This window comes from Anaeromassilibacillus sp. 1001302B_160321_C8 (assembly GCF_015554745.1).
Classification (GTDB): Bacteria; Bacillota; Clostridia; order Oscillospirales; family Acutalibacteraceae; genus Anaeromassilibacillus; species Anaeromassilibacillus stercoravium.
The window spans coordinates 1-57,671 of the sequence record NZ_JADNJD010000010.1 but is presented as its reverse complement, the minus strand read 5'-3'; the positions used below and the strand labels follow the sequence as shown (position 1 = coordinate 57,671).

54 protein-coding genes and 1 pseudogene (1 of these 55 running past the window's edge) are annotated in these 57,671 nt (G+C 58.1%); 16 read left to right on the top strand and 39 right to left on the bottom strand.

Going from position 1 to position 57,671, the window contains the following annotated elements:
- A protein-coding gene (locus I2E77_RS08400) for a hypothetical protein (RefSeq protein ID WP_191448699.1) crosses the window boundary here: on the bottom strand, positions 1-283 show its 5' portion. 257 nt of this gene lie to the left of the window's left edge; 283 of the gene's 540 nt are visible here — the first part of the coding sequence; its start codon is at positions 281-283; its stop codon lies beyond the left edge, outside the window.
- A gap of 605 nt (positions 284-888) precedes the next feature.
- Between I2E77_RS08400 and I2E77_RS08395 the strand changes: the two genes are divergently transcribed.
- The 3 genes from I2E77_RS08395 to I2E77_RS08385 all read left to right on the top strand — a co-directional run bounded on the left by I2E77_RS08395 (position 889) and on the right by I2E77_RS08385 (position 3,086).
- Positions 889-1,581 (top strand): YczE/YyaS/YitT family protein, encoded by a 693-nt coding sequence (locus I2E77_RS08395; protein WP_191405630.1) that lies wholly within the window; start codon positions 889-891, stop codon positions 1,579-1,581.
- A gap of 318 nt (positions 1,582-1,899) precedes the next feature.
- Positions 1,900-2,046 carry a SipW-dependent-type signal peptide-containing protein gene (locus I2E77_RS08390; RefSeq protein WP_172749723.1) on the top strand — a complete coding sequence of 49 codons (147 nt, stop codon included), beginning with the start codon at positions 1,900-1,902 and terminating at the stop codon, positions 2,044-2,046.
- Positions 1,992-3,086, top strand: a complete 1,095-nt coding sequence (locus I2E77_RS08385) for a C-type lectin domain-containing protein (RefSeq protein WP_087234422.1) — start codon at positions 1,992-1,994, stop codon at positions 3,084-3,086. The genes I2E77_RS08390 and I2E77_RS08385 overlap by 55 nt, the downstream gene beginning before the upstream one ends.
- A gap of 480 nt (positions 3,087-3,566) precedes the next feature.
- Here the strand turns inward: I2E77_RS08385 and ilvC are convergent, their stop codons facing one another.
- From ilvC to ilvB, 3 genes are all read right to left on the bottom strand, one after another.
- Positions 3,567-4,574, bottom strand: a complete 1,008-nt coding sequence (gene ilvC / locus I2E77_RS08380; RefSeq protein ID WP_195451020.1) for a ketol-acid reductoisomerase — start codon at positions 4,572-4,574, stop codon at positions 3,567-3,569.
- Between the two features lie 111 nt (positions 4,575-4,685).
- Positions 4,686-5,186: an acetolactate synthase small subunit gene (ilvN, locus tag I2E77_RS08375; RefSeq protein WP_087234416.1), complete on the bottom strand. Its 501-nt coding sequence runs from the start codon at positions 5,184-5,186 to the stop codon at positions 4,686-4,688.
- Between the two features lie 12 nt (positions 5,187-5,198).
- Entirely contained in the window at positions 5,199-6,821 is a 1,623-nt protein-coding gene (gene ilvB / locus I2E77_RS08370) for a biosynthetic-type acetolactate synthase large subunit (protein ID WP_191405632.1), read from the bottom strand.
- Between the two features lie 524 nt (positions 6,822-7,345).
- Between ilvB and I2E77_RS08365 the strand changes: the two genes are divergently transcribed.
- Positions 7,346-8,110, top strand: coding sequence for a hypothetical protein (locus tag I2E77_RS08365; protein ID WP_195451019.1), 765 nt, complete (start codon positions 7,346-7,348; stop codon positions 8,108-8,110).
- Between the two features lie 19 nt (positions 8,111-8,129).
- Here the strand turns inward: I2E77_RS08365 and I2E77_RS08360 are convergent, their stop codons facing one another.
- The gene (locus I2E77_RS08360) at positions 8,130-8,663 is read right to left on the bottom strand and encodes a hypothetical protein (RefSeq protein WP_195451018.1); all 534 of its coding nucleotides are present in this window, start codon (positions 8,661-8,663) and stop codon (positions 8,130-8,132) included.
- Between the two features lie 480 nt (positions 8,664-9,143).
- Between I2E77_RS08360 and I2E77_RS08355 the strand changes: the two genes are divergently transcribed.
- From I2E77_RS08355 to I2E77_RS08345, 3 genes are all read left to right on the top strand, one after another.
- Entirely contained in the window at positions 9,144-9,614 is a 471-nt protein-coding gene (locus tag I2E77_RS08355) for a sigma-70 family RNA polymerase sigma factor (protein ID WP_237967039.1), read from the top strand.
- Positions 9,611-12,400, top strand: coding sequence for an LCP family glycopolymer transferase (locus tag I2E77_RS08350; protein ID WP_195451017.1), 2,790 nt, complete (start codon positions 9,611-9,613; stop codon positions 12,398-12,400). The genes I2E77_RS08355 and I2E77_RS08350 overlap by 4 nt, the downstream gene beginning before the upstream one ends.
- Positions 12,401-12,720: 320 nt before the next feature.
- Positions 12,721-13,494, top strand: coding sequence for a YdcF family protein (locus tag I2E77_RS08345; RefSeq protein ID WP_087234405.1), 774 nt, complete (start codon positions 12,721-12,723; stop codon positions 13,492-13,494).
- A 458-nt stretch (positions 13,495-13,952) separates the two neighbouring features.
- On the opposite strand, the gene I2E77_RS08340 is transcribed toward I2E77_RS08345, so the two are convergent.
- From I2E77_RS08340 to I2E77_RS08295, 10 genes and pseudogenes are all read right to left on the bottom strand, one after another.
- A complete protein-coding gene (locus tag I2E77_RS08340) occupies positions 13,953-14,279 on the bottom strand; it encodes a helix-turn-helix domain-containing protein (RefSeq protein ID WP_087234403.1) in 327 nt (108 codons plus the stop codon).
- A gap of 350 nt (positions 14,280-14,629) precedes the next feature.
- A complete protein-coding gene (gene rbr / locus I2E77_RS08335) occupies positions 14,630-15,169 on the bottom strand; it encodes a rubrerythrin (RefSeq protein ID WP_087234401.1) in 540 nt (179 codons plus the stop codon).
- Between the two features lie 418 nt (positions 15,170-15,587).
- A complete protein-coding gene (locus tag I2E77_RS08330; protein WP_191448704.1) occupies positions 15,588-16,034 on the bottom strand; it encodes a GNAT family N-acetyltransferase in 447 nt (148 codons plus the stop codon).
- Positions 16,027-16,872 (bottom strand): 16S rRNA (cytidine(1402)-2'-O)-methyltransferase, encoded by an 846-nt coding sequence (gene rsmI / locus I2E77_RS08325; RefSeq protein ID WP_195451016.1) that lies wholly within the window; start codon positions 16,870-16,872, stop codon positions 16,027-16,029. The genes I2E77_RS08330 and rsmI overlap by 8 nt, the downstream gene beginning before the upstream one ends.
- Positions 16,869-17,627: a tRNA1(Val) (adenine(37)-N6)-methyltransferase gene (locus I2E77_RS08320; RefSeq protein ID WP_191405637.1), complete on the bottom strand. Its 759-nt coding sequence runs from the start codon at positions 17,625-17,627 to the stop codon at positions 16,869-16,871. The genes rsmI and I2E77_RS08320 overlap by 4 nt, the downstream gene beginning before the upstream one ends.
- A gap of 146 nt (positions 17,628-17,773) precedes the next feature.
- A complete protein-coding gene (locus I2E77_RS08315; protein ID WP_054324474.1) occupies positions 17,774-17,944 on the bottom strand; it encodes a DUF362 domain-containing protein in 171 nt (56 codons plus the stop codon).
- A 758-nt stretch (positions 17,945-18,702) separates the two neighbouring features.
- Positions 18,703-19,551: pseudogene (locus I2E77_RS14175) on the bottom strand (PSP1 domain-containing protein); the annotation flags it as partial.
- 62 nt (positions 19,552-19,613) lie between these two features.
- Positions 19,614-20,492: a DNA polymerase III subunit gene (locus tag I2E77_RS08305; protein ID WP_195451015.1), complete on the bottom strand. Its 879-nt coding sequence runs from the start codon at positions 20,490-20,492 to the stop codon at positions 19,614-19,616.
- The gene (locus I2E77_RS08300) at positions 20,489-20,812 is read right to left on the bottom strand and encodes a cyclic-di-AMP receptor (RefSeq protein WP_087234392.1); all 324 of its coding nucleotides are present in this window, start codon (positions 20,810-20,812) and stop codon (positions 20,489-20,491) included. Before I2E77_RS08300 ends, I2E77_RS08305 begins: the two co-directional genes overlap by 4 nt.
- A gap of 262 nt (positions 20,813-21,074) precedes the next feature.
- On the bottom strand, positions 21,075-22,433 hold the full coding sequence (locus tag I2E77_RS08295; RefSeq protein ID WP_195451014.1) for an aminotransferase class I/II-fold pyridoxal phosphate-dependent enzyme: 1,359 nt from the start codon (positions 22,431-22,433) through the stop codon (positions 21,075-21,077).
- 149 nt (positions 22,434-22,582) lie between these two features.
- Between I2E77_RS08295 and I2E77_RS08290 the strand changes: the two genes are divergently transcribed.
- From I2E77_RS08290 to I2E77_RS08270, 5 genes are all read left to right on the top strand, one after another.
- Positions 22,583-23,257 carry a hypothetical protein gene (locus I2E77_RS08290; RefSeq protein ID WP_195451013.1) on the top strand — a complete coding sequence of 225 codons (675 nt, stop codon included), beginning with the start codon at positions 22,583-22,585 and terminating at the stop codon, positions 23,255-23,257.
- Positions 23,258-23,398: 141 nt separating this feature from the next.
- A complete protein-coding gene (locus I2E77_RS08285) occupies positions 23,399-23,794 on the top strand; it encodes a matrixin family metalloprotease (RefSeq protein ID WP_195451012.1) in 396 nt (131 codons plus the stop codon).
- Between the two features lie 13 nt (positions 23,795-23,807).
- Positions 23,808-24,428 carry a hypothetical protein gene (locus tag I2E77_RS08280; protein ID WP_087234379.1) on the top strand — a complete coding sequence of 207 codons (621 nt, stop codon included), beginning with the start codon at positions 23,808-23,810 and terminating at the stop codon, positions 24,426-24,428.
- A gap of 112 nt (positions 24,429-24,540) precedes the next feature.
- On the top strand, positions 24,541-25,098 hold the full coding sequence (locus I2E77_RS08275) for a hypothetical protein (RefSeq protein WP_195451011.1): 558 nt from the start codon (positions 24,541-24,543) through the stop codon (positions 25,096-25,098).
- 835 nt (positions 25,099-25,933) lie between these two features.
- The gene (locus I2E77_RS08270; RefSeq protein ID WP_191521362.1) at positions 25,934-26,263 is read left to right on the top strand and encodes a DUF2500 family protein; all 330 of its coding nucleotides are present in this window, start codon (positions 25,934-25,936) and stop codon (positions 26,261-26,263) included.
- Between the two features lie 128 nt (positions 26,264-26,391).
- On the opposite strand, the gene I2E77_RS08265 is transcribed toward I2E77_RS08270, so the two are convergent.
- The 3 genes from I2E77_RS08265 to I2E77_RS08255 form a co-directional block, all read right to left on the bottom strand.
- The gene (locus I2E77_RS08265) at positions 26,392-27,318 is read right to left on the bottom strand and encodes a DUF7916 family protein (protein ID WP_191448908.1); all 927 of its coding nucleotides are present in this window, start codon (positions 27,316-27,318) and stop codon (positions 26,392-26,394) included.
- Between the two features lie 113 nt (positions 27,319-27,431).
- The gene (locus tag I2E77_RS08260; RefSeq protein ID WP_191441490.1) at positions 27,432-29,126 is read right to left on the bottom strand and encodes a phospho-sugar mutase; all 1,695 of its coding nucleotides are present in this window, start codon (positions 29,124-29,126) and stop codon (positions 27,432-27,434) included.
- 222 nt (positions 29,127-29,348) lie between these two features.
- Complete coding sequence (locus I2E77_RS08255; RefSeq protein WP_195451010.1) at positions 29,349-29,813, bottom strand: metallophosphoesterase family protein; 465 nt, start codon at positions 29,811-29,813, stop codon at positions 29,349-29,351.
- A 145-nt stretch (positions 29,814-29,958) separates the two neighbouring features.
- Here I2E77_RS08255 and I2E77_RS08250 point away from each other — a divergent pair, with 145 nt between their 5' ends.
- From I2E77_RS08250 to I2E77_RS08240, 3 genes are all read left to right on the top strand, one after another.
- Positions 29,959-30,138, top strand: coding sequence for a hypothetical protein (locus I2E77_RS08250; protein WP_087234366.1), 180 nt, complete (start codon positions 29,959-29,961; stop codon positions 30,136-30,138).
- 52 nt (positions 30,139-30,190) lie between these two features.
- Positions 30,191-30,574: a hypothetical protein gene (locus tag I2E77_RS08245; RefSeq protein WP_087234364.1), complete on the top strand. Its 384-nt coding sequence runs from the start codon at positions 30,191-30,193 to the stop codon at positions 30,572-30,574.
- 322 nt (positions 30,575-30,896) lie between these two features.
- Positions 30,897-31,340 carry a hypothetical protein gene (locus I2E77_RS08240; protein ID WP_195451042.1) on the top strand — a complete coding sequence of 148 codons (444 nt, stop codon included), beginning with the start codon at positions 30,897-30,899 and terminating at the stop codon, positions 31,338-31,340.
- Positions 31,341-31,396: 56 nt separating this feature from the next.
- Here the strand turns inward: I2E77_RS08240 and I2E77_RS08235 are convergent, their stop codons facing one another.
- From I2E77_RS08235 to I2E77_RS08150, 18 genes are all read right to left on the bottom strand, one after another.
- On the bottom strand, positions 31,397-32,371 hold the full coding sequence (locus tag I2E77_RS08235; protein ID WP_087234361.1) for a hypothetical protein: 975 nt from the start codon (positions 32,369-32,371) through the stop codon (positions 31,397-31,399).
- 34 nt (positions 32,372-32,405) lie between these two features.
- Entirely contained in the window at positions 32,406-33,650 is a 1,245-nt protein-coding gene (locus tag I2E77_RS08230; protein ID WP_195451009.1) for a glutamate-5-semialdehyde dehydrogenase, read from the bottom strand.
- A 42-nt stretch (positions 33,651-33,692) separates the two neighbouring features.
- Complete coding sequence (proB, locus tag I2E77_RS08225) at positions 33,693-34,493, bottom strand: glutamate 5-kinase (protein WP_087234357.1); 801 nt, start codon at positions 34,491-34,493, stop codon at positions 33,693-33,695.
- 369 nt (positions 34,494-34,862) lie between these two features.
- A complete protein-coding gene (gene mscL / locus I2E77_RS08220; protein WP_087235086.1) occupies positions 34,863-35,276 on the bottom strand; it encodes a large conductance mechanosensitive channel protein MscL in 414 nt (137 codons plus the stop codon).
- Between the two features lie 345 nt (positions 35,277-35,621).
- Positions 35,622-35,891, bottom strand: a complete 270-nt coding sequence (locus tag I2E77_RS14170) for a GLUG motif-containing protein (protein WP_195451008.1) — start codon at positions 35,889-35,891, stop codon at positions 35,622-35,624.
- Positions 35,892-37,472, bottom strand: a complete 1,581-nt coding sequence (locus I2E77_RS08210) for a TasA family protein (protein ID WP_195451007.1) — start codon at positions 37,470-37,472, stop codon at positions 35,892-35,894.
- 303 nt (positions 37,473-37,775) lie between these two features.
- On the bottom strand, positions 37,776-40,010 hold the full coding sequence (locus I2E77_RS08205; RefSeq protein WP_191405462.1) for a polyribonucleotide nucleotidyltransferase: 2,235 nt from the start codon (positions 40,008-40,010) through the stop codon (positions 37,776-37,778).
- Positions 40,011-40,337: 327 nt separating this feature from the next.
- Positions 40,338-40,601, bottom strand: a complete 264-nt coding sequence (gene rpsO, locus I2E77_RS08200) for a 30S ribosomal protein S15 (protein WP_087235083.1) — start codon at positions 40,599-40,601, stop codon at positions 40,338-40,340.
- A gap of 157 nt (positions 40,602-40,758) precedes the next feature.
- Positions 40,759-41,685 (bottom strand): riboflavin biosynthesis protein RibF, encoded by a 927-nt coding sequence (ribF, locus tag I2E77_RS08195; RefSeq protein ID WP_191441496.1) that lies wholly within the window; start codon positions 41,683-41,685, stop codon positions 40,759-40,761.
- A 91-nt stretch (positions 41,686-41,776) separates the two neighbouring features.
- A complete protein-coding gene (gene truB / locus I2E77_RS08190; RefSeq protein WP_087235081.1) occupies positions 41,777-42,679 on the bottom strand; it encodes a tRNA pseudouridine(55) synthase TruB in 903 nt (300 codons plus the stop codon).
- Complete coding sequence (locus tag I2E77_RS08185; RefSeq protein ID WP_195451006.1) at positions 42,676-43,644, bottom strand: DHH family phosphoesterase; 969 nt, start codon at positions 43,642-43,644, stop codon at positions 42,676-42,678. The genes truB and I2E77_RS08185 overlap by 4 nt, the downstream gene beginning before the upstream one ends.
- Before the next feature lie 300 nt (positions 43,645-43,944).
- Complete coding sequence (gene rbfA / locus I2E77_RS08180; RefSeq protein WP_087235079.1) at positions 43,945-44,316, bottom strand: 30S ribosome-binding factor RbfA; 372 nt, start codon at positions 44,314-44,316, stop codon at positions 43,945-43,947.
- A gap of 69 nt (positions 44,317-44,385) precedes the next feature.
- Positions 44,386-47,004: a translation initiation factor IF-2 gene (gene infB / locus I2E77_RS08175; protein ID WP_087235078.1), complete on the bottom strand. Its 2,619-nt coding sequence runs from the start codon at positions 47,002-47,004 to the stop codon at positions 44,386-44,388.
- Positions 47,005-47,019: 15 nt separating this feature from the next.
- On the bottom strand, positions 47,020-47,355 hold the full coding sequence (locus tag I2E77_RS08170; RefSeq protein WP_087235077.1) for a L7Ae/L30e/S12e/Gadd45 family ribosomal protein: 336 nt from the start codon (positions 47,353-47,355) through the stop codon (positions 47,020-47,022).
- Positions 47,352-47,615 carry an RNase P modulator RnpM gene (rnpM, locus tag I2E77_RS08165; RefSeq protein WP_087235076.1) on the bottom strand — a complete coding sequence of 88 codons (264 nt, stop codon included), beginning with the start codon at positions 47,613-47,615 and terminating at the stop codon, positions 47,352-47,354. Before rnpM ends, I2E77_RS08170 begins: the two co-directional genes overlap by 4 nt.
- 233 nt (positions 47,616-47,848) lie before the next feature.
- Positions 47,849-48,964 (bottom strand): transcription termination factor NusA, encoded by a 1,116-nt coding sequence (nusA, locus tag I2E77_RS08160; RefSeq protein WP_087235075.1) that lies wholly within the window; start codon positions 48,962-48,964, stop codon positions 47,849-47,851.
- The gene (rimP, locus tag I2E77_RS08155) at positions 48,961-49,467 is read right to left on the bottom strand and encodes a ribosome maturation factor RimP (RefSeq protein WP_237967088.1); all 507 of its coding nucleotides are present in this window, start codon (positions 49,465-49,467) and stop codon (positions 48,961-48,963) included. The genes nusA and rimP overlap by 4 nt, the downstream gene beginning before the upstream one ends.
- A gap of 269 nt (positions 49,468-49,736) precedes the next feature.
- The gene (locus I2E77_RS08150) at positions 49,737-50,273 is read right to left on the bottom strand and encodes a stage V sporulation T C-terminal domain-containing protein (protein ID WP_191405459.1); all 537 of its coding nucleotides are present in this window, start codon (positions 50,271-50,273) and stop codon (positions 49,737-49,739) included.
- Between the two features lie 422 nt (positions 50,274-50,695).
- On the opposite strand from I2E77_RS08150, the gene I2E77_RS08145 reads away from it, so the two are divergent.
- Entirely contained in the window at positions 50,696-51,154 is a 459-nt protein-coding gene (locus I2E77_RS08145; RefSeq protein ID WP_087235072.1) for a hypothetical protein, read from the top strand.
- 158 nt (positions 51,155-51,312) lie between these two features.
- Here the strand turns inward: I2E77_RS08145 and I2E77_RS08140 are convergent, their stop codons facing one another.
- The 3 genes from I2E77_RS08140 to I2E77_RS08130 form a co-directional block, all read right to left on the bottom strand.
- A complete protein-coding gene (locus I2E77_RS08140) occupies positions 51,313-53,877 on the bottom strand; it encodes a hypothetical protein (RefSeq protein ID WP_195451005.1) in 2,565 nt (854 codons plus the stop codon).
- Positions 53,878-54,414: 537 nt separating this feature from the next.
- Positions 54,415-55,596 carry an iron-containing alcohol dehydrogenase gene (locus I2E77_RS08135; RefSeq protein WP_191448970.1) on the bottom strand — a complete coding sequence of 394 codons (1,182 nt, stop codon included), beginning with the start codon at positions 55,594-55,596 and terminating at the stop codon, positions 54,415-54,417.
- A gap of 473 nt (positions 55,597-56,069) precedes the next feature.
- Positions 56,070-57,671 (bottom strand): hypothetical protein (locus I2E77_RS08130; RefSeq protein ID WP_207738222.1); only part of this gene is annotated, 1,602 nt, incomplete at its 5' end.

Here is a 57,671-nt window from a genome sequence, read left to right as displayed (position 1 = left end):
CCTGCGCATATTCCTCCACGAACCACCGGTAGTCGTCCAGCTTGCGCAGATCCAGAATCCGGCCGGGAGGCTCGAGAACGCACTCCAAAACCGCACGAGTATGCACATCCTCCCCAAACTTCCGGGTGGGCCTTGTCGTCCACCAGCGCGCCAAGGAGGAATCCAAGTAAAAGTATACCCCATTTCCCAGCCAATGCTCGTCGTTTGCCTTAACCCGGAACGCGCCTGCCAAAATTTTCTCCGCCCGTTCCCGGTCGGTACCATGGTATGCTAAAAACCGCATATGTTTCACATCCCCACGTTTCTCCTTTTTTATTATACCATCTTTTTTCCACATTGCCAATGCTCCAATCCCGCCGGGTTCCCTCTCCGTTCCTCCCTCCGGGCAGCCGTTTTTTATGGTTTTGTCGTCTTTGTTATAGTATATGGCGCTTTATGAAAAGAAGCGGCGGCACATTTGCGCTATAATACCAATAAAGGCGGGCGTTAGCCCATGCAGGAACCGCGCGGAGCCTCCTACGCCGCCGGGGATATGGAATCACGCGCCCTGCCTTCCACGCGCCTTTTTACCGTCCTGTAAATGCGTTTGGTTTTCAAAGCCGCCATACATTTCTGATGTGTACAAACAAGCCCCAGCCGCTTTGCTGGGCAACCATAGGCGCTACAATGGGCACTGTGTGTTTTTCGCGGGCACACAGTGCCCACATTCCGGCCTTAAATGCATAGGATGGGCAGCGGAGAAGGAAGGGACGTTCGGATTTTTATCCAAAAACTTGCTTGCAAGTTCGGCAAAACATCCCCTTGACTTCCATTATCCCCGTATATAAAATGAGCACGAATATTTTCTTACGAAACCATATTTGCTTTTTATGAAAGGAAATGAGGATTATGGAGAAATACAGGCATCAATTGGGACGGCGGGCGACGATGATGGTCGCTGGCATTTTATTGATCGGCATCAGCGTGGGATTGCTCCGCTTGGCTGCATTCGGGGTTGACCCGTTTTCCTGCATGAATATGGGCATCAGCGGTTTCCTGGGCATGAGCTTTGGAAACTGGCAGTTGATCGCCAATATCCTGTTGCTGATCGTGGTGTTTTTTACAGCCCGTTCATTTATTGGGTTGGGGACCGTCGTCAATATGGTATTTGTGGGGTATATTGCAGACTTTGTGTGTTGGCTGGCCCAAGACGCGGGGATGGAATCTCCCCTTGCCCTGCGCATTGCCCTATTGCTGGTTGGCATCGTCATGACCTGTGCGGGGGCGGGGATTTATATGGCTGCGGATTTGGGCATCGCCCCCTATGACGCAGCAGCCTATGTCCTTTTGAAGGCAATCAAAAACCGCATCGCCTTCCGTTGGGCGCGCATCATCACAGACTTTGTCTGCGTGGGCATCGGCACCCTCTTCTGCCTATTGGCAAACAACGAGCTCTCCGCTATTGTTGGCGTCGGCACCATCATCACCGCCTTTTTGACAGGCCCGCTGATCCAGTTCTTCCGCGTCCACGTTGCAGAGCCCTTACTTGGGCAAGAGCGGAAAGGCGTCGATTGCCCGGCTGCGATTGAAGAAAATGCATAATCATTCATTTTAAATACCAATTTTTATATATTTGCCTTCTAAATTATGGTATAATAACGGAAAAGAGCTTTGCATCTGAAAAAGATACGGCCGCTTGAGGGCCATCCGCGCAATCCACTGCACCATTGGGGCACAGTATATCCCGTTACATAGCCCCGTGTGCCATTTGAATCGGTCCACTTTGTGCCGCGCACTCTGGTTTTGTATGGGCGCCGTCCTGTACAGGGCTGTTTTCCGGCGTAAAACGCAGGCGGACGCCAGAATCTTTTCGCACTGGCAGAGCAACCGTCTGTGACCACCGAAAAAGGAGGCAGAATCGTGAAAAAGCAGAGCAAAGGCAAAAAGCGGATCGTCCTGTCCGGTGTTGCCGTGCTGACAACGCTGGCCCTGTTGGCGGGCGGCACCATGGCATGGTTTACCGCATCGGCGCGGACTTCCAAGCAGGCGTCCTGGACATCGAGGTGAGCACCTCCACCGACGGCCCTATTACCCAGGACATGACCTTCACCAACCTGCGCCCCATGGAGTTGGAATCCTTTGAAGCGGAACTCAATGGGACGGACTTTGAGGGTAAGGCGGCGGATGAGATTGTCAACCCCAATACGGATGGCTTTGATCCTCTCCCGGTGTATTTCCACCCGGTCACGGTGACAAACGTGGGGTCGCTGCCCGCACAGGTGCGCTTTACGATGGAGGACGCGGGCCCCTGCAACGGAACCATCGCCAATCTGGTGGACAACGGCTTTGGCGGCGTGAAACCGGGCGACCCGGCCCAGGTCGATTGCGAGGACAAGTACAACCTCAAGGACGTGCTGAAGGTCTATGTCTACGAAAATGTGGACGGCGCCTGGCAGCGCGTACCGGACGTAAACCTGAACGCCGAGAGCTGCGAAGGCTCTGAAAAATCGTATTACTTACCGTTTGATTCCACCGATCCTCTGGGCGCGGGCGCAGACACCGTGACCTATGTCATCGCGGGCTATCTGCCCGGGGCGACCACCGGAAACGCTTACCAGGCGGCGCATTACCACGGCGCATTGCAGGTAGAGGCACTCCAGGTAGATGCGCTCCAGGAGGACCAGCCGCCGGTAGATCTGCCGGAGGACGCCGTCCTGTGGGAAGGCAACGGCCACTATTACAAGGTCTTTTCCGGCCCAAATTCGGAATACCCGCAGTTGACATGGGAAGAAGCCAAGCTTGCCTGTGAGCAGCTCGGCGGACATCTGGTAACCATTACCTCCTCAGAGGAACAGGACTTTATCGAATCCCTGGACAGTACCACCTGCATCGGGGAATGGAGCGTCTGGATTGGGCTGAGCAGACCGGAAGGAACCGGCCCATGGACATGGATAACGGGCGAGCCATATGAATATACGCATTGGGCCAACACTGAACCGAGCGGTGATGGATCTTGCGTAGCTATGCGGACGAAAAACTATGGTTATGGTTGGAACGATGCCGACGCTAATACTCCATTTGCTTATGTTTGCGAGTGGGATGTTTAAGGATTTCCGTTTCGTATCTTTGTAAAAGGCAACAGAATCGAATCATTTCAACAAAGCGCCCCCGCAGGCTTTGGCCTGCGGGGGCGCTTTATTTTTACATAGAATTTCCCTGCTTCTTAGAATGGCCCCGGAAAGAATCGGGACATTCTCCCCATTTTCCAATCCATTCCCTCCCTGTTTCATGCGGCTTTCTTCCCCATCTGCGCTCTTTTCACAAACATGTGGACTTTTTCCGGAAGACCTTTTCATCGCATAGGACACCCCTCCCCAAAAGCAAAGCGCCAGCTGGTTCCACACTCTGCATGGAACCAGCTGGCGCTTTCTTATATGGATACAAACAACGATCGTCCTACACAATAGCGGACAGCAGACCCACCCTCGCTTCAAGCCGCAAGCGCGGCGGAAACCGGGAGCCGGTCCTTTCTGTCCGGCCAACGCCCCGCCTGTTTTCCGCAGAAAACTTGGGGCCGGCCGCTATTATTAGTCGGCGTACTTGTTCTCGTTGTTCCAGGAGTACATCTTGCGGAGCTCCTTGCCGACCTCTTCGAGCTGATGGGAAGCCTCTATGCGGCGGCATGCATTGAAGTGCGCACGGCCGTTCTTGTTCTCGGCGATCCAGCGGCTTGCGAAGGTGCCGTCCTGAATCTCGGAGAGGACCTTCTTCATCTCTTTCTTGGTGTCCTCGGTGATGATGCGCTTGCCAATCTCGTAGTCGCCATACTCAGCGGTGTCGGAGATGGAATAACGCATCATGGAGAAACCGCCGCTGTAGATCAGATCGACGATCAGCTTCATCTCATGGATGCACTCGAAGTATGCGTTCTCCGGCGCATAGCCCGCCTCGACCAGCGTCTCGAAGCCAGCCTTCATCAGGGCGGTCACGCCGCCGCAGAGCACGCACTGCTCGCCGAACAGGTCGGTCTCGGTCTCAATCTTGAAGGTGGTCTCCATGATGGCCGCACGCGCGCCGCCCAGGCCTGCGCCGTATGCCAGCGCGATGTCGAGGCAGTGGCCGGAAGCATCCTGATACACCGCCACGAGGCACGGCGTGCCCTTGCCCTCCTGGAACTCGCTGCGGACCGTGTGGCCCGGCGCCTTCGGAGCGATCATGAACACATCGACATCCTTCGGCGGCACGATCTGGCCGAAATGGATGTTGAAGCCGTGTGCAAATGCAATGGCCTTGCCCTCGGTCAGGTACGGCTCGATGTCCTTCTTATACATATCCGCCTGGCGCTCGTCCGGGATCAGGATCATGATGATGTCGGACACCTTGGTCGCCTCCGGAACGGTCATAACGGTCAAGCCAGCTTTTTCCGCTCTCGCGCGGCTCTTGCTGCCCTCATACAGGCCAACGACGACGTCGACGCCGCTGTCCTTCAGGTTCAGCGCATGTGCATGGCCCTGGCTGCCATAACCGATAATCGCAACTTTTTTGCCCTTCAGAACGTTGATGTCACAATCGGCTTCATAATAGATCTTTGGCATAATACATTTCCTCCTTGCCGTTTGCCGGCAATAAATTTATTTGGCTGCCAGGGGATGGTTTCCCGGCAGAAGTTTGGAACAGGCCGAATTCGGCCTGGCAGACTATCAAAATCAATTCCCCTTGCGGCGGGCCACAGCGGACCCCTTTTCAATTGCAAGCGCGCCCGCGCGCACAATCTCCTTGATGCCGTAGGGCTTGAGCAGGCTGATGAGCGTTTCCGTGCGCTCCACGCTGTCCGTGAATTGCAGGGTCAGGCAGTCCGTGGCAACGTCCACGATCTGCGCGTTCATGAGCTCCGCGATCTTCATAATGTCCGCGCGCTGCTGCGCATTGCTGCTCACCTTGATGAGCGAGAGATAGCAGCTATAGAACGAACCCGGCTGGAGCACGCGCACCTTGATGACCTGGATCACCTTGTTCAGCTGCTTTTCCACCTGCTCCACAATGTGCTCGTCGCCGTTGACGACGATGGTGATGCGGGAGATGGTATGGTCCTCTGTCTCGCCGACGGCGAGGCTGTCTATGTTGAATCCGCGGCGTGCAAACAGGCCGGAAACCTTATACAGCACGCCGGGCTGGTTCTCTACCAGAATCGAAATGGTATATTGCATGGCGCTCCCTCCCTATATGGACGGTATTTCCGGATCGACGCTGCACACCAGGATAAACGCCTTGTTGCTCTGCAACATATGCTGCGCCAACTCCTTGGCCTGTGCGTTGTTCTCCGCACGGGCCGCCTCGATGCCGTAGGACTCCGCAAGCTTGACGAAGTCCGGGTTGCCGTGTTCCAAGACGGTCCCAATATGGCGGCAGCCGTAGAGCCGGTCCTGGAACTCTCGCACCATGCCGAGGCGCTGGTTTTCCATAATAATAATCTTAATGTCCACGCCGTTTTGGATCAGGGTGCCCAGCTCGCACATGCACATCTGGAATGACCCGTCGCCGCAGACCGCTACAACCTGACGGTGGGGTTTGGCAATCTTCGCGCCGATGGCCGCGGGCACCGAATAACCCATGGTGCCAAGGCCGCCGGAGGTCAGGAACCGCCCTTCCTTCACGTTGAAGTTGCGCGCCGCCCAGATCTGGTTCTGGCCGACGTCCGCAGCTAGGATGGCGTCTTCCTTCATCATGGCGGACAGGTCGCGGATAAACACGCGCGGTTCCACGCAGTCCTCGCGCGCCTCGCCGCGCGGCGGGTACTTCGCCTTTAGGCCGAACACCCGGTCAATCCAGTCCTGCGACACGTTGTTTTCCACTTTGGCCGCCAATTCGGAGAGCACCAAACGGATATCGCCCACAATCGGGATATGGGCGGTCATGTTCTTCCCAATCTCCGCCGGGTCGATGTCGATATGGATGATCTTTGCCTTCTCCGCCAGGCTCTCCGGCGCAGCGACCGCGCGGTCGCCCACCCGCGCGCCGCACAGGATGACGAGGTCGGCTTCGCTCATGGCCTTGTTTGCGCTGGTGCGCCCATGGGAACCGATCATCCCCAGATAATAGGGGCTATCCATCGGCATAACGCCGATACCCATCATTGTGGCGGCCACAGGGATGCCGCTGTTGCGGGCAAACGCAATCATCTCTTCGCGCGCGCCGGCCAAGACCACGCCGCCGCCGCAGCAGATGATCGGGCGCTCCGCCTCTTTGATGGCCTGCAACGCCTTCTTGATCTGCATGGGATGCCCCTGCGTGCGGGGCTTATAGCCGATGATGTCCGCCTTGGCGGGATAGTGGAACGACTCCACCTCCTGCAATTGGATGTCCGTGGGGACGTCGATCAGCACCGGACCCGGGCGGCCCGTGGTTGCGATGTGGAACGCCTCCTTAAAGATGCGGGGCAGGTTCGCCGCATCCTTGACCAGATACGAATGCTTCGTAAAGGGCTGGCACGCGCCGGTGATGTCCGCCTCCTGGAACACATCGCGGCCCAGCAGCCAGGAGTTCACCTGGCCGGTGATCGCGATCAGGGGGATGGAATCCATATATGCCGTCGCAATGCCGGTGATCAGGTTGGTTGCGCCGGGGCCGGAGGTCGCGACGCAGACGCCGGGCTTGCCGCTCGCGCGGGCATAGCCGCTGGCCATATGCGCGGCATTCTGTTCCTGCCGCACCAAGATATGTTTGATGTCCGTTTTTGTAATATAATCATAAAATGGGCAGATCGCTGCGCCCGGATAACCGAACAAATGGGAAACGCCTTCGTTTTGCAGGCATTTCACCATGATTTCCGCTCCGCTAATCATAGGGCCACTCCTTCTCCATTAAACCGCATCCAACGCCGGTCGGTTTCCGGCGGCGGAGACCGCGTTTCTTGTCGCTTTTATTATTTAACTTATTATAGTATCGTTCCGTTTTTCCGTCAAGAGAAAGGGCGAAGGATTCTTACTGGAAAATGCAACTGGGCATGGGAAATCTTTCAGGAAGTGCCCCGCGCTCATATGCGCAGGAAGCGGGGCCCGCCAGCGCAGTCCCCGCACACTCTTCTTGGCCAGGAAAACGCGCGCCTTTTGTCCTCTCCTGCGCTGGATTGCCTTGGCTCCCCCTGCTTTTTCAGGAAACCGCCCCTTCCTGCACATTCCGTATCTTCTACACCTGATTTAGAAAATTTGAAACGCCTCGGCTCTTTCTATGCAGCTTTTATATGGCTCCCTCCCATACTGCAAACGGAACCCATCCAAAATTTTACCGGAATTTTACATGGGTGCGGTGGCAGCCGCGGTGTAAGCGGTATATAGTAAGATGGAATTTTTCGATAGGAGGCGGCGCGATGCCGGAACGTTCCCTACTCAAACTACTGCCAGCGGCGGTATGCCTGGTGATCTTCCTGGCCGTGCTGCTAATTGCACGGTCCTTTTTCCGGCGGGCAACCCGCGGTGAAACGGTCCAGGCCACTGTGCGGCGGGTCGAAATGGACGGCTCCATCCCCGACATCCATCCGGATGTGACCATCCTCTATGTGTTCCCCTGGCAGGGGCGAATTCTGGAACGTCCTGTAGGCCCCCGGAAAAACATTCTGCCGCCGCCCATCGGGCAGCGGCAGAATATGCGGTACGATGCAAAAAGCGACCGGCTGCGGGAAGTCCCAACCGGCCGCCCCACGTCATGCCTGACGCTTCTTTACGGCGTGGCGCTGTCACTTTTGTCCATCGCCGGAAGCGCCTCTGCGTATTTGAGCGACAGCCCGGCAATGGCGGCGGCTGTTATCCTAGTCACCCTGGGCGGCTTCCTGTTTGCCGCCGTTTTCTCCACCATCCGGCACCGGAGGAATTTCCGGAAGCGGTTGGCCAATGGGAGCATCCAACCCGTTCCGGCGGTGTTCCAGGGATACGTCCGCCGGGAGGACGCTGAGAACAACCGCGTCAACGTCCCCGTCTATCTCTGTTTCTGGGGCGGGCGGACCTACCGCATGGAAATCGGCATGGGCCGCCGGCCCTATCGGCCCGGCGAACGGGTCACACTCTACCGGGACGTCCAAACCGGGCATGTGCTGGAAAGCCCCTTCAAGGCGGGGCCGTCCCGGCGTTCCTCCTGACATACCGGAAAATCCCCCATCATCCGTTCATATATTTCTCAATCACGTCTTTGTAAAGCTGCCGGTAGAGGGACGAATCCCCTGTATCGAGGTTCAGTCCTTCGTTGGTCATATTGTCCACGCCGGCCACCGACCGCGTTTTGGCGTTTATCACTGGATACCGCCCCCGATCCAGGCACAGCGGTGTGTACGTATCTTTCCACCGCTCGCTGTTTTCCGGAGGATTGTCAAAGAACATCAGGTATTCGCGCCCTACATCCGACGGCATATAGTTTCCATAATGGACCAACGTCTGTTGACCATCCTGCTCTTCCACATAATACTGCTCGGCAATCTTGATGACGTCGCCCACTTCGAAATCGCCCTTATACACTTTGGTAATTTCAAACGAGGAAACCGTTGCGCCGTAGAGAACAATCCCGGCTTCGCTTTGCAAATCTTCAGTTGCATCATCTTGAAATTTACCCTGCACGATGTACTTGGCATGGTCTTCCAGCTCTTCCAGGGAACCCGCATCGAAGAGTGTGTCTGCATAGATACTCCTCGTTTGCATTTTTTGGCTGCATGCGGAAAAAATGACCGCTGCCAAAACAAACATTGCCAAGGATGAAAGCCATGCGCGCCTGCTCACAGGAATTCCCCCTTTTCCCTTTTATCTATAATAACGATGGCTTTTTTGTTTTAGGGACAATGTTAAGGAAACAAATTTAGATCGTGATGATTTTTCACGCACAATTGCAGAAGCGGCCAGAAAACATTTTACATAATCCCAAGGACGCTCCACATATAATCACGGGATTACGCAAACAAATTCATGCATACAAAACGAACCGCTGCGGAACCCTCTTCCGCAGCGGTTTGTTTTTCCTTCCGCAGGGCTTCCTGCGGAAAACATATACTCTTGTAAGTGATTGCTTCCTCTGGCGAACCCTAACCAGAGATTCACAAAAACACACGGCGTGCCTGCAAATTTTCCCACGCCTGCAAGGAAACCCCTTCCTTCGTGGTATTATAAGTGAGAGGGGTGAAGGACGTGCGCACAAACGCAGAAATTGAGCGCGTGGTGAACGAATACGCCACCATGCTGCTGCGCGTAGCATATTCCCAACTGAACAACCGGGCGGAAGCCGAGGACACCGTACAGGAGGTCCTCTTAAAATATATGGAAAAAGCACCGATCTTTCAAAGCGAGGAGCACGAAAAGGCCTGGCTGCTCCGCGTGACGGTCAACCACTGTAAAAACCACCTGGCTTCCGCATGGTTTCGAAAACGGGCGGATTTGGACGAGGGCATTCCAGCGCTGGACAACGCGGAACTTGAAGTGGTCTCCGCGGTTGCCGCCCTGCCTGCCAAATACCGCGCGGTGGTCCACTTATACTATTTCGAGGGTTATTCCACCAAAGAGATTGCAGAGATCCTGCACAGCCGGCCTAATACGGTTTCGTCCCGTCTCAGCCGTGCGCGTGCGCTGCTGGCAAAAGCCTTGAAGGAGGAAATCGTATGAAACAGGAATACCAATCCGCCTATCGTAAGTTAAACGCGGATCCAGCATTCCGCGACCGCCTGGTCCGCACCCTAGAAGAACAGCAGGAACCCCGGCGCACACGGCCGCGCTGGATGGTCCCCGTTGCACTGGCCGCCTGCCTGATTCTCCTCTTTGGCCTGGGCGTGCCCACCATAAAGCGCGTTTTACAGCCCATTGAGACGGTTTCCAGCGCGCCCACTGCCAACGAAGGGGTAATCTTAGGCAGTGACGGCCTCTACCGCGACAGTGAAATCACCAACATCCTATGCCTTTGTACGGACGACGGCGGAGATGGCAACGCCCTGATGCTCGTCTCCGTGGACCAGCGGGGCGGCGGCTTCAAGCTCAGCAGCTTCCTTCCCAGCTTGCGGGTCAAAACCTCGGATGACCGGGAACAAGCGCTTTCCGCCCTCTTCCAAACCGAAAAAAACGGGGACGAGGCGGTCTCGTTGATCCAGCAGAATTTCGGCCTAGCCGTGGATGGCTATCTCTGGATCGATGCCAGCGACATGGAAGCGGCCATCAACGCCATTGGCGGGCTGACCATGGAACTCTCCGAAGAGGAAGCCGCCTATTTTGCACTGAGCAGCTCGCAGGACAGCTTCCTAGAGGGCGGTTTTACCGCTGGGGAACACACACTGACCGGCTCGCAGGCGCTCTTTTTTACGCGGGTGCGCATGGGCACGGACTACGACCGCATGATCCGGCAGCAGAAACTGGCGGAATCCCTGCTCCGGCAGATTTGGAACGATCCCTCCAGCGCCTCTGAGTTCTTGGGGGCACTCCTGCCCAAAGTGCGGACCAACCTGAGCTTGCCGACCGCAATGGAATTTGCCTCCGAACTGGAATCTTTCCCGGGAAATTTCCTCTCCACCCACACGGTCCCCGCCGACGACCCAGACGCCGGTGGCGGCGCCACAGACGATCTCAGCGCAATGGCCCAGGAATTGATCGCCTTTGTCTATGGCAGCAATGTACAGCAGACAGGTGTGATCCGCGGTGAAGACGGCCTATACCGCGACGCCCAGATCGTCAACATCCTGCTTTGGGTCGGGGCGGAGGATTCCTCCGCGAGCAGCGTGATGCTCCTTTCATTTGATAATACCGGCCAGGCCCTCCGCCTGGTCGATTTTGCCCCGGGGCTGGCCATCCAGGTGCCGGTCTCCGGGGAACAGCCCATTGGGGAGGTCGGCGCGGAACCCGGGAGCGGCGCCCTGCTGTGTACCGCTGTGGAAGAGACGTTCGGCGTGGCAATCGACGGCTATGTGCGCGCCGGTTATCCCCAGGCGGTGGAGGCCATCGACCGGATCGGCGGGGTTCCGATGTCGGCCGCCGTGGAAATCAGCGCCGCTCTCTCCGAAACGTCCGGCGTCGATGGGGAAGTTGCCGCCGGCCCCACTGTTCTAAGCGGGGAAGAAATCTTCGCCGCCTTACAGCTTTGGGAGGGGTCCGATAGCAATATGGGCAATCACGAAGTCGTCCTGCTGACGCTGATGCAGCAAACACAGGAGTCCGAACCGGACGCACTCGCGGCGGATCTCGCGCCGCTGCTTGAGACCGACATCTCTGAAACCGACCTCTCCAGCATACTGAAGGACCTTCCGGACGCCCTTGCCACCGTGCCTGAAATCTGCCAAGTCCCCATGGATTTCACGGGACAGGCTGTGGACGGCGGCATCCTGTATGCCGACCTCCCCACATGCGCCCAGGGACTCGCCCAATTCCTCTATGACATCCAGCCGGAGGAAAAAAACAGCGCGGACGTCATTCCGGAGGAGGCCTCCTCTGTTGGGAATACCAATAGCAACCTTGCAAACGGCGGCATTGCGGTGGACGGCGGCGACGGGAGCGTCTACTACATCAACGCTGTGGACAACAACCGCATTTACCGTTGGGATTCGGTACACAATACGCAGACCGCGCTGACCGACGGCCCGTGCCTTTCCCTGAACATCCTGAACGGGGACCTGTATTTCATCAACCAGCTGGACGGCGGGATCTACTGCCTCCCGGCCAAATGGAACCTGACCATCCCCATCTCCGTTGAGAAGCAGCCCCACAGCGACTTAATCGTCACGGACGAATTCCTCTACTATATCCGCGGCGGGGAGATCTACCAGCGTGAAACGCGCCCCGTAACGGACGGTTCCAATGTTAGCGAGGAAACGTTGCTTCCACGTGTAGGCGGCAACCTGCTGGACATCCAGTGGGACGGCGGCAAGTTGTACTATTTTGTACAGGCGGACGAGAGTTCCCCGGATGGGAGCCCCAAAATCGCCATGTACCACGACGGCGGCGAGCCGGATTTCCTCTTTTCCAACGATTCGGACGCCAGCCAGCCCTATATATTGGACGGTTCCGCGCTCTACTACGCGGAAAACGGAAATATCCACCGTGCCACGCCGGACGGGGCCAACGCCGTCCTGTTCACCGTCTCCGACCTGGTGCTGTCCCAGTACCGTACACAGCCCGACGGCTCCATCATCAACGCCCCGGCCATTTTCCCCGATGTGGAATCGTTTGCTGTAGCGGACGGCACTATGTACCTCTCTACCAACCGCCGGCTCTACTGTGTAAACTTGCGGGCGCTGGAGGAAGACGCCGTTCAAGAATCGATCACCCAGGTCCTGCCCGCGACGGGCACCTTCGAGAACCTTTGCCTGACCGAAGAATCCCTTTATTTTATGAGCGATGGAGAAACCGGCGGCGTCTATTGGCAGACCTTCCGCATGCCGCTGAGCGGCGAATACGCAGAGGGGTTATAAACCCTCTGCCGCTTGGGACGCCATATAGAAGCCCGCATCTTTTTTACGGCAATCGCCACATGCCGGAAGAGGTTCCCCACACCGGTGCGGCGCCACAATCGGATAGGGCCAGCATACACAAAGGCGGCATCCAAACGAGGCTCTTCCTTTGTATGCAACCGGAGCCTCTAAACCGCTGTGCAATAGGTGCCCATTCCCTTTAAAACACAGGCCACCTGGACAGCGTTGCTTTAAAAAGGGCCGCGTCCTATCAAAAAATGCTATAATGAAAGCCGCCGGGATAATCCCAGCGGCTTTTTCGATCAAAGGAGGTTTCCCATATGAAACGGACACACAAAGAAAAAATCACCAGCGTCCTCGCCCTCTGTGCCGGGGCAGGATTGTTCATATGGTTTTGCATCCCGCTTTTTTGGGGCGTATTCCATGTGGGGAACGGCGGGGGAATCCTGTTCAGCCTCTTCCTGATAGCCGGAGGCATTTGGTATGTCCCCTTGCGCAGCCGTATGGAGCAGGCAAAACATGCAAAACCCCTGCGCGTCCTGCGGCGATCCTGCTGGGGCATCTTAGCGGTGTGCTTCGCTTGGGCAGCTTTTTTGACCGGCTGCATGCTGTGGCCCACGCCTTCGCCCTCCGGCAGCGGGACGGTTGTTATTTTAGGCTGCAAGGTGGGCAGCGCGGCGTTGCAGGCGCGCATTGACGCCGCAGCGGAATACCTGCATTCCCACCCGGATGCCGTGGCGATCGCCAGCGGGGGGCAGGGCGACGGGGAATGGATATCCGAAGCCGAGGCCATCCGCAGCGGCCTGGAACAGCATGGCATTTCTTCCGGCCGCATCTATTTGGAAGACCAGAGTACCAACACAAACGAAAACCTTGCCAATTCCCGCAGGGTCATCGAGGCGGAGGGCCTTGACCCAACCTGTATCCTGGTGACAGAACGGTACCACATGTTCCGTGCGCTGCAACTTGCACAGCAGCAGGGGATCACCGCATATGCCTTCCCTGCAAAAACGCCGTGGTATCTACTTTCCGCCAGCTATGGCAGGGAGCTTCTTGCCCTGACCAAATTCTTCCTATTCCCTTGGATGGAATAATGCGGCAGGGCCTCCCCGGCGCCTTTTCCTTGTATTTTTATGAACAATTTTATGTATAAGCGTGCAGAAATTAGGTGAAAATAATTCACTTATCGTTTCTTAAAAAAAGGACTACAATCCGCCGCATATCAATTATATATACAGTTTCTTCCCAATTTTCTGCCGCAAATTTTGCCGCATCTTGCGTCAAAACATCGACGGCGATAAACTAAATTGTGCTTTTATCCGTAGACGCTGAAAGCCTTGGAATGAACCCAGGGGATAAGCGCCCGCCCGAGGCCCTTCCGCGCGGGGCTTTCTCGCCGGTAAAAGCATAGGAATGAATCCGACTGGTGAGGAAAACATTTGGTGCCTACCTGTCTTACGGGATGTGCCTCCAAATGTTCCAGTCGGATTCTGTGTTTTATTCAATGGATCTGTGGTCCGCGTGGTTGCGATGGGCTCGTAGGGATATCGATCTACGTTTGTCTTTTAATCGATCGTTCCCGATTGGAGAGTTTGAATTCTGTGACAAGCGTATCCATCACTTCTTGTATCACAGCGCTTTGGCGCGGCGTAAGATCCTCTAAAACGATAGCCGTACGGTTGTCCAACCCAAGCAGGTAGTCGGTAGAGACCCGGTACAGCAAGGCCAGCTCTGCGAGCACATTGACAGAAGGGAGAGAAATGTTGTTTTCGTAACTGGAAATTGCAGCTCTGGTGATTCCCAGTCTTTTGGCCACCTGCGATTGCGACAAATTGTGCTTTTCCCGTAGCTGTTTCAGCCTTAGGCCAAAATCATACACTACACATCACACCCTCGATGTAATTGTAGTATATCTATGTCAATTATAATTTGCAAAATACGCAAAGAGCCGCTGCTATAAATTGACACTCATGCCAATTGATACCTTTTTAATGATGATAGAGGGAAATGGCGGTTCATGGCCGTCTGGACCGCGTCCAAGAGGCGCTGGCCCTGTCCCATGGGGAAGCCCCCGCGCGCCTTCTGGATTTCTCCCTACCATTGCGCTCCACGGCGTTTCCTCCGCAGGTTATCCCCTCATGCGTCTGGCGCCATACGAAACACGATTTTTCCGATTACAAAAGCCGCCCCATGTGACGACATGGGGCGGCTTCCTTCTTTTTCAATCCATTAATAGTTGACCGCGCGGCGCTCGAAATAGGCCTGCGGATGTTTACAAGCCGGGCATACCGCCGGGGCGGACTTGCCAATGTGGATATAGCCACAATTGCGGCAGACCCATATGGTCTCCTCGCCGGCCTTAAAGACAATATCCTCTTTGATGTTCTGTGCCAGCTTGCGGTAGCGCTCCTCGTGGGCCTTCTCGATGCCCGCAACCAAACGCATCTGTGCAGCCAGGGCGGTGAAGCCCTCTTCCTCCGCAATGTCCGCGAAATTCTTATACATCTCGGTCCATTCGTAGTTCTCGCCGGCCGCGGCGTCTTCCAGGTTCTCCAGGGTTGTGCCGATCCCGCCGTCGTGCAGGGCTTTGAACCACAATTCCGCGTGCTCCTTCTCGTTGCGCGCCGTCTCCTCAAAAATAGCTGCGATCTGCTCGTAGCCCTCTTTCCTGGCCTTGGACGCATAGAAGGTGTACTTATTGCGGGCCTGGGATTCCCCCGCAAATGCCGCCATCAAATTTGCTTCGGTTCTGCTTCCTTTTAATTCCATTGCTTTTTCCTCCTGTCTAAGTACCCAATATATTTCAGCCCCGTCTCGCGCGCGGGCCTGATTGCAACTGCCTTCGGGACATAGATAGTTTGCCATCTCTTACCAACTATTATACATGGATATTCCGATGGAATCAATGAAGAAATCAGTTATTTTCTGTAAAATTATCCAATTTTTTTAAGCAACGCCTGTCAATATGACAAAAATCGATTATAAAGGGAAAAACGAAGCACCTCTTTACCCCCGCTACAAATGCACGGCATCCTTCATCCCCAAAGCAATCCCCCTGCAATATACGGCCCTTGTTCCTCCGTTATTCCATAGGGAAAGCGCCCATTGAAGCTGGTAAATAGCTCCCATAGGAAGGGGTCTGCGGCCGCGCATTTCAAACGGACCATTGACCTTCTGTGCCCTTCCCTTAGAGCCTCCGCTTTAAATACTCCATATCCACACATTGCACGCCGTTCTCGAAGATCGGTTCCGGATAAAAATCCACGAAGAAGTTCTCCACCCGGTGCGAAGGGACAAACCCAAACCGCTCATAAAAGGGGAGCATTTGCACCGAAGTGCCGACATACATCGCTTCATAGCGGTCTGCGCAGACGGCAAACAGATACCGCAGCATTTGCCCCGCATAGCCGCGGTTTTGCAGCGCTTCATCCGTCGCCAAATTTTTCAACTCACACGTGCCGGGGCCGTAGTCCGTCACTACGGCAACACAGGCAGGGGCGCCGTCCGCAAAGAGCACGTATACGTCGCCGCGGCCGAGATACTTGGCCACCATCTCCTCGCTGGGGTCGGCCAGCAGGAACAGCGCCATATAGTCCGCCTTATGGGATTCCTCCACTTTGACAATCTCAGTCATCCGCGCCGCCTCCGTCGTGCAAAATGGCGCGGTAAATGTCGCGCTTGGCCAGGCCGCTCTCCGCCGCGGCCTGCTTTGCCGCCTCGGACGGCGCCAGGCCCTGCCCCAGTTTTTCCTTTGCAAGGGCGACCGCCTCCTCCAAGGTATAGGCTTCGGCTGCCGGTGCGGTTGCCCCCTCGATCACCAGCACAATCTCCCCTTTAAACGGGTCGTCCTTGCTGCGCCGCACCGCCTCGGACAGGGTCGTTCGGATAACCTCCTCGTGAATCTTCGTCAACTCCCGCACGATTGCGATGCGGCGGTCTCCCCAGGCGTCCAACATGTCGCGCAGGGTGGCGTAGAGCTTGTGCGGCGCCTCGTAAAAGATCATGGTGCGGCGCTCGTCCTTGACTTCGTCCAGATGGTCCCGGCGGCTCTTTTTATTGACGCTCAAAAAGCCCTCAAAGGTAAAGCGCCCGGTCGGAAGGCCGGAGACCGCCAGCGCGGAGACCACCGCGCTGGGTCCCGGCACCACCAGCACCGGGATCCCGCGCTCCGCACACTGCGCCACCAGCAGTTCACCGGGGTCGGAGATGGCGGGCATCCCTGCGTCCGACACCAGCGCGCAGTTTTCCCCCGCCTCCAGGCGCGCCAAGATCTTCTCCCCGTGGTCGCGCTTGTTGTGCTCAAAATAGCTGACCAACGGCTTCTTGACACCAAAGTGGTTCAGCAGCTTCAAGGTGACGCGCGTGTCCTCTGCCGCAATGAAGTCTACGGCCTCCAACGTCTCCACTGCGCGGGGGGAAAAATCCGAAAGGTTGCCGATCGGCGTGCCGACCACATAGAGTGTTCCCGTCATACATGCCCCTCCTTATACGAACCATAAATCTGCAACATCTCCTGGGAAAAGTGGCCTTTCCCATCCTCCACAAAGAGGACCGGCTCCACACGCAGCCCGGGGTTCCCCCCGCGCGCCGCCTGCAAAAGGAACAAAAAGGGGGCCTTGTCCGGCCGCTGCTGGACAAAGCGCAACCGTTTCGGCTCCAAACCGGCGCGCCGGAGCGCCTCCATTGCGCCGGCAAGCCGCTCCGGGCGCAGGCAGCAGCAGAACCGCCCGCCCCAGCGGAGCTGACGCGCCGCGGCCGCCGCGATCTCTGCAAAGGTGCAGGCCCCCTCATGCCGCGCAATGGAGAGGCCCTCCTGCGGATTTTTGATGCCCGTCCCCTCCGGCTTATAGGGAGGGTTGCAGGCCACCAGGTCGAGCCCGCGCGGGGGATGTAAATATTGCAAATTGTTTATATCGTTATTTATAATACAAATTGTATTTTCTAGTTGGTTTCTCTCCACAGAGCGCAGCGCCAAGGCACAGGCGTCGGCCTGTAGCTCCACCGCGTAGACCTTTCCCGGCATCGCGCCCTCGCCGGTCTGGGCTTTTGCGCACCAGAGCAGGGGGATGGTTCCACAGCCGGTGCCAAAGTCTGCACAGATCTCCCCTTTCCGCGGCGCGGAAAACCATGCGAGCAGGACCGTATCGGTGTTAAAGCGGTGCGTCGAGGAAACCAATACGGAGACCTGCGGGGAGAGGGGTTCCCAACGGGGATATGTGGTGGCCAAGGGGAGGCCCTCCTTTCCAAATGCAGCGATTTTCGAGGATGTGTTCCCGCCGCGTGCCTCTTTGCACAGCCGCAGAACCCTTCCGGACAGACGCAAAAAAGGCGAAGCGCACAGACGCTTCGCCTTTCAGCTTTCCGACGAATGAATTATGCCTGAGCAGGAGCGCCAACCGGGCAAACTTCTGCACATGCGCCGCACTCGGTGCAGGTGTCGGGATCGATCACGAACTTGCCATCTCCCTCGGAGATTGCGTTAACAGGGCAGCCTGCTGCACATGCGCCGCAGGAAATGCATTCATCACTAATTGCGTATGCCAAAGGTAACACCTCCATTAAGTTTTACAAGCTTATTTTATCACAGAATACCAAAAAAGCAACAGTTTCTTGGATGTCTGGGAAAATTTTCATTGGATCAGCAGAGGGGTGCTGCTATTTTCCGGCGAATCCCGTCCCGGAAGCACCGGGCCTTGGGAAAAACGGCGGATTGCGTTTTTCCGCCCCGTCCGGCGGGCCGTTTTGCGCCTGAAACGCCACAAAATAGACGTTCCCCATCCGCTCCAAACCTATAAAAATCAGGGCGGCTTTGCAAATGCATAAAGCCGCCCATCGTTTTATTCGGATGTTTCCGGCGGTTGCACCGCACCGGCCTGCGCACTTGGAGCATGCTCCGCTGCTGGGACCTTCGGGCTCTCGGCCGCCCGGTGTTCCCGCTGCTGGTTGTTGCGGGGGGCGCGTTCCGCCCGGCCTGCGCCTCTGGGCGCACCGCCGGACCGTTCATTCCCGCTGCGCTCCTGGCGCGGGGGCCGTCCCTCCCCGGCCTGCTTTGCGTGTTCGCCTTGGCCGCGCGGCGGGCGTCCTTCCCGCTTCGGGGGACGCTCCCGGCGTTCCGACCCCTTGCCGCCCTGCTGCGGCGGGCGCTTCTCGCGCTCCTTCGGCGGCTGTTCACGGCGCCCGCCCGAATTTGCCTCCCGCTGAGGCCGCTTCTCCACCGGGCGCTCCTTGCGCTCCGGCTTCTCCGGCTTTTCTTCCACCGGGTCGAGGACCGCTCCCAGCGCAAGCGCTTCCTCGGTTTCCTCCTGCTCCGCGTCCGTCTCCTTCTTTTCCGCAGCGCCCTTCCCGCGCAGCAGCTTCACCTGCTTCACATGGAAGGTCTGCGGCGCGGCCTCCGGCGCAGAATCCAGGCGCACCTGCAAATTTCCGGTGATGATGTTCTGATCCACCACCACGCCCTTGCCCGCCGGGGTCATCACAATGGAATTGACCGCCGGGGTGCGGCGCAGCAGGTCGGCATACGCCTCCTGCTCATACTTCAGGCAGCACATCAGCCGCCCGCAGGTGCCGGAAATTTTGACGGGGTTCAGGGATAGCCCCTGTTCCTTTGCCATCTTGATGGAGACCGGCTGGAACCCGCTCAGGAACGACGAGCAGCAGAACGGCCTGCCGCAGATGCCCAGGCCGCCCAGCATCTTTGCCTCGTCACGCACGCCGATCTGCCGCAGCTCAATGCGCGTGCGGAACACGGACGCCAGGTCCTTGACCAGCTCGCGGAAGTCCACACGGCCGTCCGCTGTGAAGTAAAACAAGATCTTGCTGTTGTCAAACGTGTATTCCACGTTCACCAGCTTCATTTCCAATTTATGCGCCGCGATCTTTTTCACGCAGATATCGAACGCGGTCTTCTCTTTGATCGCATTTTCCGCGACCTTTTTCAAGTCGTCCGGGGTTGCGATGCGGATGAGCTTTTTCAGCGGCTGGACGATGTCCTCCTCCGCGATTTCCTTGCGCTCCATGGCAACCTCGCCGCATTCCACGCCGCGCGCGGTTTCCACAATCACGTTGTCCCCGATTTTCAGCTCATATTCTTCCGGGTCAAAGTAATATACCTTGCCCATATTTTTAAATCGAACGCCAATTACCTCGGCCATAGATTACCTCCCAACCACCGCAAAACCGATGGCTTTCTTTTCCGAATTCGATCGTGCAACTTTTATGCATGCCGCCCGTGGGACGCGGCCCGCATCCGGGCGCAAAAGGTCGTTACCAACAACGCAGCGTTGGCATTTTGGTCCTGTGCTTTCTGCGCGCTTTGCGCGTATTCCAAAAGGCGCATCAATTGATCCCGCGTCAAGGTGTGCGCCAGTTCCCCGGCCGCCTCCGGCTGGTGCGACAGGCAGGACGCCCCGCCTGCCCGCAGGACGCACGCATCCCGGAACAGCAGGACCAGCTGCTTTAAGATCCGGCGGAACCGCTCCTTGTCCTTGATAAGTGGTGCGGTCAGCTCCAAAAGCTTGGCTTCCCCCGGGGCTGGAATTGCCTGGCAGATGGCCGCAGCAAGCTCCAGATCGGCGGGGTCCGCCTGCTCTTCCCCTTCCAGGGTGAAGAGCTGCGCCCGCGAGCGGACCGTCGGAAGCAGTTTCACCGCCGAAGTCACGGTCAGGAGAAACAGCACCCGGTCCGGCGGCTCTTCAAACACCTTCAAAAGCGCATTCTGCGCCTGTTCGGACATCGTCTCCGCGCCCTCCAATAAAAAGACGCGCAGCGGCGCTTCATTCGGCTTGATGTAGGCATCCGCCCGGATCTGCCGGATGGTATCCACATGGAAGGAGCGCGCCGCCGTGCCGCCGCCCACGATGGTGATGTCCGGGTGCGCGCCTGCCGCCGCCTTGATACAGCCCGGGCAACGGCCGCAGGGCCGCTCCCCCTCGCCCGTGCAGACCGCCGCCTTTGCAATCCACCGCGCCAGTTCGGATTTCCCTGAACCTGCCGGGCCTTCTAAGAGGATCGCATGCGGCAGGCGGGCTTCTTGAAACGCGAGGGAAAGGCTCTGCTTGACCGTCTCGCTACAGCGAATCCCTTCGAAATTCATACTTTTTCGAAACGGTCCACATCCAGCACAAAGATCGTCGCACCGCCCACGGTGACCTCGATCGGCACGGATGTATACATACCTCCGTCCATGGTGGATGCGCTGGGGACAATCTGGGTGCGGCGGCTGCTCTGTTTGCGGATGATGTCGATGACCTGATCGACCTGGCCGTCCTCCACGCCGGAGATAAACGTCGTATTGCCGGCCATCAGGAAACCGCCCGTAGTCGCCAATTTGGTGACGGGGAATCCCTCCTGCGTCAGCGCAGAAGAAACCATGCTGCTATCATCTTTGCTCACGATTGCAAGTACCAGCTTCATCGAAACTCCCTCCGTTCGGTCGGCCGCAAAAGGCGGCCATTTATGTATGACAATGTTTGCACCATATTCACTTGGTTCGATACACGGGCGCGCCAGCCGCATCCATTTGCCAAACGGCGCAGCATTCGCCCCTGCGAAACCCACAGGACCGTCTCTTCCCCGTCTCCGCGAAAGGCCCCTTCCCCCTGCGGGCATCTGCCCGGGAGCAGCGCCAGCAAAGCGGCTAGGAATGGATTCCCTTTCAGAACCTGTGGAAGAAACATTATTTGTATTTTAACACTTTTAGCGAGGAAAAGCCATAGGCGCGCAAAAAGTCCACGGCGTCTTTTGTAATTTCCTCCCCCGGCATCACAACCGGTACGCCGGGCGGGCAGGGGCACGCGGGGTCCGCCGCGATCCGCCCAACGCATTTTTCCAACGGGACCGCCTCAGCGGGGGCGAGCACGGCGTCCCGCAGCGGGATCCGTGCGGGCGGCAAGGGGGGCATGCCATCCGTATGGGGCGTGTGGCGGTTTCCAAGGCTCCGGGGCAGCGGGACCGCCGCGCGCGCTTCGCGGTCCGCCAACAGGCGAATGCCCTTTTCCAAGCGCTCAAAGTCGCGCTCCGTGTTAAACGGCGTCGCAATCAGCACGACAAATTGGCTGTCCGCATATTCCGGTTCACACCCGGCGTACCGCAGCAGCTCCGCCGCCGCCTGCCCGGTCAGCTCCGCCGGGGTGACGTCCAAGGTGATGCGCGTCGGGTCCCACCGGCGCGGGTCCTCCCACCAGCCCATGCCGGGGACGTGCAGCCCCACGCGCTCCGCCAGTTTCTTCAGCTCGCGCACACGCGCCTGTAGGCGGGAAAATTCCAGCCGCCCGTTGTCCTCCAGCCAAGCCCGGCACCAATCTAGCGAGGCCATGACCGGGTAGGACGGGCTCGTGGAACCAAACAGCGCCATCGCGCCCTTGGCGTCCCGGACAAACCGCTCGTCCGCGATGTTCAACCATGCGCCGCCGGTCATGACATTGAGCGTCTTGTGCGCAGAACAGGCGGTCATGGAGGCCCCCAGCGCAATCGGATGCAGGACGGGCTCCGTGAAGAAGAGGTGCGCGCCGTGGGCATTGTCCACGAGCAGGGGGATTCCCTGCTCCCGGCACGCCGCGGCAAGCGCGGGGATGTCCGCCAACTCCCCGTAATAATTCGGGCTGGTCACATAGGCCGCCCGCACATCGGGGTGCAGTGCCACCGCGTCCACGAGGTCCTCCGGAAGCGCCCAGACGGGTTCCAAGCCCAACAGCGCCATGGCATTCACCGCGGAGCGGTGTACCACGCGGCCGCACAGGATCTTCCCCCCGTTCGGCGCGGCCAGGCGCAGCATCGCCTGGATACACAGCGAGCACCCGCCCGCGGAGAAGAACGTCCGCTTTGTGCCAAAAAGCCGCGCGGCGGCCTGCTCCGCGCGCAGGATGGGGCCTTCGGCTTCAAAGAGGCTGTCGGTGTCCGGCAGCTCGGTAAAATCGAGGGATAAGAGGTCGTCCGGAAGGGCTGCGGGGTTGTTTTTGTGGCCAGGCGTATGGAAGGCCGCGCGGTGCAGGGCGCGGTGCTCCATTAGGGCCGTGTAAAGAGGTGTTTCAGACATGGGATGGGTCCTTTCTCATAGATTGTAACATCTTATATTTGTTATAAATAATTACATTTTCGTAATATAAAAAGTTTTTGTCCTCATTTTGTTTTCTTGATCGTTGTTAATATATAGAAAAAAATGAACCTGAAAGGAGGGTGGCCGCCTTGAAAAAGTTTTGTGTTTTCTTACTATCCCTATCCTTTTTCATCTTCTTAGCCTCCTGTAACTCCAATGGGCCAAGCAATGAAAGGACGTCAGACGTGGCAGAGTTTGACCCTCTCCTCTTCCTGAACCATTTAGAACAGGCTCCCGCCGCCAATAACAATGAAACAGCATCTGTAACGATCGATGGGATCACCTATCAAATGGTTGCCGAACTGCTCCCTATGAAGGGACCCCTCCATAAAGCTCCTGTGATGCAGGATGACGCTTATTATTTTATGTGGAACGGCCAAATTTTAGATGCAGACCAATACTACAGCTTAACGGCCACCATCACCATTCAAAATTCCACCGATCAACCCTTTGGTTACAGCTTTGCTTTCTCACACGCTCAACTGCAAACCGGAACCGGGCTAACGCAAAAAAGCAATCCTCCGGATCTATCCTTAAACGTGGTCCCGCCACATTACTGCGCAGACGTAATTCTGGAATATCCGGTTGCAAAAGGGCCGGGACTGGAAGAAATCACGATAACCTTCCCACATATGGATTATAACCAAATATTCTGGGAGGACTACCGAAATCTGGAGCAAGCGCAACTCTCGCCCGAAGAACTGGCGAACAAATACCAAGATCATATGACACCCATTGCCTTGACCGCAGCAATTGCTGGATAAACGCATCCCGCTTTCTACGCTTTTACGCTTTTGATCGAAAAGCTCGGCGATCTACACATAAAGGATTTGGACGGAAAAGCGCGGTCCCTTTGTGGGGTGCAAGTTTCGCCTCGTCAAAATTTTACTGGGATGGATTTGCCTATGAAGCTCAACAAAACCGGATACTTTTCGCATCCTAAAATTCTTTTGGGGTTTATTCTGTTGATCGTTGCGGCAACAGCCATCTTCCTAACAACCCGGCCGGAAGAGACCCCCTACTCCTTCTTCTCGGAAAGCAACGGCAGTGGACAAACCGACGGCTATATCGGGGACTGGGGCGACGAAATCGCCAGCGCAAAAGTCACCTTAAATTCTGTGGGCCTTTTGGACTTCAGCTCCGCCGTCCAAGCACAGACGGTCATCCACGAATTTGGTCATGCGCTTGGTCTAAAACATCCGCCTTGTACGGAAACAGCCGTCATGCAGCCAACTACAGCTACGGCCGCTTACGTCATTCTCGACCACGATGTTGAGTCGTTGCAGGCGATCTATGAATAGGAGGGGAATCAACATGATGAAAAAGCTCTTTATCTCCCTGTGTATGGCCGTCCTACTGACAGCAATGGTGATGATTCCCAGCGTACATGCTGAGGAGATGGATATCCAAAGCTTGCCGTTTCATTCGATCGAAGGTTTTATCGTAAACGAACCAGAAACCTTTGCGAGCCTTGTAGAGCGGTCTCCCTATATTGTAAAAGGCGTTCTATCGGATGCGAAAAATTACCTGCCCATTGAGGATGATCCGGAGTACGGATCGACAACGGGATTTACGCACTCCACCCTCACCATCACGGAGTCCTTCAAAGGGGACTTAAAAGCGGGGGACACCATCCCCTTTATAGAAGGCTACTTTATCCAAGAGGATCTTCATGGAAACCCGTCCGTTGTCTCCTATTTTGGACACCAGCCCATTATACAAGGGCGGGAATACATTCTTTTCATTTGTCCAGGAAATCACGCAGCGGACGTTGGCCGGCCATGGAGCGGGGCATTTTCTGAAACGCATCCCTGGTGCGCCAGCTTTGCTGTCCCTGAAGACGGCGAACTCGTCCTCCCTGAACATCTGAGTGCCCAGGGTGAAGAGCAGTATGCCGCATGGTATCAGTCCGCACTGGAGCGTTATGATGCTTAAAGGAAAAGTCATTCTTTCGAATAACTGGGAAAGGAACTCATAAGAAGCTTTCTTTTTTTAGGGGCGCTATGATTCGATCTGCAAAGGCAAAAATCATGATGGAGTTACACCTATGGAGCCCAACAAAACCGGATGCTTTTCGCATCCTAAAATTCTTTTGGGGTTCGTTCTGTTGATCGTTGCAGCAACAGCCATCTTCCTAACAACCCGGCCGGAAGAGAACCCCTACTCCTTCTTCTCGGACAGCTTTGGCCTGGCCTTGCCGGAGCACACGGAGGTCCTGTTCGAAGAAGATACCTATGGCGCTATGGGCGACGGATACCGGCTTTATGCTTTTTCGCTCCCGCCCAGCGAACGGGACGCTTTCCTCTCCCAGGGCGCTATGGCGCGCTGGTCGCCCCTCCCGCTGCCAGAGGACGTTGCGCACTCCTTGCGGCAACGAGTGCAGGCCATTGGTTCGCTCCCCGGCAAAGAACTGGCGAGGGACCTCTTCCGTGAGAGTGGGAACCGGCAGGGATTCTACTGCATTCTTTCCTCGTGGCATAAACAGCCTGGGGCCGTGCTGAACCATGCGCATTTTGACCAAGATATCCCCTTGTTTCAAAACATCGTCGTGGGCATGGTCGATTTGCAGGACAATGCCATCTATTATTATTCCTGGAATCAGTAAAAATAGGCCATCCCCATTTTAAATGATTCATGAGGAAAAGCTGCGGCTTTCTCGCAAAGGCCGCCCGCCTTTCCGTCGGCCTTTTGGAACTCCCGCCCCGCAATCCAAGTACAGGCTACAAGAATTGTATCGCACATAAGCACATCTGGACAGCGCTCTCGGACGGTCTTTCCGCTCGGGAGCGCTGTTCCTTTCGAACCATTGCGCGGCCTAACAGAGAAAGGCGATCGCGCTTCCATGCAATCACTGAAAAGCGGCCTATCCGGCCATACGACGGGCAGCTCCTTCCTTTCAAAATTGCCCGCTTGCCCATGTAGTCCCCGCCGTAGGCGCGAAAGACACTGCGTGTCCGGGCAAGAAAGCAAAATTCCCAGCCGCCTGCCCGCGTAGTCCTCGCCGTAGGCGCGAAAGACACTGCGTGTCCGGGCAAGAAAGCAAAATTTCCAGCCGCCTGCCCGCGTAGTCCTCGCCGTAGGCGCGAAAGACACTGTGTGTCCGCGAAAGATACTGTGTGTCCGCGAAAGGCACTGTGTGCCTAGACATGGAGCGGCCCTTTTTTCAATATAAATGAAAATAGGAGGCGATGGACATTTCGGCGTGAGAATTTATCACATGTGTCCCTTTTTGTCAAAATTTTTCGTTGTTAATGAGCAAAAGAAAATTTTGGGCAAAAAACAGCGATGCCTATTTTCGTTTCGTACAACCGTCAGCCGGCGGGGACTGTCCCTCTGCCGTTCCGCTGCGGAATCTGTCCCGCCTTTTCCTACAAACTCCATCGCTATCAGACGGCCGCCACGTGCGGCAAAAACGCCAGACGTCCTCGGGAGGGGAAGCCATGAATCCATTCGGAATCTTTGTTTGCATTTTATGGGGAACCGTCGCCCTTTTCAGCGTCCTCTCGTTTGTGACGGTTGTACATAACAACCGCCGGAACCTCAAACGCGCACAGGCCGTGGTGATCGGAAAAAACGTTTCCCCCTCCGGCCGCACCAGCACAGCGCGCTCCTCGGATGCGAAAACGGACTATATCATCCTGTTTTCCATCGGCGGGGTGACCCGTTCCCTGTTTGCCGGGCAGGCGCTCTATACGGATTTACAGGTGGGCGACCACGGCACCCTCTCCTACCGGGACGGCCGGGTGGTCGGATTCACGCGCGCGGCATAGCGGCGGCCCTCTTGACCCGCCGTGGGATACCTCCCGGGATTCCATCTGCCGGAGCGGGCCCTGCGGGAAACGGTTTTCTTCTTTTTTGCTCTAAAACACTCTTCCGGCTCCGCCGCCGGGGATAGGCGTTACCGGTTGATGGAGCGCGCCATGCGGCGGTAGGTGTGGCGGATGCCCTTGATCGCGGACGAATAGGCCATAATGTTCTCCGGCAGCGCCATGCCGATATAGCCCGCGTCGCCCAGATGGTGCATATCGGTGCCGGTCATCTTACACATGAGGGCGATCTGCCGGATGGTCTGCTGGTCCGCGCCCTCCTGGGACGTCCCCACCGCGGTGAGGGTCAACAGGCCCAGGGAATGCGCATAGCTGACCAGCTCGCGGATATACTCCATCGTCACGCCCGGCACCGTCCCCGGCGCGGGCAGGAGGATCACATCTGCGCCCGCATCGGCAAATTCGGAAATGTCCTCGCGGGTAATGATTCCGCGCCCCGCCTCGGAGAGGATGCCTGATGCGTGCATCTTGCCAGCCACCAGGATCACCTTGTCGCCCAGCTCCGGCGCAATCGCCTTGAGCGAAGCCGTGATCGCTTTGTTCTGGACGCCGATGCCCGGGTTGCCCGTCAAGACAATCATGTCCGCGCCCATGGAGACGGCGGTCTTGGCGTTTTGCAGGCTCGCCCTGCGGCCGTTCGTCAGGCTCCAGATGTCCTCATCCGAACCCGCGGAGAAGGATTGCTCGGCGGGCTCAAGGTTCACCGCAATCAGGCGCCCGGTCAGGCGCTTGATCTCCCGGATGGTGTCCTTCGGCTCCACCTTCGGCAGGCCCCAAATTTGGGGCTCGATCACATCGAACATGTTCAGGATGACCACGTCCGCGCCCATGGCGCAGACGAACTCCGCGTTTGTGATGTTGCCCAGCATGGGCTGCACCGCGCCGATCGTCTCACATGCCAATATGCGTCCCTCGCTCATGGCGATGGATTTCAGGATTTGGTCTTTGTTCATGGATTCCAGATCCGTGGTATTGCAGTCCAACAGTCGTTTTAACATGGCATATTCCTCCTTGAAAACAGGAAGGGCGGATGGTTCCCATCCGCCCCCATTTTTGTCTATCGCTCTTTTCAGCATTCCCCAAAGGGGCCGCTGTTAACCGGCTATTTGCATCAGATGCCGAGCAACGGCTTGATCGCCGCTTCCAGCTTCCCGACGATCTCCTCCGAGGCCGCCTGGCCGTCACCCTTGGCGGAGAGGTAAATCTTGATCTTCGGCTCCGTGCCGGACGGACGGACAATCACCTTGCTGCCGTTCTCCAGCCGGTATTCCAGCACATTGGACTTCGGCAGGGAGATTTCGCTTTCCGCGCCGCCGTCATAGCGCTTGCTCGCCTCGTAATCGGACCAGCCGGAGACCTGATAGCCCGCGATTTCCGCCGGCGCATTGGCGCGCAGGGTGTCCATGATGCGGTTCATGGTCTTCATGCCGTCCTCGCCCTCAAAGGCAAAGTTCAACAGGCCGTTCTTGTAATAGCCATGCTTTGCATAGAGTTCGTTCATCGCATCGACCAGGGTCTTGCCCTGCTGCTTGTAGTAGTACGCCATCTGGCAAATCAGCATGCTCGCGTCCACCGCGTCCTTGTCGCGCACATAGCCGCCGGAGAGGTAGCCATAGCTCTCCTCAAAGCCAAAGATGTAGCGCTCCGGGTGGCCGGCCGCTTCCAGGGAAGCGATCTGGTCGCCGATGTATTTAAAGCCCGTCAGCACGCGGCGCATCTCGATGCCGTATTCCTTGGCCACGGCGTCCGCCATGTCGGTGCTGACGATGGTGGTGACCGCCACCGGGTCCTTGGGCATCTTGCCGTTTTTGATGCGCGCCTGTGCGATGAAGTCGAGCAGCAGAACGCCGACTTCATTGCCGCTCATCAATACATATTCGCCGTTCTGGTTGACGGCGATGCCGCAGCGGTCGCAGTCCGGGTCGGTCGCGACCAGCAGGTCGGCCTGCACCTTCTGGGAGAGCTCCAGGCCCTTCTGCAACGCCTCTTTGACCTCCGGGTTCGGGAACGGGCAGGTTGTGAAGTGGCCGTCCGGCATCTCCTGCTCCGGGACGACGGTCACATCGTCCACGCCGATCATGTCGAGGATGCGCGTCACACAGACGCGGCCGGAACCGTTCAGCGGCGTATAGACCACCTTCAGGCCCTTGCAGGGCTCCGGGATCACGCTCTGGTTCAGCACCTCCTGCAAGAAGGCGTTGATCACTTCATCCTTAATATAGCTGATGCGGCCTTCCTTTACGCCGTCTTCAAAGCTCATGCGCTTCACGCCTTCGAAGACGTCCGTCCTGGCGATTGCGTCGGAGACCTCCTTCGCCATCTCGCTGGTGATCTGGCAGCCGTCGCTGCCGTAGACCTTATAGCCGTTGTATTTCGCGGGGTTGTGGCTCGCCGTCACGCAGACGCCCGCATCGCACTTCAGATAGCGCGTTGCAAAGGAGAGGGTCGGCACCGGGGAAAGCCACGGATAGATGTGCGCGTGGATGCCGTTTGCCGCCAAAACTGCCGCCGTCTCTTTCGCAAATACATCGGACTTGATGCGGCTGTCGTAGGCGATCGCCACATTCGCGTTGCGCACATGGGCGTTCAGGTAATCCGCAAGGCCCTGGGTGGCCTTGCGCACAATATAGACGTTCATGCGGTTGGTGCCCGCGCCGATCACGCCGCGCAGGCCCGCTGTACCGAAATCCAGGTTGCAATAGAACCGGTCGTTGATCTCTTCCGGCTGGTCGCGGATTGCCTCAAGCTCCGCCGTCAAATCGGGGTCATCCAACTTCTGGGCCAGCCATCTCTCGTATTCACTCATCATTTAATCCCCTTTCAATTTGTAAAGCTCTATCTAGGGTTCCCGCTCCAGCGGGAATTTATTGGTATCCATGTATAGAGTACCATGTGTTTTTCCCGCTGTCAACCGGCTTGCAGCGTGGAATTCTCTCTGCGCGGGCGGCCTCCAAAACCGCGCCCCGCCCGTGCCTGCAAGCATGGGAAAGCATCTTCCGGCGGCCTCTTTTTTCAAGCATCGCGCCGCTCAAAGGCGGATGATATTCGTCACAATCCCCGCCTTGGTGATGTCGATGATCCCATACGTCCCCATGCTGCCGTGTAAGCTCCCCGGATTCAGGATGTACAATCCATCGTCGTATTCTGTCAGCGCCTGGTGCGTATGGCCAAACAGGACAATGTCGGCCTTTTTCTCCCTGGCCGCGCAGCACACATTATACAATCCGTATTTTACATTATGCGTATACCCGTGTGTATAAAAAATTTTCTTCCCTTCCAGGGTGATCTCCGCATCGACCGGCAAATCGCACCCCCAATCGCAGTTGCCGCGCACCTGCAAAAAGGTTTTCTCGGGAAATTTTGCTTTGACCATTTCTGCTTCATCCGCGCCGTCGCCCAGATGGATGACCACCTCGGCCTTCGGCTGGCGGAGCACCGCTTGTTCCAGCGCATACTGGTCCCTGTGGGTGTCCGATACTACTAAAATTCGCATGTAAATTCTTTCCCTTCCCTTATGGCGGGCCCGGACAGGCCGAACCGCATTCTGATTTGTATCATATACTATCTTATACCGACATATATTATTGATGACCCATCAAGCAATATCCGCTTGTCATCAAAAAAGGAGTGGTCGAACGATGGCAGTCAATCCGCCGAATGCAGAGCAGGCAAAGATGCTCAACAACCTATTGAAAAGCCTCAGCCCTGCTGACACAGCAAAGCTGAACCAGATCCTAAACGATCAGGAAGCCACCAGCCGCGTGCTGAGCACGCCGCAGGCACAGGAGCTTTTGAAAAAACTGACCGGCAAGGGTTGAACCCCCGGTCCCCGCGCAAGCCGCACGGCACATCCAGAAAGGAGGGAACGCGATGGACGACTTAACCGGAAAAATCAGCGAACTGCTGCAAAATCCAGCCATAGCGAGCCTTCTTAGCCAGTTCGGTGCGCCGCAGGGAGAGACGCCGGAAGCGCAGCCAGAAAGCGCTCCGCCTGCCCCGCCGCCCAGCGTCCCACAGGCATCCGCACAGGGGAACCCCCTCTCCGGCCTGGGGCTGGACGGCGATATGCTCCAAACCGTCATGAAACTCGCCCCGCTGCTCTCCAGCCTAAACCAGGAGGACGACAGCACCCGCTTCCTGCATGCGCTGCGGCCCATGCTCAGCAACGAGCGCCAGACCAAGCTGGACCAGGCGTCAAAAATCTTGCAGCTCATGCGGATGCTCCCCCTCCTGCGCAGCCAAGGCATCCTTTAGCCCCGGCGGGCCCCCGCCTTCCCCGGCCGCTTAGCCGCCGGACGGAAATGGGACGCCCCACGCGGCGTCCGTTTCCCGTCGGTCTGTCCAGCGTTTGCCAAGCGTGCATCCCGAAGGGGCAACCGGCGAGGGAGCCATCGGGCGGCCAATCCCCTTTTTATGCGCTCGATTCTTGCGGGCCGTCCCCACAGGGCGCTTCTTGCGCTGCCTGTGAAACGGCGCCGCGTCCATTGGAGGTGGTGAGATGGCGGTCAGCGACAGCGAAATGAACCGGATGCAGCAGGATGCCATCCGCCGCGTTCGCGAGATGCAGGCGCGCGCCATGCAATACCAGTCCGGCGGGCAGCCGGAATCCCGCCGCAGCGATACACACGCGCAGCAGCGGCAAACTGCCCCATCCGCGCGCAATGCCCCCGCCGAACGGCGGGAAACGCCCGGCGCACAAGGGCAGCATGCGCCGCAAAACACAGCCGCGCACGCGGACCGTTCCCAGCACACGCAGCAGTCCGTGCACGCTTCCCCGGGGGCATCCCCCTCCGGCCGGGAAGCCGCGGCCTCCAACCAGCGGCAGGCGCAGCCGCCCAAGGCACAGCCGGCGGTTTCCGCCCCGCCAGCAGCCGTGCGGCCCGCCAATCCCGTGACGGACATCTTCCAGATGCTCTTCCGGGACAGCGACCGGACATTGCTCCTCGCGCTGATCCTGATCCTCAGCGAGGAAAAGTCCGATCCCGGCCTGCTGTTCGCCCTGCTGTATATCGCGCTGTAACATGTATCGCGAAAACCATCAAGAACCACGGGTAATGGTTGCCCGTGGTTCTTTTCTTATTGCTCTTCCTCCAAAGACCGGATGGCAGAAATATAATACTCCTGGGTGGATGGGTCCTGCGTCAGCTCATACTCCATGTATTTGGTCGGCGTGGGCCCCTCCAACGTGCTGCTGGTCTGGTTACGCCATTCGTCGCTCGGGGACACGTATCCCACGCGCAGGTACACCTTGCCGCCGCTCCTCCGCTCGCTCTCCGTATAGGGGGTATAGCTGCTGTCCGAGCTGTACAGCGCCACATGGAATTCATTCTGCACGGAGTCGTATTCAAAGAACGTCTCCTCCGCCGGGGTCTTGGGCTGCAATTGGCAGTCCGGCCCAAAGAGCGCGCGGCAGGCGTCCACCACGTCCCCCAGAGGCACCAGCGCGCGCCCGGCCTCGTCGTATTCCGTGTAGTTTGTCCCGTTGTTGGCCGTGATCGTCTTCCAAAGGGAAGCGTTCAGGATAAAGTCCTCGTTTGCCTCTTCGATGGATTCAAATGGGGCCGGGTCCTGCATGACCACCGGCGTGAGGAAGGTATCGTACGCGCGCAGCTGGGAATCGTCCGTCACCGTGGTGTAGATCCGGTTGCCGATGGTGCCGGCGATAAACACGACGCCCACCAGCGCCAGCAGGAGCACCAGGGAGCCCACCACCACGCCATAGCGCCTGCGCCCCTTTTTGCGGGCAGGGCGCTCCGGCAGGGAGGGGATCTCCGCCTCTTCTTCCTCCAGCGCCCACTTGGTCAACAGCGCGTCGTCCTCGTCCGCATCCGGATAAAAATCGTCGATCTCCGTCGCATCGTCCTCGGTCGAGGAAACGGTCGGCCGCTCGGCAAACGCATCGCGGTAGTCCGCGGTAAAGTCCGCGATCTTCTCCTTGCGCCGCTTTCCCGCGGCGGGCGCTTTTTCCTGCTCCGTGTTCTTCTCCTGGGCAGTTTCCGCCTTTGGGTGCTTGCGCGCCCGGTTCTTTCGATTTTCGAGTTGGTTATTCATGTATCCTCTCCGTATGATTATCTATATTCTATACTTATCGGATTTGCCCGTCCCCCATGATGATGAACTTCGTGGAGGTCAGCTCGCGCACGCCCATGGGCCCGCGGGCGTGCAGCTTCTGGGTGGAGATGCCGATCTCCGCGCCGCAGCCGAATTCGCCGCCGTCGGTAAAGCGCGTGGAGGCGTTGACATAGACCGCCGCTGCATCCACCCGCTCCGTAAACGCGCGCGCATTCGCATAGTCGTTCGTGATGATGGCCTCGCTGTGCCCGGACGAATACGCCGCAATGTGCGCGAGGGCGTCCTCAAAGGAATCCACCACTTTGACCGCCAGGATGTAGTCGAGGTATTCGCGGCCCCAGTCCTCTTCTTCGGCCGGCACCACGCAGTCCCCCAGGATCGCGCGCGTCCGTTCACAGCCGCGCAGCTCCACCTGCTTCGCGTCCAGGCGCGCTTTGATCGCCGGCAGCGCCTGCTCCGCAATGTCCTGATGGACCAGAAGCGTCTCCATCGCATTGCAGACCGACGGGCGGGAGGTCTTGGCGTTAAAGACGATGTTGGCCGCCATATCGATGTCCGCGGAGGCGTCCACATAGACGTGGCAATTCCCCACGCCGGTCTGGATCACGGGGACATGGGAATTCTCCACCACGGAGCGGATCAGCCCTGCGCCGCCGCGCGGGATGAGCACGTCCAGGTAATCGGTCAGGCCCATCATTTCGATGGAGGATGCGCGCGTGGTGTCCTGCACCAGCTGGATGCAGTCCGCGGGCAGCCCGGCCTCTTCCACCGCCTGGCGCATCGCCTCGGCCACCGCGGTATTCGAATGGATGGCCTCCTTCCCGCCGCGCAAAATGACGGCGTTGCCCGCCTTCAAGCAGAGCGCTGCCGCGTCCGCCGTCACGTTGGGGCGCGCCTCGTAGATGATGCCGATCACGCCGAGCGGCACGCGCACGCGCTGGATCTGCAGGCCGTTGGGACGGACAAACCCGCTCACCACCTGCCCGATCGGGTCCTCCTGCGCCGCCACCTCGCGCACTCCCTGCGCCATCCCGGCAATGCGGGCAGAGGTCAGCGCCAACCGGTCCAACATGCTTTTGCGCATCCCGCTCTCCCGCGCCGCTTGCAGGTCCTTTTCGTTTGCGGCCAAAATCTCCGCCTCGTGCGCTTCAATGGCGTCCGCCATCTTCAGAAGGGCCGCGTCCTTTTTGGCCCCGGCCACCGCCAGCGCACGCGCCGCCTCCTTTGCCTTCTGTCCCATTTGCTCTAAAATCGTCATGAAATCCACCTCTTTATTCCCGGGACGGTGCCCGATTTTATTTTACTGCTTTCCAGTGCCGAAAACTGTCCCAATCTGCTCGCCATCGAAAAGATGGTACAGGTTTTTGGGATTCGCACCGCTCATCACGCAGCAGCAGATGCCCGCTTCGTTGGCAATCGCCGCCGCGCTGACCTTGGTCCGCATGCCGCCCGTGCCGCGGTTGGAGCCGGTGCCGCCCGCCAGCGCGATGACCTCCGGCGTGACCTCGCGCACAAACGGGATGCGCTTTGCATTGGAATCCGCGCGGGGGTTGGCATCGTACAGGCCGTCGATGTCGGTCAGGATGACCAGCAGGTCCGCGTCGGTCAATTTGGCCACAATCGCGGAGAGCGTATCGTTGTCGCCGATCTGCATCCCGACCAGCTCGTCCACGGCGACGGTATCGTTCTCATTGACCACCGGGATGATATTCATCGCGATCAGCTCCTGGAACGTGTTGATGACGTTCTGCTTGCTGTGCGGGCTGGACACGACGTCCCCGGTCAACAACACCTGCGCCACCGTGCAATTGTACTCGCCAAAGAATTTGTCGTACATGAACATCAGCTCACACTGCCCAACGGCTGCAAGCGCCTGCTTTTTCTCCGTCTCCTGCGGCCGTTCTGTCAGCCCCAATTTGCCCACGCCCACGCCGATCGCGCCGGAGGTCACCAGAATGATCTCCCGGCCGGAATTTTGCAGATCGCTGAGCACCTTGCACAGGGATTCCATCCGCCGCAAATTGATCTTGCCGTTTTCATAGGTCAAGGTGGAGGTGCCCACCTTGACCACAACCCGCTTTGCCTGTGTGATTGCCGACATATTGTATATCCTCTTTTCCCTCAAGTTTTCCATGTTCTTGGATGGCATACGCCCGCCGCGCATAGGTCCAGCTGCCAAGGGGGCCCTCCCTTTGGTAGGGAACCTGCGTTGCCAGCGAATGTCATTTACACCCATTATAGCATGTCTGGCGCACAGAATAAAGCCGGATTTCGACACGGAATGCATTCGCGATGGATTCCTTTTGCAGGGCAGCCCTATCTTATGGCCATACCGCCCACCGGTGCAGATTTTTATAAAACGGGCCGGCTGCGACAACAACAGCCGGCCCGCTTCCCATGCGGTTTCTTCTTTTGCGCGTGCGAAACCCCAAAAGGCAATCCCCTGTTTTGCCGCGCCCTGCCAAACGCCTTACGGCTTTTCCACATCCAGCAACTGCGACGTACAATGCGGGCAGCGGGTCGCGTCGATTGCAATTTCCGTCTTGCAATACGGGCACTTCTTCGTCGTTGCCGCGGCGGGCGCCTCCTCTTTTTTATGGGCCAAGGAGGCCAACTTGTTCATTCCCTTGAGCAGGCAGAACAGTACAAACGCCATAACCAGGAAATTCACCACAGCGGTGAGGAAGCTGGACGCGAAGCTTGCAACGTCCTGCAAGGTGTATGTCGCGCCGCCCGTGACCAGGTTCAAAATCGGGTTGATAAAATTATCCGTCAGGGAGGTGACGATCCCGGAAAACGCACTGCCGATGATTACGCCGACCGCCATGTCCATCACGTTTCCGCGAAGCGCAAAGGTCTTAAACTCCTGCATAAATTTTTTCATAGCTCCTGATTCCCTTCTTTTGGATTTCCTCCACTATAACACAGGAAGGCTGTCTGGGAAAGGGGATCGCGCGGATTTTGTCGAAAGGTAGCAAGATTGTAACCGGTTGCAGGCCGCCCGGCGAAAAAAAGAAGGGCCTTCCCACGCCGTGTGGCCTGCTCGTGGCAGCCAAGGGCCGTCCTTTAAAATACCTTTAAGAAACATAAAAAATCAGGGGCAGACTGTAAATCTGCCCCTGATTTTGCTTGCTTCATGGACTCACGGGAACAACGCCCGGAAAAGTCATTCAAACGAAATGGAAGATTCTGTTCCATTCACACGGCCGGAACCGGTGGAATGAACCGGTCAGCCTACAGAGCCAACTTTCCCACCAACAAGCAGACGCTTTGCATATGCATCCGGATCATCCTCAATTTCTGCTTCTGTGACAAATACGGTTACATCAAGATCGGTAACGGTACAATTCGTGATCGGTTCACTTCCGGAACCTGCATATCCAACAATCCCACCAACCTGCTGCGAAGGGATTCCTTCTTTTCCGCCTTTAACAGAACCACCTATAACATGGCAGTTATCAATCGTCGCACTTCCAGTGGTAATATAGCCAGCAATCACTCACACTCTTGCAAGCGTAGAGTTTGTTGATCCATTCATACGGCCCCACACGTCGGGTTCCTCAACCTTCAGATTGCGAATGACACCGGCATCCTCATGACCGGTCTGCCCCTTGACCCAGCCGAACAATCCGGTCTGCACATTCGTGGGATTATGAATCGTCAATCCGGTAATGGTATAGCCCTGTCCGTCCAGGTTACCCCAGAATTCGTCGCAATTTGTGTTGCTATCCGGCGTCCAACCGATCGGCATCCAGCCCCGGTCTTCGGTCCAACCCTGTTCTGCCCAAGTTTCGCCGTAGTAGCCCGTCAGGTCGATATTGCGGCCGATCTCAAAGTAATAGAAATCGCCCCTTGTCGACGAGCCCATATACTTGCGCACATTGTCCAGCTGGCGGGCGTTCATAATCAAAAACGGATTTTCTTTCGTGCCGTCGCCACTGTCAAAGTCCTTGCTGGTATCGTCCACATATGCGTCCTCCTCCACTGTGAAGGCCGCCGCCGTGTCCTCGCCCTGATACGTGACGGTCCCATCCTCCGCCAGGGTGATGATATAGGTCTCGTCCATATTGGCCGGACGGTATCCGGTGCCCTCCAGCTCGCTGGCAAGCGGTTTCAGGTCGACTGAACCCGGGACGGCTTCAATTGCACGGTCGACTTCTTTTACCAAGGCGCGCGTACCGTCCACCGTTTGATAATAGACCTTAACCGTCGCCTGAACCTTGTCCTGGGTTTCGCCGCCTTCCTGACCGCCCTGCTCGCCGCCTTCTCCTTCCGAAGAATCGCCCCAATCGGGCAGCGGCGCCATACGCGCGCCTTCGTCCACCTGGCCCGCATTCACATACAGGGACGCATGGAAGTGCTTGCCCTGGCCCTCATTGCCAACGGTCACCGGCAGCCACGCCGCTACAATGTAAGAATCCTTTTCCCCCGCTCGGAGGATTTCCGGCACTTCATAATCCGAAGGCTTTCCGTCCTTCCACAGGGTCACGGTACCGTCGATGTCCCCGTCCCCTGCGCCGTTGTCAATCGGCTGAAGCGCGTAGCCGTCCGCCGTCTCTGCCACCCGGTACAGCTGGATATGCAGCACCCCGCGCAGATCGTTTTGGCAGGCAATCTCCGGCTCGTTCTCATCCACCTGGACGCCGCCCGTGCCGTTGTCCACCATATTGGGGATCGTATGTCCATATGGGAGGTCCGGATCGCTGCCCTTTGCCTGCTCCCGAACCGCCAAGTTGATACGCGCCGGGAGCGTGCCCTTGTTTTCCACATTCACCTGATAGAAATACAGCGGGACACCTTCAAAGCCTTCCTGGTTTTTATTGGTGATGACCCCGTCTTCATCCATTTGGAACGCATCGCGCAGCTGATCAATGGTCAGCGGGCGAAGGTTGGTGAAATTCAAGGGCACAACCTCTTCAGTGTTGCCCTCTGTCAAATCGACATCCAACACGCCGGCTTGAAAATTTGAACCTACCTGCTCGGCATCCATATACCAAGCAAAGGTGGTCCCTCCCAACAGCGTCAACACAAGCAAAAACGAGACAATCGATAAAACGAGATGCCTTTTTGTCTTGTCCATCCTCTCACGCTCCTTCTGCAACTGCCGCCCTCAACCTAAACGGAGGACGGTATAACTCATGTTTATTATACGCCATTTCCCCCATCTGTTACAAGTATTTATCCGAAGAAAAAGCAAAGGATTTCCAAAAATTTTGTACGGCTTGGCTATCTTTTGGTAAAACATCGATATCCAGGGCCATCAACCGCCGTCCCGATTGGGGAACGGGCCTTGCATACAACCGCCCTTTGCCCGGGAAAGAATCCCCAAAGGGTGCAAAAAGGCCGCCCCGGGAAGCTCCCAGGGCAGCCAGTTCCTGCCTTCTTATTTATTGGGCTTCTTATTGGTATTGGCGATAAACCCGTTGCTGGCGCGCGGGCGGTCGTCTCTGCGGCGGAAATGCCCTCCGTCGCGGCGCTCCGGGCGGCGCGGGGAATCCGAGATCGTGTTCTCCGGCACCAGGCCCTCCACCTCGATCAGCGCATCGCGTCGGGAGAGGTTCAAACGGCCCTTGTCGTCGATCTCCAGCACCTTGACCATGACCTCGTCGCCCACGTTGACGACGTCCGTCACCTTCTCGGTGCGCTTCACATCCAGGCGGGAGATATGCACCAGGCCCTCCTTGCCGGGGGCGATCTCTACAAACGCGCCGAAGTCCATAATGCGCGTGACCTTGCCGTTGTAAATGGCGCCCGGCTCCGGATCGTTGACAATGGTGTCCACGATCGTCAGTGCGCGCTGGCAATTGTCCTTATCGAGGCCGGAAATAAACACATGGCCGTCCTCTTCCACATCCATCTTGACGTCGCACTCGGCGCAGATCTTCTGGATGACCTTGCCGCCGGAACCGATGACCTCGCGGATCTTATCCACCGGGATCACGGTGCTCATCATCTTCGGCGCATACTTGGAGAGCTCCTTGCGCGGCTCCGGAATGCACTTGAGGATGATCTCATCGATGATGTAGTTGCGGGCCTTGTGGGTCTTTTCCAGCGCTTCCTTGACCATCTCCGGGGTCAGGCCGCTGATCTTGAGGTCCATCTGGATGGCGGTGATGCCCTCCTTGGTGCCCGCGACCTTGAAGTCCATGTCGCCGAAGAAGTCCTCCACGCCCTGGATGTCCACCATGGTCATCCAGCGCTCGCCCTCTGTGATGAGGCCGCAGGAGATGCCGGCCACCGGCGCCTTGATCGGCACGCCGGCCGCCATCAGCGCCAGGGTGGAACCGCAGATGGACGCCTGGGAGGTGGAACCGTTTGAGGAAAGCACCTCGGAGACCAGGCGGTACGCATACGGGAATTCCTCCACCGACGGGATCACCGGCACCAGTGCGCGCTCTGCCAATGCGCCGTGACCGATTTCACGGCGGCCCGGGCCGCGGCTGGGCTTCGTCTCACCGACGGAGTAGGACGGGAAATTGTACTGGTGGATATAGCGCTTGAACTCCTCCTCGTCGATGCCGTCCAGCATCTGCTGGTCGCTGACCGGCCCGAGGGTCGCTACAGTGAGCACCTGCGTCTGGCCGCGGGTGAACATGCCGGAACCGTGCACGCGCGGGAGCAGGTCGATCTCTGCCGCAAGCGGACGCATCTGGTCCATCTGACGGCCGTCCACGCGCTTCTGCTCGTCCAGCAGCCAGCGGCGGACAATGTATTTCTGGGTGCGGTACATGCATTCCTCGATCTTGGCCTCCTGCTCGGGGTAGATCGGGTCGAACTTCTCATGCACCTTCTCATAGATCGGCTTGAGGCGTTCGTCGCGGACGTTCTTGTCGTCCGTATCGAGGGCGTACTTCACGTCCTCCATGGCGAACTCTTTGATGGCGTTGAGCATCTCTTCGTCCGGCTCGTTGCTCGGGTAGCTGAACTTCTCCTTGCCGATCTCCTTCTGGATGCCCTTGATGAACTCGATGATCTTCTGGTTGGCCTCGTGGCCCGCCATGATGCCGTTGTACATCTCTTCGTCGGTGACGATCTTCGCGCCCGCCTCGATCATGGCGATGCGCTCGTCCGTGGAAGCGACGGTGACGGCCATACGGCTCTTTTCACGCTGTTCCGAGGTCGGGTTGATGATATATTCGCCGTCGATCAGGCCGACGGATACGCCGGAGATCGGGCCGTTCCACGGGATGTCGGAGATGGTCAGCGCGATGGAGGTGCCGACCATGGCGGCGATCTCGGGCAGGCAATCGTGGTCCACGCTCATCACGGTGCAGACGACGGAGACGTCGTTGCGCATGTCCTTCGGGAACAGCGGGCGGATCGGGCGGTCGATCACGCGGGACGTCAAAATCGCTTTATCGCTCGGGCGGCCCTCCCTCTTGAGGAAGGAACCGGGGATCTTGCCCACCGCATAGAGCTTCTCTTCAAAGTCCACGGAAAGCGGGAAGAAATCCACGCCCTCGCGCGGCTTCGCGGAAGCGGTCACCGCGACATGCACCACGGTGTCGCCGTAGCGGACCAGGCATTCGCCGTTTGCGAGCTGCGCCATCTTGCCGGTTTCAATCACCAGCGGACGTCCGGCAAAATCCGTTTCAAACGTTCTGAAATTTTCAAACATCTTGTCTCCTCCTAGAATCAGAAATGCATGGTTCTCTCATCTTGCCCCGGAAAGCCCACCGGCAACCGGCAAAAATGGCCGTCCGGCCCTTTCCAAGGGCGTCTGTCAATCTGTCCATTGGGTTGCAACCCCTTCGGGAGGAAACAGGTTTAGCAATGAAACCAGCCCCGCGCCGGGCGCGGCGTTCGTTTCACGGCTAAGGCCTGCACTTCCCATCGGGATCGGGCAAACAGGCGGCAACCGGCGCTTGACGCGGCGGCGCCTCCCTCTGCCTGAACGCGCAGAAGGGCAGACGGCAAAATGCCGCCTGCCCCAGCCAATGTTTTCTTATTTACGGATGCCGAGCTTGGCAATGATCGTACGATAGCGCTCGATGTCCACACGCATGAGGTAGTTGAGCAGGTTTCTTCTCTGGCCAACCATCTTCAGCAGGCCGCGGCGGGAGTGATGGTCCTTCTGATGGATCTTCAAATGCGCCGTCAGATCGTTGATTCTCTTGGTGAGGACTGCGATCTGGACTTCCGGGGAACCGGTGTCGCCCTCGTGCATCGCATATTCCTGGATAATGGCTGTCTTTTCTTCTTTCAGCATGTGCTTTTCCACCTTTTCTAAAATTTGGGGGCAAACCCCTTTTCTATGCGCCCATATTCACAGTAGCAGGCCGGTGTCTGCCCGACCGGGCTTACCCCTGCAACCGGGAATAGGGTAGCCTCGCACGCCCCATATTTCCGGGGCAAAACTACAGGTATTATACCACGGGCATTTCCTTTTGTAAATATGCGGAAATGATCTTTTTTGCCGTCTCCGCGTTTTGCAGGATGTTGTTCTGAAGCTCTTCGATCCCGCTGAATTTCTTCTCCGGGCGAATGAAATCGATCAGGTCCACGCGGATATTTTCCCCGTACAGCTCCTCGCCGTGGTATTCGGGGATCCAGGTCTCGCTCAGCGGCGCGTCCGCGCCGACGGTCGGCTTCACGCCGACGTTTGTGACGCCGTAATAATCGCCGTCGTTCAGGCTGACCAGGGAGGCGTATACGCCGAAGCGCGGCAGCACAAAGCCCTCGGTGAAGACCTGGTTGATGGTCGGGGTGCCCATGGTGCGGCCCAGCTGCCGGCCGCGCACAATCTCGAAATCGTAGCCGAACGGCCGCCCCAGCAGCCGCTCCGCAGCCGCCACATCCCCCTGCTGCACCAGCGCGCGGATGCGGGTCGAGCTCACAGTCTCGCCGTCCACCTCCACCGCGGGCACGATTTCACAGCCGATGCCGCGCTCCTCGCAGAGCGCCTGGAGCATCTCCGGCGTGCCCGCGCCCTTGTAGCCAAAAGTGAAGTTAAACCCGCAGCAGACCTTCCAGGCGTGGCAGACCCGCACCAGGACTTCGTCCACAAACTGCTCCGGGCTCATGGTCCGGATCGCCGCGAAGCGCAGGGAATACACCTGCTGCACGCCCATCCGCTCCAACAGGTGGAGCTTTTGGCGTTTGGTGACCAGCTGCCCGCCGGATTTCCCGCCCAGCTCCTCGAGCGGGTCCGCAAAGGTCAGCACGGACGGCGTCAGGCCCGGCGCACACGCCGCGCGGATCACACGCCGGTGCCCCAGATGCAGGCCGTCAAAGCAGCCGAGAGCGACCGCGGCCCGCGGCGCGCCCGGAGTCAAATCATGGTATACGTTCATAGATGGTTCCTTTATCTCCCTGCCCGTCCGCCGGCAGCCTGAAAGGGCTCCCAGCCCGCCCCTGCGGGGGCCGGCCTCCCTTGCGCCGCCGTCAGACGAATAGCTTCAAAATTTTTAATTCGTTTGCACCGCGGTCCACGGTCCCCAGCCCCAGGAAGGTTCCCTCGGGGCCGTACACCCGCAGCCGCAGCCCGTCCGCCGCATTCTGTTTAGCGAGCGCCGTACGCCCCAGGTCGAGGCTTCCGCCGTTGCGGAACCGGACCGCCTGTGCCGCCGACACGCGCAGCGCGGGCCGCTCGGAAAACAGCCGGTCCACCGGGAGCACGCGCGATTCCAGCTTCCCCTCTTCCGCCAAAGCGCGCGCACCGTCGAGGGGGACGGCGTCCTCCAATGAGAATCCGCACGCCGACGTCCGCCGCAGCGCGGTCATCACGCCGTATGTGCCGAGCGCAGCGGCAATGTCCGCGCACAGGGTGCGGATATAGGTCCCTTTGGAACAGCGCACCTCCAGCGCGCCGGTCTGGGAGGCTTCGTCAAAGCGGATGCATTCCAGCGTTTCAATCGTGACCGGGCGTTTTTCCCGCTCCACCGTGATCCCCTGGCGCGCGAGTTCATACAACCGCTTGCCATCCTTGCGCACAGCGGAGTACATCGGCGGCTCCTGGAGGATATTTCCACGGAAATGCGGGAGCGCCGCCAGCAGCGCGTCCTTTGTCACGCGCACATCGCTGCGCGCGAGCACCTCCCCGGTGGAGTCCTGGGTATCCGTGGCGTAGCCGAAGGCGAATTCCGCGCGGTATTCCTTGCTGGTGTCCTCCAACAGGGACGCCGCCCGGGTCGCCTTCCCCAGCAGGATGGGCAAGACGCCCGTCGCCATGGGGTCCAGTGTCCCCGTGTGCCCGGTCTTTTCGCGCCCGGCGAGGCGCCGCACCACGGCGACCACATCGAAGGAGGTGTAATCCGCCGGTTTGTCCACCACCAGGACGCCGTTCACCGGCCGTCCTCCTTCTGCTGTTCCAGATACGCGCCGATTGCGGCGACGATGCGCTCGGTCGCCGCTTCCTTTGGCCCCGGAAGCGTACAGCCCGCCGCGCACGCATGGCCACCGCCGTCGAACAGCGCGCAGATCTGCGCCGCGTTCACCGGCTCCTGTGTGCGCAGGGAGACCTTGTATTCCCCGCTTTTCTTTTCGCGCAGGGTGACGCCGACCAGCACCCCTTCGATCTGGCGCGGGATGGCCGCCAGCCCCTCCAAATCGTCCTCGCAGGCGCCCGATTCCGCAATCATATCGCGCAGGATGTATACGACGGCGCACCGGTCGTCCAGGTAGAAGTTCATGGAGTCCAAAACCCGGCGCTCCATCTCCAGCCGGGCGCGGGTCTTGGTATCGAACATCTCGCGGTTGATGGCGGCCGCGTCGATGCCGGTCTCCATCATGCACGCGGCGATGCGGTACGTGCGCGGCGTCGCGTTCGTATATTTAAAGCATCCGGTATCCGTGGTGATGCCGGTATAGATGGCCTGGGCGATCTCCGGCGTGATCTTCGCACCCAATTTGGTGATGAGCGCATAGATGATCTCCGTGGTCGCGGCGGCTGTGCTGTCCACATACGTGTATTTTGCAAAGGTGCGGTTGCCCGCGTGGTGGTCGATGCAGAGGTCCACGCGGCCCTCGTATTCCTCGCGGATGGGTTCGCCCAGCAGGTCGATGTCCGCGACGTCCACCGCCACAACCGTCTTTGGCTCAAATTCCTGTTTTTTCACGCCGCGGAACATAAAGGCGTACTTTGCGCTGACCGCATGGCGGCAGCGCGTTTTGGCGCGTTTGCCCATGCTTTGCAGCGCCATACAAAGCGCGGCGGCCGAACCAAACGTATCCCCATCCGGGAATTGATGGCTCAAAATGACGATGTCGTCCGCACGGCGCAGATACTCCGCCGCGTCATCCAGGCTGATCATCGTTTGCTACACTCCCCTTTCGGTCTCCGGAATGTCTTCTCCGTCTGTTTTCAAAATTCTTCCCGTTCTTGCCCGCAGGCAGCCGCCGGGGATCCCTTCCGGCCTGGGGTTGTCCGCCCGGCTTGTTTGGCCCCGGCCCCCAAAGCAAAAAGCGTGCGGAACGCCTGAAGCGGGGACGTGCCGGGGATTCCTGCGAATCCCCGCCGGGAAATCCCAAAGGGATTCCCGGGCGCGGTCCCTTCGGACCGCGCGCACGTCCCCGCCGCCCCGCGTTCCCCCGGGGCTCCCCCCGGCGGTTGGTTAGGGTTCTTCCTCCTGTCCGTCCTCCTTGGGAAGCGGCAGGTCGTTTAAAATTTTCGAAATGTTTGCGCTGTATTCGATGGAGTCCGTCGCCTTAAAGTGCATCTCCGGCACATGGCGCAGGCGCAGCCGCTGGCCCAGCTCCCGGCGGATATAGCCGGAGGCGGACTTCAAGCCCTGTGTCGCCTGCTTTGCGTGCTCCATGCCTTCCATCGCGCTGATATAGACGGTGCAGTACGAGAGGTCGCTCGACACATCCACGCGCACAATACTGATTAATCCCTGCACGCGCGGGTCCTTGAGCTCCCGGAAAATCGCGGTGAGCTCCCGGCGGATGTCCTCCGTCGTCCGTCCCATTCTATGGCTTGGCATCTTGTTTCACCTCCGCGGCCGCAGCGCGCCAGCGCGCCCCGGGCCGTCCCGGACAACCGGCAAAACCGGTCAGTCCTCTTTGTATTCTTCCATCGTGAAGGCTTCCAATACGTCGCCCTCTTTGACGTCGTTGAATTTTTCCAGCGTCATGCCGAAATCGTAGCCGTCGGCGACTTCCTTCACGTCGTCCTTGAAGCGCTTCAGGGACGAAACTTTGTCCTCCGCGATCACGATACCGTCGCGCACCACGCGGATGTCCGCCGTGCGGGTGATCTTGCCGCTGGTGACATGGCCGCCGATGACCGTGCCGACATTCGAGATCTTATAGACCTGGCGGCACTCGCCGCGGCCCAGCTGGACCTCACGGAACTTCGGCGCCAGCATGCCCTTCATGGCGGATTCCATTTCCTCGATGCAATCGTAAATGATGCGGTAGAGGCGCATATCCACGCCGCTGCGCTTTGCATTGTCCTCCGCCACCGGGTCGGGACGCACATTGAAGCCGACAATGATGGCGTTCGATGCATTCGCGAGCATGACGTCGGACTCGTTGATCGCGCCCACGCCGCCGTGGATGACCTTGACGCGCACCTCGTCGTTGGAGAGCTTCTCCAGGGACTGGCGCACCGCTTCCACAGAGCCCTGCACATCGGCCTTGACGATGATCTGCAGTTCCTTCATCTCGCCCTGCTGCATCTGGTCGAAGAGGTTATCCAGCGTGACCTTGGTCTGTGAGTTGAACATGGCTTCCTTCTGCTCGTTGCGGCGCTGTTCAACCAGCTCGCGCGCCAGGCGCTCGTCGGAGACGGCGTTCATGATGTCGCCGCCCGCGGGCACGTCGTCCAGGCCGGTGATCTCCACCGGGACGGACGGGCCGGCCGACTGGATGCGCTTGCCGTTTTCATCCGTCATCGCGCGCACACGGCCGACCGCCGTGCCTGCGACGATGATGTCGCCCGTATGCAGGGTGCCGTTCTGCACCAAAACGGTGGCGATTGGGCCGCGGCCCTTGTCCAGGCGCGCTTCCACCACCGTGCCCTTGGCGGCGCGGTCCGGGTTGGCCTTGAGTTCCTTCAAATCGGCCACCAATGTAATCATCTCCAGAAGGTCGTCGATGCCTTCCTTCTTCTTCGCGGAGACGCGGATGCAGGGCGTATCGCCGCCCCACTCCTCTGGCACCAGCTCATATTCCGTGAGCTGCTGGAGCACATGATCCGGGTTTGCACCCGGTTTATCCATTTTATTGATCGCCACAATGATCGAGACGTTCGCTGCCTTTGCATGGTGGATCGCTTCGACCGTCTGCGGCATGATGCCGTCGTCCGCAGCCACCACCAGCACAGCGATGTCCGTCACCTGTGCGCCGCGGGCGCGCATGGTCGTAAACGCCTCATGGCCCGGGGTGTCGAGGAAGGTGATGTCGCGGTCGCCGATCTTGACGCGATAGGCGCCGATGTGCTGCGTGATACCGCCCGCCTCGGTGTCCGTCACATGCGCGTGGCGGATCGCATCCAGCAGGGAGGTCTTGCCGTGGTCGACGTGGCCCATGACCACCACGACCGGTGCGCGCGGCACCAGGTTCGCCTCGTCGTCCTCGCTGTCGTCGATGATGCGCTCTTCGATCGTGACGACGACCTCCTTCTCCACCTTCGCATGGAATTCCATGGCGATCAGGGAGGCGGTGTCGAAATCGATGGTATCGTTCACGGTTGCGAACACGCCGTTGGCCATCAGCTTCTTGATGACTTCGGCGGCCGTCGCCTTCAGGCGGAGCGCCAGCTCGTTGACCGTGATCTCCTCCGGGATTGTGACAGTGATCGGCTTCGCCTTGCGCTCCATCGCGATGCGGCGCAGGCGCTCCGCCTCGGTCTCCCGGCGGGCGTTGCGCGGCTTGCCGCGGTACTGGCTGCTGCGCTGCGTGATCTTCTGCTTCTGCACGATGTTCTCCGTCCGGACCTTCTCGGAGGCCAGGCGGTCGTACTTCTCGTTGTATTTATCCAGCTCCACATGGGAGGCGCGGGTATCGACCAGGCGGCCCTCTCCGCGCTTGACGTTGGTGGTGTTCGGCGCGCCGGTCTGCATCGGGCGGGGCGGCGGGATGGGCGCGCCCGGCTTCTTATGCGGCTGCTGGCCGCCATTCTGCTGCGGCGCGGGACGGACCGGCGTGATCTTGCCCGGCTTCACCGCCGGACGGCGCGGCGCATTCCCCTGCTGGCCCTGTGCACCGCCCTGCTGCGGCGCCCTCGTCTGGGCCGGCTGGTTGCCGTTCTGCTGCGGCGCAGGGCGCACCGGCGTAATCTTGCCCGGCTTTACCGCCGGACGGCGCGGCGCATTCCCCTGCTGCCCCTGCGCACCGTTCTGCTGCGGCGCCTTCGCCTGGGCCGGCTGGTTTCCGCCCTGCTGCGGCTGTGCCGGGCGCGCGGGCGCGGCGGGCTTCTGCGGGGCGGCGGGTTCCTGCTCCACTGTGACCGTCACCGCCGGTTCCTTCTGGTCTGCAAAATATTCGTCGAAGCTCTCCACGCGGTTCTTCTGCGTGAATTCCTCAAACACGACATCCAGCTCGTTCTCCGTCAGAGCGGTCATATGTTTTTTGGTCTCGCCCGTGTATTTCTGTAAGGTGTCGATGACCTCCTTGTTCGGGAGTCCCAGGTCCTTTGCCACCTCGTGAACGCGATATTTAATCATCATATACGAAATTCCTCCTCATTTCACCACTTGCTCGCCGGTTCCGGCTTCGCACAGCTCATGCAGTTTTTTTGCGAACCCTGCGTCATTCACTGCAACAACTCCGGTTCGCTTTCCAAGAGCCATGCTGATTTCGTCCATGGTGCACGCCGCTGTCAGGACGTCCACCCCGGCTTCCTCCGCCGCAAACCGGACGCCGCCCGCGGTGTGCTGAGAGAGGTCCTCTGCCAGCAGCACCAGGCGCGCCTGGCCCTTCCGCAGCGCTTCCTCGGCGGGATCGCTGCCCAGTGAGAGCCGGTTTGCCCGCCGCGCCAGTCCCAACAGGGACAGAAGCCGCTTGTTGTTTTCATTCATTTTCCGATCTCCTCCTCCATACGGTCATAGACCTCTGCGGGAATCTGGCAGGAGAAGGCTCGTTCCAATCGCCTCGCTTTTCGCGCCGCCCGGAGGCAGTCCGCACTCTTGCAAACATAAGCGCCGCGCCCGGGCTTTTTGCCCGTCAGGTCCAGGGAGATCTCCCCTTCCGGTGAACGGACCACCCGGACCAATTCCTTTTTCGGCTTGCTCTCCCCACATCCGGCGCACATGCGCAGGGGGACCCGCTTTTGATGCATTTGCACACACCGCCCTTCCCGACTGTGATTTCTTAAACGTACGCTGATGAATCTATATGAAAACAACCGCGGCTTGGGGAATCCTTCCCCAGCGCTTTTGCACCCGTTGGGTGCAACCGTCCGTTGGACGCGCGGCGCCGTTTCCCTGTTTTCCGCGGGTGCGGCAACCGCACCCTATTCCTATGATACGAACCGGGTGAACCCCCGTCCGGAATTTCCTCCCGTTTGGCCGCTTATTCCTCCGCGGCCTCCGCCGGTTCCTGCTCGGCGGCAGGCTCCTCCTCGGCCTTGGGCTCTGCAGTCTCTTCTTCCCCGTAGAAGCCGCTCTCCGGCTTGATGTCGATCTTCCAGCCGGTCAGCTTTGCCGCCAAGCGCGCGTTCTGGCCCTTGTTGCCGATCGCCAGGGAAAGCTGGCTGTCCGGCACGGTGACGCGGCAGGCATGCGAACCGTCCTCCGCGGTCACGACGGAGAGGACCGTCGCCGGGGAGAGCGCGGAAGCGATAAATTTCGCCGGGTCGTCGCTGTATTCCACAATGTCGATCTTCTCGCCGCCCAGCTCGTTGACGATGCTGGACACGCGGGCGCCACGCGCGCCGATGCACGCGCCGACCGCGTCCACGTCCGCGTTGTGGCTGACGACGGCCAGCTTGGTGCGGGACCCCGCCTCGCGGGACACCGCCTTGATCTCGACGGTGCCGTCGTAGATTTCCGGCACTTCCGTCTCAAATAGGCGCTTGACCAAATCGGGGTGGGTGCGGGAGATCATGGCGCGGGGGCCCTTCTCCGTCTCGCGGACGTCCACCACATACACCTTGACATGGTCGCCTTCCTTGAGCTCCTCGCCGCCGACCTGCTCGCTCTTGGGCAGCACCGCCTCGGCCTTGCCGATCCGCAGGGTTGCCGCGCCCGTGCGGGGGTCGATGCGCTCCACCAGGGCGGTCACCAATTCCTGGTGCTTGCTCTGGAACTCCTGCATCATCTGGCCGCGCTCGCCGTCGCGGATGCCCTGGCGGATGATGTTGCGCGCGGTCTGCGCGGCAATGCGTCCAAACTCCTTTGTATTGAGGTGCACGCTGACCGTATCCCCGGCCGTTGCCGTCGGGTCGATCTCACGCGCCTTTTCCAGCAAAATTTCCTTGCCCGGCTCTTCCACATCCTCGACCACCGTCTTGCGCAGATACACCTCGAACACGCCCGTCTCGGGGTCCATATTGATGACGGTGTCCTCGTTGCCGTAGCTGTTTTTGCACGCGGTCACAATGGCCTTTTTGATGCGGTCCACCATAAAGTCCACCGGGATGCCGCGCTCCTTTTCGAGCAGGCTCAATGCCTCAAACACTTCGCTCATTCCTCAATCCCTCCAAAGTCGTCGTCCATCAGCCGCACGCTGGAAGCGTCCTTTCTGGCCACGGAGCGTTCGTCTCCTTCCTCCATCCGCAAAATCATCGTGCTGTCGCGGTAATCCTCCAAGATCCCGGCAATCACGCGCTGCCCGTCCTCGTCCGGGCGGATCAGCTTGACCTGTACCGGTGCGCCCAAGTACGCGGCGAAATGCTCGTCGCGCGTGAGCTCGCGGTTCATTCCCGGAGAGCAGACTTCCAGGCAATAGGACTGTTCCACCGGGTCCAGCTCGTCGAGCGGGCCGTTGATCGCGCGGCTCATCGCCTCGCAGTCCTCGATGCCGATCCCCTCCGGCTTGTCGATAAAAATGCGCAGGAACCAATCCGCGCCCTCTTTGACAAAGCGCACGTCCCAGAGCATCAGGCCCAGGTCCCGCGCAATCGGCTCTGCCAGCCGCCGCACCAGGGCGACCGTATTGCCGCCTTTCTTTTTCGCTGCCAATCGTTTCACCTCATAATGCAAACAAAAGAGTGGGTTGCCCCACTCTTTCATCCTCACATAATATTACCTTGTATAGTGTAGCACAACTGCTGGAAAAATGCAAGGGTACGCGGCGGAGAACTGCGGTTTTTCTGCGGTCCTGCGCTTGTTTTCCACGCATTTTCTGCAAAGCGGCCATCTTGCCGGCCAGCTTTGGCCGGTCAAGCGGCAAATCCGCCTTCAAAAAGAAGGGTTGCTTCACCGTCTCCCCTTCGAAATTTCCTTCCGCCGCGGGCGTTTTATTCCTCCATCTGCTTTGCGAGGAAGAACGCCGCTGCCTGCACCAATTTTTCATCCGTCTCGCCCGCGGGCTCCTGCGTCTCGCTGGAGAGCAGCACCACGGCGCCGTTGACGTCGCTGGACGCGATGATCGGGTAGAGGATGCAGGCGGTGCGGTCAATCCCCTCCACAGGGCGGATCCCGCTGGCGTCGCCGTTCGGATAGGACATCCGGTTCTGCATATACTCCTCCAATTCCGGCGAGACGCGGCGCTCCAGGTATTCCTTCTTGGAGACGCCTGCCACGGCGATCACGTGGTCGCGGTCGCACATGACCACCGGCCGGTTGGTCACCTTGTTCAGGACCTCTGCATACTGCCCGGCAAACGTGGACATCTCCCCGACCGGGGAATATTTTTTAAAGATAACGCCGCCCTGCGCGTCGGTAAAGATTTCAAGCGCATCGCCTTCGCGGATGCGCAGCGTGCGGCGGATTTCTTTCGGGATGACGACGCGTCCAAGGTCGTCAATTCTTCTTACGATTCCTGTTGCCTTCAAAATTGATTCCCTCCTGATGATCTATATTTGACCTTTCTGTTGAATCTTCGAAAACGGTGTCATGTCCATATTATCCGCAGGAAAGTCCTGACTATGCAGGCTTTGCCTGGGCAAATTTTCGGGCACGGGAATCCATTTGGGAATCCATCCGGGCATAGTGCTTGCTGCCGCATTTTGATTGGCCGCCCATCTTGCTCAGTTCTATGGGGATTCAACGCCCGGTTCGGGCGCCGGTTGATACATATGCCGATAATCCCCCTTATAAATGCATAGGATTTTATATATTTTAGGCATTTGCCTCTATACAAATCCGAAAAAAGTCGTATAATAAAGGGAAGACTTTTCTTTTTCCCGTGGCTTGCCGCATATGGCCCACTGGAATCTCTGTACAAAAGAAAATTTCATTGATAGGAGGTATACCATTGAAACGAACGATATATGCACGCCTGCTTGCATTGGTGGTCCTGATCTCCCTGTTCTGCACTGGATGTTCCGCGCGCACGCCCGTCACGGCGGAAGAATTTGAAACGCAGGCTTCTGCGGTCGGCTTTACGGTCGAAACGCCCAGCGTCGATCCGGAAACCTATGTCTCCGCCCGCACCGCGTACGACCAGACCATCGATATGCAGATCGACTTCGCCGTCTGTAAAGACCAGGAGACGGCGACAACCACGTACAACGGCCTCAAAGAGTACATCGGGGAGCCGAAAACCGCAGAAAGAACTACAAATGTCGATTCTGCCGCCTACAGCAAATATACGGTGGAAAACGGCGAACTGTATTTTGTGATCGCCCGCATCGAGGATACCGTGCTCTATGGGACTGGCAAGCTGGCCCAGCGGAACAAGATGGACGAGCTGCTCAGCGCGATCCAATATTGATGTACGCCGGTTCGCCTTCCTGCAAAGCAGGATGCAAATCCCTGTAAGAACATAAAGACAAAAAGGAACGGATATGCGCTTCACTTCCGCGCATATCCGTTTTTTTCTGCCTGTCAAACAGCCTTCACGATTCGCTCTTTCCGTTCGCAAAGCCCTCTTTATCCCTTCCGCTGCCGGTGGTTGCGGAGCATCAGGAATATAACTGCGCCCACAACCGCAAGGACCAGGACGCTGCCGGACACAGCGGGCAAAACCCACGGAACGCCGCCGTCCGCCATGTCCTGCGGCGGCGCAATGACCGCGGTCATCAGGTCGCTGGACGCATAGGAGCGCCGCTGCGTGCCGCTCCAATCGGACGACTGGTAGGCCATGAGCACATTCCCGCCGCCGTCCATCGAGGCATCTATTCCATGCAGCGCATTCCCATGGCCGAGGTACGTCTGGGCGGCGCTGCATTTTCCCGTTCCAGGGTGATAAAACGCGCCGTCCAGTCGGAATGCGCCCTCTTCCCCGGCATGCAGCCAATACAGGAATACCAGTTCCCCATTGGTCACGGTTTCAAACGAAGACGTCTGTGCGTCCGGCGCCAGGATCAGCTCCTCCCCCTGCCGTTCGCAGGCGATGGAGCCGTCCTCCCGGCAATAGAACTTCGTTCCCGCCGCTTCAACGCTTTCCGCTGCGTCCGCCTGCCCCAGCGGGACCATCAGCTCCAGCGCCTGCATCCCGGGAGCGCTCGCTTCCGCGACCGCGTCCTCCCTCTGTACCTTCCAGGTCCCCTGCTCGTAAACCGCTTCGTAGCGATGGTTTTGCCCTTCGGCAAACAGGAGGTCGCCGGAGTCGTTTGCCAACCAGCCCGCAGTAACGTTCCCGTCCACCACTTCCAGATTGTGCATCCCGCAGTACCCGCCGGTTTCCTCGGTGAGGTTCGTCACATCCTGCATTTGGCCGTCCCGCAGCACCGCCGCATAAAGGTCCATGGAACGCGCATATTCGGAAGAGTTGACCATCCCGGGAAATTCCTGGTTGGCGCTCTGCCAAAGCAGGTACACTTCCCCGTTGACCGTTACGGCGCGCGGGGCAAAATCCGCCGTCCCGTCGTCGTAAACCGGCGTGGGATCGCCCCAGTGGAGGCCGTCGTACAGGGAGTAGACCAACCGGTACCGGTTGATCTCCGTGCGCTCCGTTGCATCCTCCACCCAAAACAACGCAGCCGCCCCATTGTACTTGCCAGAAGTCCCGGAAGAAACCGAGCCGTTGCCCAACGGCACAAGCACCGGGTCCGCATGATCCCCAGCGTTTTCCACCACCGGGTCGCCTTCTTCCGTTGGGAAGGCGGGTGCTGCGTCCGGCCGGAACTGCTGGCTGTCCTCACCAGCGGTGCCGGTCTCGCTCCGGCCGGGGAAACGGTCTACCGGCTGCGGCGGTTCATACGCCGGGCCATCCTCTTCGGAGACCACGGGGTAATACTGCCAATAATATCCCTCCCAGGTGCGTTCAAACCCCAACAGCTTGGCCACCGCGCGCAGATTCCCGCCCAACTGCACAAAGTCCTGTAGGACGTTTTCGCCGTTGGCCAGGTCCGCTTGCATGGTGAAATTTACGCCGCCGGTCAATTCCGCGCCGAGCTTCAATTTGACTTTTCCCGCGAGGACTTCCTGCTCCAATTTTTTCCCCAGGTAGGCGTACGCCGAGCCGGAGCAGGAGACCGCCGGCACCAAATGCAGGGAACCGTCGTCTTGATACGCCCCGGTCAGGCGAATCTGCGGCGTCAGCTCCCCGTCAACCCCCAGGAATAGATAGCTCAGATCCTGCGAGAGCGTGACCGAAGCCGTTACATCCGAGTTGACCAGCTCTAACCGGGCCTGTTCCTCGTCCCACCGGGCGGTTACTTCGCCTTCGACGGCGGCCTTCCCCTGGAACAGCAGCTCTGCCAAGCCGTTGAGCTGGAACGACCCTTTGTACTCGCCGGTCTCCGGATCCCGCGTGAGCGTCACCTCATTGGACAGCAGGTGATCCACTTTGATCGGGAAGGGGAGCGGCTCCAGCTGCCATTCCGCATTCAACAGGACCGGCCCGTAAGCCTCCCCCACAAACGAGGAAAGATCCAGCGGAATGGTAAACGCCTCCGGCAGGGGTTCCAATTCCACGGTCAATGTCTCGGCCAGCTCCCGGACGGCCACGGAAAGCTTTTGACTCTGATAGCCGTCGCAGGAAACCAACACATCCGCGGTCCCGTCCAGGTGCATGTGCGGTTCGCTCTTCGAGGCCTTCCCGGAGGCGTCCGTCTGCGCAGGGCCCAAGGCCCCGCCTGTCACCATCGCGCCCTCCACCGGCTTTCCCGTCGCTTTATCCACAACCGCAACGGTCTGGGTGTGTTCCCCACAGCCCGCCATGACGCAACCGTCGCACAAGCCGGAGGTGTTCCCCAGGGTGGAATTTCCACAGTGCGCACAATGCGGGCGGGGCGGCGTCCAAAGGACGATGCTCCATTTGTTCCGGTCATTCGCCCAGCAGTCGTAACACCGCTGGTCTTCCGCCCAATTGCCCTCCCGCGCAAACAGGGGCGCGCCGCAAGACGCACACGTCCCCACGGGAGGCTGTACATAATAAGATTCGGGCAAATCGCCCTCCGCGGCCTTGGCAACCGCCGCCCCCGCTCCGATCGGGCCCAAAGCCGCCAAAAGCATCGCCAGGCTCAATAAAAATCCGATCCCTCGTTTCATGAGTTTCCCATTCCTCCTCCATCCTTTTGGGTCCATCCGTGGTTTCAGCATCATTATACCGGCCGTTGGCATGCATAACAAGGAAATCCCTTCGTTTCCCATAAAGTTTGGGAACTCCCTGGTTCTGCGGACTGCATGAAAAAATGTATGAAAAAACGAATCGCGCTTGTTTAAAGGACGCAAAGCTGCATGCAGCAAAAGGCGGAAAAGCAGCAGAGGCCCCGGCAAAACGAGCGGAGCAGGCGCCGCCCGATCTGCAAGGAAAGCCCCTGCCGCTGAAAGAGGAAAACCCGTCCTTGGGGCAGATGAAGGCTAAAAAGCCCTTTTTATTCGGGGCACAAGCAGAAAAACATGGATGAAGCTGGACCGCTTTGATAGAGGGATCTGCCCGGCCTGTATTGAAGCGGGCAAAACCGCAAAATATACGGGCGGAAAGGGGGACAGCCAAAGAAGCAGCAAAGCCATACTTTCAAAAAAGAAGGACGTACGGCTGCAAGCCGTACGTCCTTGGGGATTATTCAGGATAAGGAACGTCTCTTAGAAATCAACTTCCGTTCCATAATAGATGCAGGTGAAGAGCTTCGCCATGGTAGCGGGGTCGATCGGGCGCGGGTTGGAGCCGGTGCAGGCGTCGCCCACAGCGTTCTCCGCGATGGTGTTCAGCTTCTCCTGGAACTCGGACTCGATGATGCCGAAGTCCTTCAGCGTGTTGGGGATGCCCATGGTGTCGTTCATGGAGCGGATCTTGGCGCGGAGGCCTTCGACCAGCTCAGCCGTGGTATCGCCGGTCACGCCCATGGTGCGGGCGATGTCGGCATAGCGCTCCGCAACGCCGTCTGCCTTGGCGTTGTAGGCGATGACATAGGGCAGATACATCGCATTCGCCAAGCCGTGGATGATGTGGCCGGTGGAGAACGCAGCGCCGGTCTTGTGCGCCATGGAGTGGACAATTCCCAGCAGGGCGTTCGAGAACGCCATACCCGCCAAGCACTGGCCATAGTGCATCTCTTCACGGCAAGCCATGTCGCCGTTGAAGGACTTAATGAGATCGCTGTTCACAATATCGATCGCCTTCAGAGCCAGCGGATCGGTGAACACGGTGTGCAAGGTGGACACATAGGCCTCAATCGCGTGGGTCAGTGCGTCCATACCGGTGTGAGCCACCAGCTTGGGAGGCATGGTCTCGGCCAGGGCCGGATCGATGATGGCCACGTCCGGGGTGATGTTGAAGTCTGCCAACGGGTACTTGATGCCCTTCTGATAATCGGTGATGACGGAGAAGGCGGTCACTTCCGTAGCGGTGCCGGAGGTGGAGGGGATGGCGCAGAACTTGGCCTTCTGGCGCAACTCCGGGAAATTGAAGGGGGTAATGAGATCCTCGAACGTGGTCTCGGGATACTCATAGAACGCCCACATCGCCTTGGCTGCGTCGATGGGGGAACCGCCGCCCATGGAGATGATCCAATCGGGCTCGAACTCGCGCATTACGGCGGCGCCGTTCATGACGGTCTCCACGGAGGGATCGGGCTCCACGTTCTCGATGAGCTTGGTCTCAATGCCGGCTTCCTTCAGATAAGCCAGGGCCTTGTCCACAAAGCCAAAGCGCTTCATGGAGCCGCCGCCCAAAACGAGGACAGCCTTCTTTCCTTTCAGGTTCTTGAGGTTTTCCAGCGCATTGGCGCCGTAATAAATATCGCGGGGAAGGGTAAATCTGGACATGACAAATACCTCCAAATATGTAGAATCAAATCAACATTGATAAATCTTTAACAATTTATCAATATATTATTATACACTTTTACGATGAAATGTCAATATATTTTCAGGAATTTTGATAAAATAAACCTGATTTACAGGTCGTTTATAAGTGCGGGAACACCGTTGGGAAGTAACGTTGCAAAGGGAAGTGCCGAATTCCGTCAACACAACCCCAACACCGCCCCATCTGTTCAATTTCCAACGCGGGTTTCCGCTTTGGAAACACGTTTTCTCAAAAATTCTAGAAACGCAGGACGCCCTGCGCTGCTTTACGATGCAAACCCACAGCAAGGATACACACGCGAATGGTGACGCAGGGCTCCCAACCCATGAACGTATGGCCCGTTTCATCTGCAAATGGCGCAGCACCACACAAAAGCCCCGGCGGGAATTCCCGCCGGGGCTTTCTGCTTTGCGACATATCAATAAAAAACTTATCTTCTGTTGTTCATCAAGTCCGGGTACTCGCCTGCGGCAAAGGACCAGACCGAGGTGTCGAAACCAGTAAGCACCTTGCCCGACGTAATTCCATAGGGGTCTCCATCTGTGTTATTCATGACATACAAATTCGATCTTATTCCTTGTGTTGCTCCAACGTATTCACTAACATTTCTATTAGCAGTCAAATAATAACTCTGCTGATCAATAAAGCAGTTCTCCAATGTTCCGCCGTTTGTACCTAACATTCCGCCAACAGACTCTTCGCCTCTAATATTACCGGATTGAATCACATAGCAATCGGAAACCGTCCCTACACTTCCTCCTGCAATTCCTCCTAAGTAACAATATACTTTTGAACTATTCAGAATGTCACTATCGCTAACTTCAGCGTTAATTTCTACAAACGTGTAAGACTGATCAATCTTGTTATAATTTTTACCAACAAGGCCACCAACGTACGTGTAACCATAAGCTGATACATCCGAGCTACAGTATTGTACAGTACCTCTGTTAAGGCCAGTAATGCCTCCTGCATCATTGGAGCCGTAACCTCTATAAATCGCTCCAACATATCCGCTTGTATGTACGTTTGAAATCACACCCGTATTCTGTCCTGCCACAATACCTACATCACGACCTCCGAGAACGCCCAAACCTGCTGTTGAAATCTTGAGGTTCTCTATTGTTCCTCCATTCAAAGCAAACAGGCCAACATTTGTATTATCTGTCGTATTATTGGGCGCCCAATCCGCTCCCAATTGCGAAATTTCGTTACCCTTACCATCCAATGAACCTGTAAAGGTTACATCACTTGCATCTGTCCATCCGATAGGCTTAAAAGTAGAACCAAACTTCGCCATACTAATATTATTTTCCAAAACGAAATCCATATCCATAGCTAAACGGATATTGTCAATACCATCTGCCATGTTCAGCACGGTCTTTCCTTCCGTATCGACCTTGCGAACCGTCAGGGAAATTGTAGCTGGAGTTGCTTTCCCCTCTGCAACTGTAATTGTCTGACTCTGAGTCTCAGGATACAACTCATAGTTATTCAGCCCTAACAAAGTCTTAAAGTTATCCTTTGTAATCGTTACCGTTTCTGTCAACTTCAAACCATCATTTGGTACTGTAGTCTCATTAAAGTAATCCGTTAAATCTACTGCCACAACCACACCAACAGATAACGGTTTTTTCACCTTAAATGTAACGGTTTCCGGAGTAGCAACGCCCTTCGCATCCACCGATACATCAAAGGACTGTGCAGCCGGGGCGAACACATAGCCCTCCGGCAGCGGGGCCGTAATGGTCTCAGTTCTTCCTGCCCAACCCGGCGTTGCAATGGTGTATTCGCCCGGGACCTCCAGGGAAACCGTTTTGGTCTCCGTAAGCAATTCGCCGTCTACCGTATTTCTGTACTGTAGTACATACTCAATCGTCTTGGCTTCTTCCGGAACAACCGTAAAGACAACCGTCGCCGGGGTTGCGGCGCCCGTCTTGTCGTCAACCGTCACCGCACTGGACTGGTCCGCTGCTACCGGGCTGTACACATAGCCCTGCGGTGCATCATAGTCCGCCGCGGCAATCGTGGTATC

Bases quoted from the DNA above. Each gene is read 5' to 3' on its own strand.
- rbr (WP_087234401.1), bottom strand. From the start codon at position 15,169: ATGGAATTAAAAGGAAGCAGAACCGAAGCAAATTTGATGGCGGCATTT.
- I2E77_RS08295 (WP_195451014.1), bottom strand. From the start codon at position 22,433: ATGTCTGAAACACCTCTTTACACGGCCCTAATGGAGCACCGCGCCCTG.
- I2E77_RS08245 (WP_087234364.1), top strand. From the start codon at position 30,191: ATGGACGACTTAACCGGAAAAATCAGCGAACTGCTGCAAAATCCAGCC.
- ilvC (WP_195451020.1), bottom strand. From the start codon at position 4,574: ATGCCAAAGATCTATTATGAAGCCGATTGTGACATCAACGTTCTGAAG.
- I2E77_RS08135 (WP_191448970.1), bottom strand. From the start codon at position 55,596: ATGTCCAGATTTACCCTTCCCCGCGATATTTATTACGGCGCCAATGCG.
- I2E77_RS08140 (WP_195451005.1), bottom strand. From the start codon at position 53,877: ATGAAACGAGGGATCGGATTTTTATTGAGCCTGGCGATGCTTTTGGCG.
- I2E77_RS08185 (WP_195451006.1), bottom strand. From the start codon at position 43,644: ATGATCAGCCTGGATGACGCGGCGGAGTATCTGCGCCGTGCGGACGAC.
- rnpM (WP_087235076.1), bottom strand. From the start codon at position 47,615: ATGCATCAAAAGCGGGTCCCCCTGCGCATGTGCGCCGGATGTGGGGAG.
- I2E77_RS08330 (WP_191448704.1), bottom strand. From the start codon at position 16,034: ATGACTGAGATTGTCAAAGTGGAGGAATCCCATAAGGCGGACTATATG.
- I2E77_RS08235 (WP_087234361.1), bottom strand. From the start codon at position 32,371: ATGAATAACCAACTCGAAAATCGAAAGAACCGGGCGCGCAAGCACCCA.
- I2E77_RS08365 (WP_195451019.1), top strand. From the start codon at position 7,346: ATGCCGGAACGTTCCCTACTCAAACTACTGCCAGCGGCGGTATGCCTG.
- mscL (WP_087235086.1), bottom strand. From the start codon at position 35,276: ATGAAAAAATTTATGCAGGAGTTTAAGACCTTTGCGCTTCGCGGAAAC.
- rbfA (WP_087235079.1), bottom strand. From the start codon at position 44,316: ATGCCAAGCCATAGAATGGGACGGACGACGGAGGACATCCGCCGGGAG.
- I2E77_RS08300 (WP_087234392.1), bottom strand. From the start codon at position 20,812: ATGAAGCTGGTACTTGCAATCGTGAGCAAAGATGATAGCAGCATGGTT.
- I2E77_RS08240 (WP_195451042.1), top strand. From the start codon at position 30,897: ATGCAATACCAGTCCGGCGGGCAGCCGGAATCCCGCCGCAGCGATACA.
- ilvB (WP_191405632.1), bottom strand. From the start codon at position 6,821: ATGATTAGCGGAGCGGAAATCATGGTGAAATGCCTGCAAAACGAAGGC.
- ilvN (WP_087234416.1), bottom strand. From the start codon at position 5,186: ATGCAATATACCATTTCGATTCTGGTAGAGAACCAGCCCGGCGTGCTG.
- I2E77_RS08210 (WP_195451007.1), bottom strand. From the start codon at position 37,472: ATGGACAAGACAAAAAGGCATCTCGTTTTATCGATTGTCTCGTTTTTG.
- nusA (WP_087235075.1), bottom strand. From the start codon at position 48,964: ATGAGCGAAGTGTTTGAGGCATTGAGCCTGCTCGAAAAGGAGCGCGGC.
- I2E77_RS08350 (WP_195451017.1), top strand. From the start codon at position 9,611: ATGAAACAGGAATACCAATCCGCCTATCGTAAGTTAAACGCGGATCCA.
- I2E77_RS08260 (WP_191441490.1), bottom strand. From the start codon at position 29,126: ATGAGTGAATACGAGAGATGGCTGGCCCAGAAGTTGGATGACCCCGAT.
- I2E77_RS08205 (WP_191405462.1), bottom strand. From the start codon at position 40,010: ATGTTTGAAAATTTCAGAACGTTTGAAACGGATTTTGCCGGACGTCCG.
- rsmI (WP_195451016.1), bottom strand. From the start codon at position 16,872: ATGACGGGAACACTCTATGTGGTCGGCACGCCGATCGGCAACCTTTCG.
- infB (WP_087235078.1), bottom strand. From the start codon at position 47,004: ATGATGATTAAATATCGCGTTCACGAGGTGGCAAAGGACCTGGGACTC.
- ribF (WP_191441496.1), bottom strand. From the start codon at position 41,685: ATGAACGTATACCATGATTTGACTCCGGGCGCGCCGCGGGCCGCGGTC.
- I2E77_RS08360 (WP_195451018.1), bottom strand. From the start codon at position 8,663: ATGCAAACGAGGAGTATCTATGCAGACACACTCTTCGATGCGGGTTCC.
- proB (WP_087234357.1), bottom strand. From the start codon at position 34,493: ATGTCGGCAATCACACAGGCAAAGCGGGTTGTGGTCAAGGTGGGCACC.
- I2E77_RS08230 (WP_195451009.1), bottom strand. From the start codon at position 33,650: ATGACGATTTTAGAGCAAATGGGACAGAAGGCAAAGGAGGCGGCGCGT.
- rpsO (WP_087235083.1), bottom strand. From the start codon at position 40,601: ATGCTGAAAGAAGAAAAGACAGCCATTATCCAGGAATATGCGATGCAC.
- I2E77_RS08385 (WP_087234422.1), top strand. From the start codon at position 1,992: ATGGTTTACCGCATCGGCGCGGACTTCCAAGCAGGCGTCCTGGACATC.
- I2E77_RS08255 (WP_195451010.1), bottom strand. From the start codon at position 29,813: ATGCGAATTTTAGTAGTATCGGACACCCACAGGGACCAGTATGCGCTG.
- I2E77_RS08285 (WP_195451012.1), top strand. From the start codon at position 23,399: ATGAAGCTCAACAAAACCGGATACTTTTCGCATCCTAAAATTCTTTTG.
- I2E77_RS08305 (WP_195451015.1), bottom strand. From the start codon at position 20,492: ATGAATTTCGAAGGGATTCGCTGTAGCGAGACGGTCAAGCAGAGCCTT.
- I2E77_RS08275 (WP_195451011.1), top strand. From the start codon at position 24,541: ATGGAGCCCAACAAAACCGGATGCTTTTCGCATCCTAAAATTCTTTTG.
- I2E77_RS08395 (WP_191405630.1), top strand. From the start codon at position 889: ATGGAGAAATACAGGCATCAATTGGGACGGCGGGCGACGATGATGGTC.
- I2E77_RS08265 (WP_191448908.1), bottom strand. From the start codon at position 27,318: ATGTTAAAACGACTGTTGGACTGCAATACCACGGATCTGGAATCCATG.
- I2E77_RS08250 (WP_087234366.1), top strand. From the start codon at position 29,959: ATGGCAGTCAATCCGCCGAATGCAGAGCAGGCAAAGATGCTCAACAAC.
- I2E77_RS08170 (WP_087235077.1), bottom strand. From the start codon at position 47,355: ATGAATGAAAACAACAAGCGGCTTCTGTCCCTGTTGGGACTGGCGCGG.
- I2E77_RS08345 (WP_087234405.1), top strand. From the start codon at position 12,721: ATGAAACGGACACACAAAGAAAAAATCACCAGCGTCCTCGCCCTCTGT.
- I2E77_RS08280 (WP_087234379.1), top strand. From the start codon at position 23,808: ATGATGAAAAAGCTCTTTATCTCCCTGTGTATGGCCGTCCTACTGACA.
- I2E77_RS08270 (WP_191521362.1), top strand. From the start codon at position 25,934: ATGAATCCATTCGGAATCTTTGTTTGCATTTTATGGGGAACCGTCGCC.